Source organism: Dermacoccus sp. PE3 (genome assembly GCF_001021715.1).
Classification (GTDB): Bacteria; Actinomycetota; Actinomycetes; order Actinomycetales; family Dermatophilaceae; genus Dermacoccus; species Dermacoccus abyssi.
In genome coordinates, this window is the sequence record NZ_LDCM01000004.1 from 171162 (window position 1) to 227177 (window position 56016).

Sequence of the window (56016 nt, forward strand, 5' to 3'; positions counted from 1 at the left end):
GAGGATCGGGACGCCGAGCTTGCCGTCACCGGCCGCCCAGTCGACATCGAACCAGTGCGCCGTCGGGGCGTCCTGGCCGCCCTTGAGCAGCGCCCACAGCGGGCGGTTGCCCGACTCGGGCGCGACGAAGGCCATGTGGTTGGGCACGACGTCGACGATGACGCCCAGGCCCATCTCGTGTGCGGCGTCGGCGAAGGCGACGAAGGCCTCCCGCCCACCGATCTCGGGGTTGACGCGCGTGTGGTCGAGGACGTCATAGCCGTGCACCGAGCCGGGCACCGCCGCGAGGATCGGCGAGCAGTAGGCGTGCGAGATGCCCAGCTTTTTGAGGTAGGGCAGCTGGGCCCGAGCGTCGTCGAGGGTGAAGTCGGCGTGCAGTTGGAACCGGTAGGTGGACGTCACAGGCACACTCATGCCCTTAGCCCACCACCAAACGGGGCGAAAATCGAGTTCGCCCACCCTCCGGCGTCAGCTGATCGTGACCTTGGTGCGCCGCACCCCGTGCGTCAGGGCGTAGCCCACGAGCAACACGACGAGCCAGAGGCCTCCGACGAGGGCGGCGTCACGCATGTCGGGCACCTTGAACGCAGTGGCCATGACGGCCAGGATCCCGGCGATGCCGACCCCCGCGACAGCCGCGCCGCCAGGCAGGTGGACGCTGCCGTGCACGTCGCCCGTCCGACGGAACACGATGTAGCTCGCGAGGGCGAGCAGCCACGTGATGAGCACGGAGAACGTGGCGATGGAGACGAGCTTCGTGAACGCGTCGGCCACACCCGTCTCGGCGAGCCACACGGCGAGGAGCAGCCCCAGCGCCGAGACGAGCGTCGCCACGATGGGTGCGCCCTTGATGTTTGTGCGAGCGAGGAAGGCCGGCGCGAGGCGGTCGACCGCGAGCGAGTGGACGAGGCGGCCCGCGCCGTAGAGCTGCGCGTTGCCGGTCGACAGAGCTGCGACGAGGATGACGAAGTTCATCACGCCCGCGGCCGCCGGGATGCCGACGGCGTCGAAAGCGCGCACGAACGGGCTGGCCTCGAGACCCTTGGCCGAGGCGGCCGCCGTCCAGGCGTTGAGCGTGACGATGAGCAGCACGGCGACGACGTAGAACAGGCCGAGGCGCGCGACGAGGGCACGCATCGCGGTGCGGACGCTGCGGCGCGGGTTCTCGGCCTCGGCGGCGGCGATCGGGATGACCTCGACGCCGACGAAGGCGAACATCACGATGGCCATCGACAGCCAGATCGACTCGAGCCCGTTGGGCAGGAAGCCGCCGTGCTCGGTGAGGTTGCCCCAGCCCGTGGCCGCGCGCCCCGGGGCGCCGAAGAGGACGAGCACGAGACCGATGAGGATGAAGGCGATGAGCGCCGTCACCTTGAGCGTGGAGAACGCCGCTTCGGCGCGGCCGAAGGAGCCGACCGACAGGAGGTTGATGACGACGATCGTCAGCCCGACGAGCGCGACGAAGACGACGAGCGGCACGCCGGGCCACCAGTACGTGAGGTAGGCGCCCGCGGCGACCACCTCACCGCCGAGGGCGATGACGCTGGCCGCCCAGTAGCACCAGCGCGAGACGAAGCCGGCCCATTCGCCGAGGTAGCGACCGGCAGCCGCGCCGAAGCTGCCCGGTTCGGGCCGCGCCGTCGCCATTTCGGCCATGGCGAGGCCGATGACGGCGATGAGCAGGGCGCCGAGGGCGTAACTGACGACGGCCGCAGGACCCGCGACACCGATGGCCGCGCCGGATCCGAAGAACAACCCCGTGCCCAGCGCCGACCCGAGGCCGATCATGAGCATCGTGCGGTGGCTCAACGTGCGGGCCAAGCCGCCGGGCTGCGTCATCGAATCTCCTCGTCGCGTCTGGGCGCGAGCGGGCCTATGGCAGCCGCTCGTCGCCAAAGTTCGAGGATACGCCCGGGTTTCGAGGCAGCTGGTCACGTGACCGGGTGTGCCGCGTCACCCCCGGTGAGAGCCGGCGCGGGTCGAAACCTCAGCCGTCGAGGCGGTTGAGGCCCAGCACGACGACGAGGGGCACGCCGGCCTCGTTCGAGGCCTCCAGATCGACCTCCGCGTCGATGCCCCAGTCGTTGTCGCCGTCGGGGTCGACGATGACCTGGCGCACCTCCCACTTGTCGGGGTGCTCGGTGATGCGCAGCATCTTGGGCCCGCGGGCGTCGGCGTCGAGAACGATCTCGTCGTGCTCGTCGTAGTAGGCGCCGAGGTCGGCGTCCCACGCGTCGGCGTCCATGACGATGTCCGTGGCGGGATCGGTGCTCGCCGCGACCGCCTTGTCGAGGGCGGCAAGTCCGTCGACGTCGTCCTTGGCGGCGAGCTCGACGCGCCGGAACATCGCCTTGCGGATGGCCACCTTCATGGCGCGCGGGTTCGCCGTGAGCGGGCGCGGCTTGAGCGTCTTCTCCGCCGTGACGGGCCCGTCGCTCGGGTGCGTGAGCGCCTCCCACTCGTCGAGCAGGCTCGAGTCGGTCTGGCGGATGACTTCGCCGAGCCACTCGATGAGGTCGGCCAGTTCCTCGCTTTTCTTCGACTCCGGCACGGTCTGACGCAGCGTGCGGTAGGCGTCGGTGAGGTAGCGCAGCACGACGCCCTCGCTGCGCGCGAGGTCGTAGTAGCGGATGAGATCGCCGAAGCTCCAAGCGTTCTCGTACATCTCACGCACGACGGACTTGGGCGACAGCTCGTACATCGAGACCATCGGCTGCGTCTGCGCGTACGTCTCGAACGCGGCTTCGAGGAAGTCGGCCAGCGGCTTCGGCCACGTGACGTTCTCGAGGCGCTCCATGCGCTCCTCGTACTCGATGCCTTCGGCCTTCATCTCGGCCACGGCAGCGCCGCGCGCCTTGAACTGCTGCTGCATGAGCACCGGGCGCGGGTCGTCGAGGATCGACTCGATGACACTCACGACGTCGACGGCGTAGTCCTGCGCGAGCGTCGTGCGCGCCGGAGCGTCGGACGGCTCGGCGTCACCGCGAGCAGGCGCTGCCTCGTCGGGGTCGAGCATGTCGAGCACCGCGAGCGCGAACGGCGCGAGGGGCTGGTTGAGCGCGAAGTTGTCCTGCAGGTCCACCGTGAGATCGACCTGGCGTCCGTCGGCCTGCGGCTCGTCGAGGCGACGCACGACGCCCGCAGCAAGCATCTCCCGGTAGAGGCCGATGGCCTGCTTGGCCAGGCGGGTCTGCTTCTTCGCGTCCTCGTGGTTGTCGCGCACGAGGTCGCGCACGGCAACGAACGGGTCACCTTCGCGCGCAATGAGATTGAGCAGGATCGAGTGCGTGACGCGCATGCGCGACACGAGCGGCTCGGGCTCGCTGGCGACGATCTTGTCGAACGTCTCCTCGCTCCAGTTGACGAAGCCCTCGGGCGGCTTCTTGCGCTGCACCTTCTTGAGCTTCTTCGGGTCGTCGCCGGCCTTCGCGAGGTTGCGCGTGTTCTCGATGACGTGCTCGGGTGCCTGGACGACGACCGAGCCGCTCGTGTCGAAGCCCGCGCGCCCGGCGCGTCCTGCGATCTGGTGGAACTCGCGCGACTTGAGCACACGCTGACGGGTGCCGTCGAACTTCGTCAGGCCCGAAAGGACGACGGTGCGGATGGGCACGTTGATGCCGACACCGAGCGTGTCGGTGCCGCAGATCACCTTGAGGAGGCCCGCCTGCGCGAGCGTCTCGACGAGACGGCGGTACTTGGGCAGCATGCCGGCGTGATGCACGCCGATGCCGTGGCGCACGAGACGGCTGAGGGTCTTGCCGAACCCCGAGGAGAAACGGAAGTCGCCGATCATCTCGGCGATCTTGTCGCGATCCTCGCGGCTCGCGACCTTGAGCGACATGAGCGCCTGCGCGTTCTCCAGAGCCTGGGCCTGCGTGAAGAACACAACGTAGACGGGCGCCTGACGCGTTTCGAGCAGTTCCTCGATGGTCTCGTTGAGCGGCGTCGTCGACCAGGAGTAGCTGAGCGGAACGGGACGTTCGGCGCCCGCGACGGTGACCGACTCGCGGCCCGTGCGACGCGTCATGTCCGTCTCGAACCGCGTGACGTCGCCGAGCGTTGCCGACATGAGAAGGAACTGCGCCTGCGGCAACTCGAGCAGCGGCACCTGCCACGCCCAGCCGCGGTCGCCCTCGGAGTAGAAGTGGAACTCGTCCATGACGACGAGCCCGACGTCGGCGGTCTTGCCCTCGCGCAGCGCGATGTTGGCGAGGATCTCGGCGGTGCAGCAGATGATCGGAGCGTCCGGGTTCACGGACGCATCACCGGTGAGCATGCCGACGTGCTCGGCGCCGAAGATCTCACACAGCGCGAAGAACTTCTCACTCACGAGCGCCTTGATGGGCGCGGTGTAGAAGCTGACGCGGTCGTCGGCGAGCGCCGCGAAGTGCGCAGCCGTGGCGACCATCGACTTACCTGAGCCTGTGGGGGTGGCGAGGATGACGTTCTTGCCGTCGAGCACCTCGATGATGGCCTCTTCCTGGTGGGGGTAGAGGCTCAGGCCGCGATCGCCCACCCAAGCGCCGAACGCCTCGTAGACGCGGTCGGCGTCCGGTGTCTTGGGTAGACGCTGGGTGAGGGTCTTGACCTTCGGGTTCGCTTCGCGGGCGGCCGCGTCGGCCTGGGCCGCGAAGTCTCCGGCGAAATCCTCGTGGCCGGGTGTGACCGCTTCGCCGGCGGTGCCGGAGGCGTCGGAAGAATCGTTCACCGGATCACCAGATGTGACGCTGGCCGGGCAACAGGCGCAGCTCGCCGAAGTCGAAGGTGCGCTTGCGGGCCTTGCCCTTCGAGAGCACGGGCGCGAGCACCATGAGCTGGATCTGCTCGGCGTGCTCGAGGTCGACGCGCACCGCGTCACCGAACTGCGGCACGACGACCTGCAGGACGATGGCCGTGGCGCGCTGCGCCACCGTGCGGTTCTCGTTCTCCGCGCGGACCTTGAGCAGGCGGCGCAGTTCGGCGAGCACCGCCTCTGGCTCTGGCTGCTCGCCGAGCGCAGCCGGGTCGGCGAAGACGATGTCGACGTTGGGCGCCTTCACACCGCTGCTCACGGCGGTGGGCTCGCCGTCGGCGTCGACCGTGGGTTCGCCGTCGACCGACATGGCGAAGGGGTAGAACTCGCCGTTCTTCTCGAGGTGTTCCATCGCCGCGCCGAGGGCTGCGGAGAGCAGCTCGTCGAGGTCGGCCTGAGCCTGCGGAGAGGCCTCGTCACGCCATGTCGTCGTCATGTTTCCAGCCAATCACAAGGCACCGACAAGGCCGAATCCGCGCGGATCTCGCGTTCGGCGCGACCTCAGCGGGTCGTGGTGGAATAGCGCCCATGCTCTTCCTCGACGCAGACCGCATCTTCTCCGTCATGTCGCCGGCCGACGCCGTGAACGCACTCAGTTCGGCGCTCGTCGCGGGCTTCGACCCGGCCGACGACCTCTCGCGCGTCGTCAACCCGATCGACAAGGGGCAGCTGCTCCTCATGCCGTCGGAGGTGGGCACCGGCATCGGCATCAAGGTGATGACGCTCGGGCGCGACAACCCCGAACGCGGCCTGCCCGTCATCCAGGGCAGCTACCTCATGTTCGATGGCGACACCCTCGCGCCGACCGCCGTCCTCGACGGCGCCGCCCTCACGACGCTGCGCACCCCGGCCGTCTCCGTTGCCGGCATCCGCCCGGCGCTCGAGCGCTTCGAGGGCCCGCTGCGTCTCGTCGTGTTCGGCACCGGCCCGCAGGGCACGTCGCACGTCGACACCCTCGCCGATGTCGTCTCCGAGCCGTTCGCCGACGTCACCTTCGTCAGCCGCGCCCCCGAGAACGTGGGCGACGACGTCATCTCACGTGGCTCGGTCGTCGCCGCCGGCAGCCCCGAGTTGGACGCCGTTCTCACCCGAGCCGACGTCGTCGTGTGCGCCACTCCTGCCGAGGAACCGCTCTTCTCCGCCGACGCCGTGCGCAGCGACGTCGTCGTGATCGCCATGGGATCGCACTCCCCCGACGCTCGCGAGGTGCCGGGCGCTCTCATGGCCCGCGCGCAGGTCGTCGTCGAGGACGTGGAGACCGCCCTGCGCGAGGCAGGCGACGTCGTGCTCGCCATCGCCGACGGCGATCTCTCGCGCGACGACCTGCTCCTCATGAAGGACGTCGTGCGCGGCGACGCGGAACTCGACCCGAGCCGTCCGCTCGTCTTCAAGACGGTCGGGATGCCGTGGCAGGATCTCGCGGTCGCCCAGGTCGTTCTGGAGCGCGCCACGCGCTGAGCCCGCTTTCTGACGTGCAGTGAAACGTCAGGTCGATCCGCCACCATGGGGAGCGAGCGGGCCCGTCCCGCGCACCGAGCCGAGGAGGAAACGTGCCGGCGACTCGCGCATCACGGACCCGCTGGGTGACGGTCGTCGCCGTCACGCTTCTCGTGCTCTCGCTGCCGTTCATCGCAGCGAAGGCGTACGTCGCGCTCAAGCCGGAGCCGCGTCCTCCGTCGTCCTTCGACAACCCGATCGGCCCGCTCGACGCCCGCATGGTGCCGAACGGCTGGGCGCCCTACATCGAGGCGGCGTCTCGTGAATCCGGCGTTCCCGCACCGGTTCTCGCGGCTCAGTTGGAAGCGGAGTCCAAGTGGGACCCGCAGGCTCGCTCGTCCGTCGGCGCGCAGGGTCTGGCGCAGTTCATGCCCGACACGTGGGAGACCTACGGCCGTGGCGGTAACGTCTACGACCCGAAGGACGCCATCGCCGCGCAGGGGCGGTTCATGAAACATCTGCTAGAGCAGTCGCGAAACTCCGGTTACGACCGCCACCCGTACGAGCTCGCGCTCGCCGGCTACAACGCCGGCTTCGGAGCCGTGCAGAAATTCAAGGACATCCCTCCGTACCCGGAGACGGAGGACTACGTCGTCAGAATCCGGGATCGCACCGCGCACTACGCGCAACGGCTGGCAACGCCGTCGGGTGGGTCGTCCGCCGGAACGTCCTCCGGGAGCGCTCAGGCGTTGCCCGTTCGGCGCGAGGGTTCCTGAGGACCGACGGATGTCGCTGCGCTCACCTCGCCAGGGCGAGCCAGAGCAGGGCGCGCACGTCAGGATCTGCGAGGTCGAGCCCCATCGCCTCCTGAGGCCGCCGCACCCGCGAGGACACCGTGTGCCGGTGGACCTTCAGCTCCCGCGCCGTCGCATCGAACGACCCACCGTGACGCAGGAAGGCCGTCACCGTGACGCGTAGAGACTCCGATCCGTCGTCGCTGAGCCGCTGGAGCACCGGCCCCGCCCACGCGTCGACGGCGCGCTCTATCGCGGGTTGGGCCAGAACGACGTCAAGGGCTGCCTCGCCGTCGACAACAGACACTCCGCGGCGCCGCGCGGCTCGCGCGGCAGAACGCGCGCGCTCGAGCGCCCCCGCGGCGTCACCGCCCAACCCCGCATGCCCGAGGTGACTCTCGGGCACTGTGATCGGCTTCGGAGCGACGGCAACGAGTTCGTCGCCGTCAATGCGGAAGATGGCGTTGGCCTCGGCCGACGCCCGTTCGGCCTGTGCTCGCCACACGTCGGGCCGCGCCGTCGCGGTGGGGTAGGCGACGAGGGTGACAGCCGTGTCCGGAGGCAGGCCGAAGTGGGTCAACTCCCCGGGGGAGTCGCGGCCCTCCTCGAGCTGGTGGAGCAACGCCCTGCCCAGGTCGTCACGGAGCTGCGTCAGCCGTTGCGGCGTTTCCATGAGCAGCGACAGGCACGAGACGACGTGTTGGAGCGCGAACCGCTCCGAGGGCCCGAGCGGCGGCGTCGACGCCGTGGCCAACCATCCGTGCTCGTGGGCCTGACCGATGAGGGGGTGCACCTCCACGTCGTCGGCGCTGAGCACACGACGACCACGCGCGAGGCGCCCGCAGCCTGCAGGTGGAAAAGTTCGTCGACAACTGGCCCCTCGCCGACGGCCGCGCCGTCCGCGGTGAGCACCACGACGGGGCGCTCGAGGAACGTTCGGGCCGCACTGACCACCGCCTCGGCGCCGTCACGCAGTGCGACGCGTGTCAGACGACGCTGGAACTCCACCGTGTGACGCAGCGCGCGCCGTTCCGCTTCGGCCAGGTGATCCGCGCCGACGCGCACGATGCTGACGAAGGGGGTGGGCTCGGGCACCACGAGCAGCGGAAGTCCGAACTCGACACAGGCTAGGGCCACCGCGTCCGGCACGGTGTCGTGCCCGACACCCACGCCGAAGCCGAGCGCACCGACGTCGTGAGCTACAAGTCGCTGGACGTACGCGCGGCACTCGTCGTGCTCCGCAGGAAGCCGTTGCCCCGTGGTGAGGACGAGTTCACCGCCGCTGAGGTACGGCGTGGGGTCCAGGAGCTCGATGCCGTGCACCCACGTCAACGGTGTCGGCATCGCCGTTCATCAGCCGCAGACGCAGCTCGTCCCGCCCGAGCAGGGCGCGCAGCGTGAGTTTCATCGGGCTCCTCCCCTCGGGCGCCATCGCGAGTATCCATTGTGTCGAACAAGAACGTCCGGACACGCCAACTCGTCCAGTTACATGCGCAGCCGGCCCTGCATACCGTGGCACGTAAGGCCGTTGCGGCTCACTCAGGCAACGAAGGACGTCAGCATGACTCAGTTCGACCTTCCCGGATCGCCGGGCGGGGCGCGTCACACCGCCCGTCTCGAAGCAGGAGCATCCGCCGCGAGCGACACGAGCTTCGACCCGCGCACCGGGGCTTCCAACGGCGCGATCGCACACACGTCGGCCGCGCAGGTGGAGCAGGTCGTCGCCGCTGCCGGGGCTGTCGCGGAGCGCTTCGCGCAGACCTCGCCCGCCGAGCGGCGCGAGATGTTGCGAGCCGTGGCCGACGCCGTCGACGCCTCCGCAGCCGAGCTCGTGTGGCTCGCCGACCGCGAGACCGGGCTCGGCGAGACCCGCCTCAAGAGCGAGGTCGCGCGCCTCGCGTCCCAGCTGCGCTTCTACGCCGACGTGTGCGCCGAAGGTTCGTGGCTGCGCGCCACCCTCGACGAGGCCGGCGACGCCTCGTCCAGCCTCGCCCGCGTTCAAGTGCCCCTCGGGCCCGTCGCGGTCTTCGGCGCGAGCAACTTCCCGTTCGCCTTCGGCGTCCTGGGCAACGACACCGCATCGGCCCTCGCAGCAGGTTGCCCTGTCGTCGCGAAGGCGCACCCCGCCCACCCCATGCTCAGTGTGCGACTCGGTGAGATCGCCACGTCCGCCCTTGCGTCAGCCGGCGCGGCCGCAGGCGTGTTCGACGTCGTCGTCGGCTTCGAGGCCGGCAAGCAGCTCGTGCTCGATCCCCACGTTCGTGCCGTCGGGTTCACCGGTTCGCAGAACGGCGGCCTCGCCCTGTGGCGACTGGCCAACGAGCGTCGCGAGGTCATTCCCGTCTTCGCCGAGATGGGCACCGTCAACCCCGTCGTCGTGACGACGGATGCCGCAACCGACCCCCAGCGCGTGGCCACCGGCTTCGTCTCGTCGATGACGCTCGGGGCCGGCCAGTTCTGCACCAAGCCTGGCCTCCTCCTCGCACCGGAGGGCGCCGGCCTGGCGGACGCGCTCGGCGCTGCGGTGTCCGCCACGCAGGTTCACCCCATGCTCACGGCAGCGATGGCCGCTGGGGTCTCGCGTGGTGTCGAGGCCTACGAGGCCGCCGGCGGCCAGGTCATCGGGACGGGCTGCGGCGCGAGCGCCGGGTGGTCCGCCGCGCCCACCGTCGTGCACGTTCCCGCCGAGCTGTTCACCCGCGAGAGCGTCTTCGCCGAGGAGTGCTTCGGCCCCGTTGGCCTCGTCGTCGAGTACACCGACCGCGCCCACCTCGAAAGCCTGCTCGCGCAGCTGCAGGGCAGCCTCGTCGCCACCGTGGCGAGCAGCGGCCCGCACGACCCGGAGACGGCGGACCTCGTAGCGCTCCTCGCCCGATCCGTGGGCCGCGTGACGGTCGACGACTGGCCCACCGGCGTCGCGTGGACGTGGGCACAGCAGCACGGCGGACCTTGGCCCGCGACGAGCGCCCCGGCGTCGACGTCCGTGGGCGCCGCTGCTCTCGACCGCTTCACGCGGCCGGTCACCTTCCAGAACCTGCCCGACAGCGCGCTTCCTCCGGCCCTGCGCCACGACAACCCCTGGGGCCTGCCGCGACGGATCAACGGACGGATGAACTGATGAACGAACACTTCCCCGCCACCCCGAGCTCGAGCGGAACGCCGCTCGACGGCATCAAGGTCGCCGACTTCAGCCGCGTTCTCGCCGGCCCCTTGACGACCATGACGCTGGCCGACCTCGGCGCCCAGGTGCTCAAGATCGAACGCCCCGGTGTCGGCGACGACACCCGCCACTGGGGTCCGCCGTGGACGACGCACGGCTCCTCCTACTTCGAGAGCGTCAATCGCACCAAGCGCTCCATCGGCCTGGATCTCAAGGACCCCGAGGACCTCGCCGTCGCTCGCGAGATCGCCGCGGAGGCGGACGTCGTCGTCGAGAACCTCAAGTCCGGCACGATGGCGCGCCTCGGCCTCGGCTACGAGGATCTTGCCGAAGCCAACCCGGGGCTCGTCTACTGCTCCATCACCGGCTTCGGCTCGGGCGAAGGCGCCTCGATGGCCGGGTACGACTTCCTCGTCCAGGCCGTCGGCGGCCTCATGAGCATCACGGGCGACGCCGAGGGCGAGCCCATGAAGGTCGGCGTCGCCCTCGTCGACGTGCTCACCGGCAAGGACGCCGTCATCGGCATCCTCGCGGCGCTCACCGAGCGCAGCCGCAGCGGTCGCGGCCAGCACCTTGAGGTGACGCTGCTCACGAGCCTGCTCGGCTCGCTCGTCAACCAGTCGTCGTCCTACCTCGCGACGGGCCGCAGCCCGGCGCGCATGGGCAACGCGCACCCCTCCATCGCGCCGTACGAACTCCTGCAAACCGGCGACGGCCCGCTCGCTGTCGCCTGCGGCAACGACGGTCAGTTCGCCCGGCTCACCGAGGTGCTCGGCGTGCCGCAGCTGGCAACCGACGAGCGGTTCGCGACGAATCCCGAGCGCGTTGCCCACCGTGACGACCTCGTCCGCGAGTTGGAGGCCGCGCTGGCCACCGCGTCGGCCGACGAGTGGTCTGCCCGCCTCGGCGAGGTCTGGGTTCCGGCCGGCGTCGTCGGCGACATCGCGTCGGCGATCGACCTGGCCGAGCGCCTCGGCCTCGAGCCGACGCTCGACCTCGGCCCGGAACACCCGCGCCAGGTTCGACACCCGATCACCTACTCGCGCAGCAGGACCCAACCTGCGACGCCACCACCCGACCTGCCCCAGCGCACGAACGACGACCACGACGAAAAGGAAGCCTGATGTCCACTGCCACGAAGATGCCCCCGCTCAACCCGCGCGATCTGGCAGGCATCGACGACCTGCTGAGCGACGAGTAGAAGGCGATCCGCGCGACGGTTCGCACCGTCTGCGAAACGACGGTCGACCCGTATGTCGCGGAATGGTTCGAAGCGGGTGAGCTCACGGACGTGCGCGAACTGGCACGCGAGTTCGGCCGCAACGGCTTCCTCGGCATGAGCGCCACCGCCTACGGCCTGGCCTGCCTCGAGCTTGAGGCGTCGGACTCCGGCATCCGTTCGCTCGTCTCCGTCCAGGGCTCCCTCGCGATGTTCGCGATCTACCGCTGGGGCAGCGAGGAGCAGAAGCAGCAGTGGCTGCCGAACATGGCCGCCGGTGAGGCCATCGGCTGCTTCGGCTGACCGAGCCCGACCACGGCTCCGACCCCGCGTCGATGCGCACGCGCGCCCGTCGTGACGGCGACGACTGGGTGCTCGACGGCCGCAAGATGTGGATCACGAACGGCTCTGTCGCCGACGTCGCCGTCGTGTGGGCGCAGACCGAGGAAGGCATCCGCGGCTTCGTCGTGCCGACCGACACCCCCGGCTTCTCCGCGAACACGATCAAGCACAAGATGTCGCTGCGCGCGTCCGTGACGAGCGAGCTCGTCCTCGAGGGTGTGCGTCTGCCCGCGGACGCGGTCTTCCCCGAGGTCATCGGCCTCACGGGCCCCCTCTCCTGCCTCAACGAGGCCCGCTACGGCATCGTCTGGGGCGCCATGGGCGCGGCTCGTTCGTCGCTCGAAGCGGCGATCGACTACTCGAAGGAACGCGAGCAGTTCGGCAAGCCGATCGGCGGCTTCCAGCTGACGCAGGCCAAGCTGGCCGACATGGAGCTCGAGTACGTCAAGGGTGTGCTGCTCGCCCTGCACCTGGGGCGCCGCAAGGACGCGGGCACCGTGCGTCCGGAGCAGATCAGCCTCGGCAAGCTCAACAACGTGCGCGAGGCCATGGAGATCTGCCGCACCGCGCGCACCATCCTCGGCGCGAACGGCATCTCCCTGGAGTACCCGGTCATCCGGCACGCGAACAACCTCGAGTCGGTCCTCACCTACGAGGGCACCGTCGAGATGCACACGCTCGTCGTCGGCCAGGCACTCACCGGTCTGCCCGCGTTCCGCTGACGCACGCCGCCCCGGCCGATCTGCACCTGCCCCGCCGTCGTTTCATCCACCGGCGGCGGGGCAACCCGGTAGAAATGGGTGAGCGCGAGAGCCGATCGAGGCCGCCTCACCCACCAGACTGAGACTGATCACATCCCCCACCGAGGAGAATCATGAGCGCCTCGCAGTACGCCGTCACCGACCCGCATGACGGCAACGTCGTCGAGACCTACCCCACCGCCGACGCGTCCGACGTCTCGCGCGCCCTGGACGCCGTGTCGTCCGCGTACAAGAGCTGGTCGCGCACCACGAGCGTCGCCGACCGCGCTGCGCTCATGAAGCGCGCCTCCGAGCTGTTCTCCGAGCGCACCGACGAGCTCGCCGCCATCATCGAGCGCGAGATGGGCAAGCCGACGGCCGAGTGCGTCGAGGAGGTCGAGTTCTCGGCCGCCATTCTCGGCTACTACGCGGACAACGGCACCGAGTTCCTCAAGGACGAGCCGATCGACCTTCTCGACGGCGAGGGCAGCGCCCTCATCCGCCGCTTCCCCATCGGCCCGCTGCTGGGCATCATGCCGTGGAACTTCCCCTACTACCAGGTGGCCCGTTTCGCGGGCCCGAACCTCGTGGCGGGCAACACGATCATCCTCAAGCACGCTACGCAGTGCCCCGAGTCGGCAGCCGCGATCGCGGAGATCTTCTCCGAGGCCGGGTTCCCCGAGGGCGCCTACGTCAACCTCAACGCCACGAACGAGCAGTGCGCCGACATCATCGCCGACCCGCGCATCCAGGGCGTCTCGCTCACCGGTTCCGAGCGCGCCGGCTCCGCCGTCGCCGAGATCGCCGGACGCAACCTCAAGAAGGTCGTGCTCGAGCTCGGCGGCTCCGACCCGTTCATCCTCCTCAGCACCGACGACATGGACGCCACGGTCCAGGCCGCCGTCGAGGCACGCGCCTACAACACCGGCCAGGCATGCAACGCCGGTAAGCGCTTCATCGTCGCCGACGGCCTCTACGACGAGTTCGTCACCGCCTTCACCGAGAAGATGAAGGAGACCTCGGGCGCCTCCCCGCTGTCGTCCGTCGCCGCGCGCGACAACCTCGCCGCCCAGGTCGACGAGGCCGTCAGTGGCGGCGCCACCTTCGTCGGTTCCGAGAACGACGACGTCGACGCGAACGGCGCCTACTACCCCGCAGGTGTCCTCACGGGCGTCACGAAGGACAACCCGGCCTACTACCAGGAGCTGTTCGGCCCGGTCGCCATGGTCTTCAAGGTCGGCTCCGAGGAGGAGGCCGTCGAACTCGCGAACGACACCCCGTTCGGCCTCGGCTCGTACGTCTTCACCACGGACTCCGAGCAGGCCGAGCGCATCGCCAATCAGCTCGAGGTCGGCATGGTCTTCGTCAACGGCGTCGGTGCCGACGGCGTAGAACTGCCCTTCGGCGGCGTGAAGCGCTCCGGCTTCGGCCGTGAACTCGGCCGCTACGCCATCGAGGAGTTCCTCAACAAGAAGCTCATCCGCGTCATCGAGTGATGTGCATTGCGTGAGATCCCCCGGCTCCGATTCGGCCGGGGGATCTTTCGTTGGTGCGTCGTGGCTTCACCTTCTCGGAATATACCCCCATGGGGTATAAGTTGACGCGAGTGAGGAATGCAGCTCCGCCCGGCGCAGGGGTGCGGGGCGGTGTAGCTCGTGAGGAGGAGTGAATGGAACCCGAGACATCTGGCCACAACGATCACGCAGGACACGGCGACCACTCAGGGCACGGAGGCCACGCGGGCCACGGCGACCACGTCACGATGTTCCGGCGCCTGTTCGCGATCATGAGCGTCGTCGCGATCCCCGTCATCGCGTTCGACCCGATGTTCGCCCACCTCGTGGGTTACTCGCTGCCCGATTCGGGCTGGACGCGCGCGATCGCGCCGGCACTCGGCACCGTGATGTACGTCTGGGGCGGCAAGCCGTTCCTGTCCGGCGCCGTGAGCGAGGTGCGTTCGCGCAAGCCCGGCATGATGCTGCTCATCGCTCTCGCGATCACTGTCGCGTTCGTCTCGTCCTGGGGTGCCAGCCTCGGCGTTCTCGACGACGAGCTGTCGTTCTGGTGGGAACTCGCGCTCCTCGTCGTCATCATGCTGCTCGGCCACTGGGTGGAGATGCGCTCGCTGGCACAGACGTCCTCGGCACTCGAATCCCTCGCCGCGCTCCTGCCGGACGAGGCCGAGAAGGTCGACGGCGACCGCGTCGTCACGGTCTCCCCCGACGACCTCGTCGTCGGTGACGTCGTCATCGTCCGCCCCGGCGCTTCGGTGCCTGCGGACGGGCGCATCGTCGACGGCAGCGCGTCGATGGACGAGTCGATGGTCACCGGCGAGTCCCGCGCGGTGCGGCGCGCGAAGGGCGACACCGTCGTCGCGGGCACCGTGGCCACCGATTCCGGTCTGCGCGTGGAGATCACGGCAACGGGCGACGACACGGCCCTCGCCGGCATCAGCAAGCTCGTGAGCGAGGCGCAGAACTCCTCGTCGCGCGCTCAGCTGCTCGCGGACAAGGCCGCCGCGTGGCTGTTCTGGTACGCCCTCGGCGCGGCCGTTCTCACGGCGATCGTGTGGTTCGTCGCCGACCGTCCCAACGAGGCCGTCATCCGCACCATCACGGTGCTCGTCATCGCGTGCCCGCACGCTCTGGGCCTCGCCATCCCGCTCGTCATCTCGATCGCGACGGAGCGCGCGGCGCGCGCCGGCGTGCTCGTCACCGATCGCCGGGCGCTCGAGTCGATGCGCACCGTCGACACCGTGCTGTTCGACAAGACCGGCACGCTGACGAAGGGTGAACCGACCGTCACGGGCGTGGAAGCGGTCGAGGGCCGCAGCGAGGACGACGTCCTGCGGCTGGCCGCTGCGGCCGAGGCGGACAGCGAGCACCCCCTCGCGCGGGCCATCGTCGCAGCGGCCGACGACCGCGGGCTCGACGTTCCGCGCGGCGGCGACTTCACCTCGTCACCGGCCGTCGGAGTGCGCGCGGACATCGACGGCGCCGTCGTCGAGGTGGGTGGGCCGCACCTCCTCGAACAGAAGGGCGCCCGCGAGCTGCCCGTCGCCGACGAGTGGCGTACCGAGGGCGCGATCATCCTCCACGTCCTCGCAGACGGCGAGATCATCGGCGCACTGAAGTTGGCCGACGCCGTGCGTCCGGAATCCCGCGACGCGATCGATGCCCTTCACGCTCGAGGCGCGCAGGTCGTCATGATCACCGGTGACGCCGAGGCCGTCGCGCACCACGTGGCGGACGAGCTCGGTATTGACCGTGTCTTTGCCGGCGTACGCCCCGAGGACAAGGCTGCGAAGGTCAGCGAACTCCAGGGCGAGGGGCGGAAGGTGGCCATGGTCGGCGACGGCGTCAACGACGCACCGGCTCTCGCGCAGGCCGACGTGGGCATCGCGATCGGCGCGGGAACGGACGTGGCGATCGGGTCGGCGGGCGTCGTGCTCGCGAGTTCCGACCCGCGTTCGGTGCTCTCGGTCATCGAGTTGTCGCGCGCGACGTACCGCAAGATGAAGCAGAACCTGTGGTGGGCCGCCGGCTACAACCTCGTGTCGGTGCCATTGGCTGCGGGCGTGCTCGCACCCGTCGGGTTCGTGCTGCCGATGAGCGTCGGTGCCGTCCTCATGTCTGCCTCGACGGTCGTCGTGGCGCTCAACGCACAGCTGCTTCGCCGACTCGACCTGCGACCGCAAACGTGGGCAGAGCGCTCCCCCGCGGACGACTGATCGTGCCTGCGAGTTGAACGAGCGCGCCCCCGACCCGAGCTAACCGCTGATTCCGTAGTCCGCCCACACCGACGCGAGGCTGACGGGCGAGTGCTTCTGCGCCAACGCCTTGAACTGCCCACGGGTGATGTTCGCGTGGCGATACGTCGTGGCGAGCTCCTTGAGGAACGCCGTGTGACGCGGTGCGTTCTCGCGCAGGTACGAGCGGTCCATGGCGTAGCGGATGGCGCGTTGCGCGCCGTAGACGTAGTCGTAGCGGCTCGTCGCGAGGTACTCCGGCCCGCTGCTTCCCGCAAGTGTCGACTTCACGGGCGTGTAGGCCCCCGCGATGCCCGCGTGACGTGCGTAGTCGTTCTGCAGCAGGACGGCGAGACCCTCGTGGATGAACAGGACGTCACGCCAGTCCTTGGCCGTCACGGAGTTACCGAACCACATGTGCGCGTTCTCGTGCGCGATGAAGCTCGGAGAACCGTCGACGAGCGAACGCTTGTACTGGACGAGACCGACCTGCTCCTGGCCACCGACGGGGAAATTCGTCAGCGTCGGCCCACCGGACTGCGAGAACGGGTACGGGCCGTACAACCGGGCGAAGTAGTCGAGCGACTTCGCGGTGTGCGTGACGAGGTTGGCCGGAACGTTCGCCATGCCCGCGTACAGGTACGGGACGCTCACGCCTGCCGCGGTGAGCTTGCCGCGCTTCACGGCGAGACCCGGCCCGACGGTGAGCCCGGGGTTGTAGGACGAGACCCGCTCCGGAATGACGATGCGCGTGTTGACCATGCTGCCGTCGCCGAAGGTGTGCGGGGCAGGCGCGCCGTAGGCGATGATCTGGTTGGCCTTCTGCGTCGAGATGCTGATCGCGTACGTGGCCTTGTTGTCGATGCGATCGTTGCTCGGGTACCAGAACACGGCCACCTCGGGCTCACCGGAGAACGTCGTCACGGTGCCGTTCTCGATGACGCCACGGGTGCCTCGGTTGAGGAGAACCCGGTTCCAGGGGATGTCGTCGTACCTGACCTGGAGCGTGAACGACTGCCCCTTCGCCAGAGAAACGCCCGTGATCGACCACTGATACCGCGTTCCGGCCGCCTTGAACGGCTTGCTCACACCGTTCACGGTGACGCTCTTCGGTACGAGCGCGAAGTCGATGAGGAGTGATGTCGTCGCGACCTCGGCACGACACGTCATCGTCGTCGCTCCGTAGACCCGGGCATGTGTGCCGCTGGCGCCGGTGCGAACGGTGTCACCGATGGAGTAGTGACTCACCGAGTACCGGGAGTCGCCCTTGTTCGGCAACTTGGAGTCACCGGTTGCCGCCGAGACAGGTGACCATCCTGCCACCCCCAGCAGCCCCGCCCCCGCGCCTGCCGCGAGCAGGGTACGGCGTGAAATGTGCCCACAGCACTCGAGATGAGTCATCGTGCCCCCAATGTGTTCGGCACCCACGACCCCACCGCTGCCGAGACTCGCGGTCTCGTCGGTGTCGATGAATCTGATCCATCGACTCTGTCCGGTCGGTGGGCCCTGTGGGGCTCGAACCCACAACCTACGGATTAAAAGTCCGCAGCTCTGCCAATTGAGCTAAAGGCCCTGGCGCCGGCGAGTTCGCGCAGCGCGTGGGCCAGCCTAGCCCGACGGGCCACACCCGCGCACAACGCCCCGCCGCGTCGTCGTTGCGCGCGGTTCGCGCAACGACCGACCGGAACGCGCGACTGCGGAGCACCCGGCGTGGGTGCTCCGCAGTCAGGCGTTGACCGACGTCAGCTGTACGTCGGGCGCGAGTCGTTCTCCGGATCGATGTGAGGACGGTCCTCCTCGTCGAGGGCTTCGCGGTCACTCGGCAGCGAGTGCTCGGCGATGACGTTGTCGAACTCGTCGCTGATGACGACGCGGTCGTGCTCCGCCAGCGTCAGGTTCTCGGCGATCTTGTCGCGCATCATCTCCGGCATGTCGAAACCGTGCTCGTCGAACGCCGCGTTGACGATCTCCAGAGCACCCTCACGATCACCCGGTGTCATCCGCGCGGCAATGTCTCCGATGACCTCGGCGTACCGCACCGCGGCACCCTCTCCGTACTGGTCGGTGAACTGCTGCTGGTTCACCACGTAATTCCACGTTCCCATGAACGAACACCTCCTGGTTTCACGCTACATCGTTGGCACGCAGGAAAACCCGGGCGGGGCCGCGAAACGTCAGGCGATGCCCGCCCCGGCGCTGAGCGGCGCGCCCGTCTTCTCGACGACCTCGTCGAAGGTGACGTCGGGGGCCAGCTCGATACACACGAGCCCATCGTCCGTCACGTCGATGACGGCCAGGTCCGTGATGATGCGCTCGACGACGGCGAGGCCCGTGATCGGCAGCGTGCACTCGGGCAGGATCTTCGGCGAACCGTCCTTCGCGCAGTGCTCCATGAGGACGACGACCTTCTTGGCACCGTGCACGAGATCCATCGCGCCGCCCATGCCCTTGACCATCTTCCCGGGGATCATCCAGTTCGCGATGTCGCCCTTCGTCGAGACCTGCATGGCCCCGAGGATGGCCGCGTCGACCTTGCCGCCGCGGATCATGCCGAACGACGTCGCCGAGTCGAAGATCGACGCGCCGCGACGCAGCGTCACCGTCTCCTTGCCCGCGTTGATGAGGTCGGGGTCGACCGCCTCGTCGCTCGGGTACGCACCCACGCCGAGCAGGCCGTTCTCCGACTGCAGCACGAGCTCGACGTCGTCGTCGACGTAGTTCGGCACGAGCGTCGGCAGGCCGATGCCGAGGTTGACGTAGTCGCCGTCGGCCAGCTCCGTCGCGGCTCGCGCCGCCATCTGTTCACGTGTCCACACCATGTCAGTTACCGCCTTCCGCATCGCGGGTCGTGCGCTTCTCGTACTCATGGTCGAACGCTCGCCCCGCGAACTCTCGCCTACTCACTTCGCGCCGCCTTCCGCATCGCGGGTCGTGCGCTTCTCGTACTCATGGTCGAACGCTCGCCCCGCGAACTCTCGCCTACTCACTTCGCGCCGCCTTCCGCATCGCGGGTCGTGCGCTTCTCGTACTCATGGTCGAACGCTCGCCCCGCGAACTCTCGCCTACTCACTTCGCGCCGCCTTCCGCATCGCGGGTCGTGCGCTTCTCGATCCGCTTGTCTCCGGACTGCTCCTTCGTCAGCTCCACCACCCGCTGCACGTAGATGCCCGGCAGGTGCACCTCGTCGGGGGGGATGTCGCCGGGTTCGACGAGCTCCTCCACTTCGGCGATGACCGTCTTGCCGGCCATCGCGCACAGCGGGTTGAAGTTGCGAGCCGAGAGGTTGAACACGAGGTTGCCGTGCCGGTCACCCTTGGCCGCACGCACGAGCGCGAAGTCGGTGACGATGCTCTCCTCGAGCACGTAATCCTTGGCGTCGTCACCCTCGCCGAAGGTGCGCGTCTCCTTGGGCTCCGACTCCTTCTCCACCTGGCCGTCAGCGCCGTACTTCCACGGCATGCCGCCGTCAGCCACCTGCGTGCCCACGCCCGTGGCCGTGAAGAACGCCGGGATACCGGCGCCGCCGGCGCGCAGCTTCTCCGCCAGCGTGCCCTGTGGCGTCAGATGCACCTCGAGTTCGCCCTCGAGGTACTGGCGCGCGAACTCCTTGTTCTCACCGACGTAGGAGGCGGTGACGAGACGCAGGCGCTTATCGCGCAGTAGAACCCCGAGGCCCCAGTCGTCGACGCCACAGTTGTTCGAGACGACCGCGAGGTTCGTCGATCCGAGCTTGTGCAGCTCGCCGATCAGCACGCTCGGGATGCCGCACAGGCCGAATCCTCCGACGGCGAGCGACGCACCGTCCCCGATGTCCGCGACCGCGTCCGCGGCAGACGCCACGACTTTGTCCACTTCTCCTCCTGCACTCGAAGACTTCGGGCGGCACGCGACCATGTGGCCATGAGATCCACCTCACATCCGAATCCAGTTAATCACCATTAACCGAACCTGTGGGGCGTGATGCCCTGCCAGTGCGTGGTGCCAAACTGCATCCATGACCTCCAAGCCCCTCTACGCGCTCCTGCTCGACGTCGACGGCCCCGTCGCGAGCCCGGTGACGCGCACCCTCGCGATCGATTCCATCGCCGCCGATCTCGTCGCGATGGCCCGGGCGGGCGTCCCGCTCGTGTTCAACACGGGCCGTTCCGACGTCTTCGTCGCGCGCACCGTCATGCCGTCGCTCGTCGCAGCCGGACTGCCTGACGACGCCGTCGTCCTCGCCGTGTGCGAGAAGGGCTCGACGTGGTTCGTGCCGAAGCCCGAGCACCTCGACGGCGCGGGCGACGATCTCGAGGTCGACGAGCGTCTGCGCGTGCCAACGGGGCTCGTCGAGTTCTGCCGCAGCATTGCCCCCGACTTCGAGGACGCGATGTTCTTCGACGCGACGAAGAAGGCGATGGTCAGCTTCGAGGCGCTGCACGGGATCGACCTCGAGACCTACGGGCGCCGGCAGCACGAGATCGAGCAGCGCATCTGGGATTTCCTCGCCGAGCAGGAGATCGGCGTCGCATGGGAGGACCGCACGGCGCTCAACGACAGTGACGACGTCGCGTTGCGCATCGACCCGACGATCATCTCCACCGACGTCGAACACATCGGCACGGGCAAGCAGGTCGGCGCTGACAAGGCCGTCGCCTACCTCGCCGGACTCGGCATCGCACCACGGGAGTGGCGCACGCTCGGGGATTCACGCAGCGACTACGCCATGGCCGACCGGCTCCACGAGCGCGGTTTCGTCGTGCGCCACGGTGACGTGCGCCCGGCCGACGGCCGCCTCGAGCGCGACTACCCCGTCGAGGTCGCGCCCGACGACCTGACGAACGACGCCGCCGGCGCAGCGTTCCTCGCCCGCTGGCGCCGGGACGTGGAATGCGAGCGCCCCTCGGCGACGTTGGCCGGATGACACCCCACACGAAAGGCGAGACCGTGCCGCACATCTTCGAGCCCCTGACCCTGCGCGACGTCACCTTCCCCAACCGCATCTGGCTCGCACCCATGTGCCAGTACAGCTGCGACGCCGGCGACGGCATCCCCACCGCCTGGCATTTCGTCCACCACGCGACGCGCGCGGTCGGCGGGTTCGGACTGCTCATCGCGGAAGCGAGCGCTGTCGCGCCTGAAGGCCGCATCAGCCCCCGAGACGCGGGCATCTGGAACCACGATCAGGTCGCCGGCTGGCGACGCGTCGTCGACGTCGTCCACAGTCACGGCGCGAAGATGGGAATCCAACTCGCACACGCCGGACGCAAGGCCTCCACCTACCCCCCGTTCGCCGGGATGGCGAACGGAAGCGTTCCCGAGTCGGACGCCGGCTGGCCGACGCTCGCTCCGTCGGCCATCGCCTTCGACACCCTTGCCGAACCGCGCGCCATGACACTCGAGGAGATCGACGATGTCGTCGAGGCCTTCGTCGACGCTGCGGCGCGGGCGGACGAGGCGGGCTTCGACGTCGTCGAGATCCACGCGGCGCACGGGTACCTGCTGCACGAGTTCCTCTCCCCCGCGTCCAACCGCCGCGACGACGAGTACGGCGGGTCGTTCGAGAACCGCGCCCGGTTGCTGCTGCGCGTCACCCGTGAGGTGCGCGAGATCTGGCCGGCGAGCAAGCCGCTCTTCGTGCGCATCTCGGCCACGGACTGGGCCGACACGGGCTGGAACGTCGACGAATCCGTGCGGCTCGCAACGCTTCTCAAGGAGATCGGCGTCGACCTCGTCGACGTCAGCTCCGGTGGCAACGTCATCGCCGACATCCCGGCGGAGAAGAACTACCAGGTGCCTTTCGCGCAGGCCATCCGCGAACGCTCCGGGGTGGCGACGGGCGCAGTCGGCCTCATCACCGAGCCGGCGCAAGCTGAGGCAATTCTCACCGAGGGCCACGCCGACGCGGTCCTGCTCGGCCGCGCCGCCCTGCGCGAGCCGTACTGGCCGCTGCGCGCAGCGTCGGAGCTCGGCGTCACCTGGCGCGACGCGCCCTACCCCGAGCAGTACACGCGCGGGGCGTGGGATTTCGCGCCGAACTGACGAGAGCTCAAGCCTCCTCGATGGGCGCTGCGAACTGCGCCTCGTACAGGCGCCAGAAGGCACCTTTGGCCGCGATGAGCTCGTCATGGTCGCCCATCTCGACGATGTCGCCGTCCTCCATGACGAGGATGACGTCGGCGTCCCGGATCGTCGAGAGGCGGTGGGCGATGACGAAGCTCGTGCGGGCGCTACGCAGCGCCGCCATGGCCTGCTGCAGCATCACCTCGGTGCGGGTGTCGACCGACGACGTGGCCTCGTCGAGGATGAGCACGTCCGGCTCGGCGAGGAACGCCCGCGCGATCGTGATGAGCTGACGCTCGCCGCTGGAGAGGCTGGCGCCGTCGTCGCTGATGATCGTGTCGTAGCCGTCGGGCAGCGACCGCACGAAACGGTCGACGAAGGTGGCCTCGGCCGCCGCCTGGAGCTGGTCGTCAGTGGCGTCGAGGTTGCCGTAGCGCAGGTTGTCGCGGATCGTGCCGTGGAAGACCCAGCTGTCCTGCAGCACCATGCCGAGGCGCTCACGCAGTTCGCGGCGCGGCACGTGGCGGATGTCGACGCCGTCGAGCGTGATGCGGCCGGCGTCGATCTCGTAGAAGCGCATGAGCAGGTTGACGAGGGTCGTCTTGCCCGCGCCGGTGGGCCCGACGATCGCGACGGTCTGGCCCGGCTCCACGGTGAGGTCGAGACCGTCGATGAGGCGCCGCTCGGGCGTGTAGCCGAACGCGACGCCGTCGAGGGCGACGCGCCCCTGCGTCGGGCGCGACAGGTTGCCCGGCTCATCGCGTGATTCCTCGGGCGCGTCGAGCACCTCGAAGACACGCTCGGCGCTGGCCACGCCGGACTGCAGGAGGTTGACCATCGACGCGATCTGCGTCACCGGCTGCGTGAACTGGCGCGAGTACTGGACGAACGCGGTGACGTCACCGAGCGTCATCTGCCCCGACGCCACGCGCAGACCACCGACGACACAGATGACGACGTACTGCAGGTTCCCGACGAACATCATGATCGGCATCATGAGGCCGGAGAGGAACTGCGCCCGTCGGCTGACGTCGGTGAGCTTCTCGTTGCGATCGTCGAAGGCCGCCTCGACCTGCGGGCCGCGGCCGAATACCTTGACAAGGGCGTGCGCGCTGAAGGCCTCTTCGATCTGACCGTTGAGTTCACCCGTGTGCTGCCACTGCGCGATGAAGTGACCTTGCGACTTCTTCATGATGCGGCTCGCCACGAGCATGACGAGCGGGATCGTGAGCAGCGCGATGAGCGTCAGCATCCACGAGACGGTGAACATCATGACGACGACGCCGACGACGGTGCAGATCGAGACGAGCAGCTGGCTCATCGTCTGCTGCATCGACTGACCGACGTTGTCGATGTCGTTCGTCACGCGCGAAAGGAGTTCACCGCGCGGGCGGCCGTCGACGTAGGCGAGCGGTACGCGCGTCAGCTTGGCGTCGACGTCGGCGCGCAGCTTCTTCATCGTCTGCTGCACGAGCGAGTTGAGCAGCCGCGCCTGGACGACCTGGAACAGCGATGCCGCGATGTACAGGCCGAGGACGGCGAGCAGGATCCGACCCACGTGACCGAAGTCGCTGCCCTGACCCGGCACGAGATCCATGGCGCTGACCATCTCGGCGAACTTCGTGCTGCCCGAGGCGCGCAGCCCGGCGACGACCTGTTCCTTGGTCTGCCCGGTGGGCAGGCGCATCGAAACCGAGCCGGAGAAGATCGCGTCGACGGCCTTACCGAGGATGCGGGGGCCGAGCACGTTCATCGCGACGGAGGCGACGCTGAGCACGAGCACCGCGATCACCTTGAGGCGGTGGGGACGCAGCAGTCCGAGCAGGCGCAGGGACGAGCCCTTGAAGTCCATCGTCTTGGCGGCGGGCGCCATTCCGGCGCCGGGGCCGTGGCCCGGGCCGCGCTGCGCGTTCGCGGGGGCGCCGCGTCCTGCCGGGGCGCTCATGCCGCGTCCCGCGAACCGAGCTGGGATTCGACGATCTCCCGGTACTCCGGGCAGTTCTCGAGCAACTCGTGATGAGTACCCAACCCGACGGCGGCGCCGTCCTCGAGGACGAGGATCTGGTCGGCGTCACGGATGCTCGAGATGCGCTGCGCGACGACGAAGACCGTCGCGTGCCGCACGTGGGGTGCGAGGGCCTCGCGCAGGCGCCGGTCCGTGGCGACGTCGAGTGCGGAGAAGGAGTCGTCAAAGAGGTAGATGTTCGCCGACGCGACGAGCGCGCGGGCGATGCACAGGCGCTGACGCTGGCCGCCCGAGACGTTCGTGCCGCCCTGGTCGATCGCGGCGTCGAGGCCGCCGTCCATGCGTTCGACGAAGTCACGCGCCTGGGCTATCTCGAGGGCCTGCCACAGCTCGTCGTCGGTCGCGTCCGGGTTGCCGTAGCGCAGGTTCGTCGCGACGGTGCCGCTGAAGAGGTAGGACTGCTGCGGCACGATGCCGATGCGGCCCCACAGGGCCTCGGGGTCGAGGTCGCGCACGTCGACGCCGTCGATGCGCACCGCCCCGTCCGTCACGTCGATGAGGCGGGCCACGAGGGAGAGCAGGGTCGACTTGCCGGAACCGGTCGAGCCGACGATCGCGACCGTCGTTCCGGGCTCGGCGCGCAGCGTGATGTCGCGCAGCACCGGCGCGTCGGCGCCCGGGTAGCACATCGTCGCGCCGTCGAGTTCGACAACGCCATGGCTCTCGGTCGGGCGCTGCGGGTCGGCGGGTGGCACCACCGACGGCGACGTCCCGAGCACCTCGCCGATGCGCTCCGCGGCCACGGAGGCGCGGGGGATCATGACGAACATGAACGTCGCCATCATGACGGCCATGAGGATCTGGATGAGATAGGTCATGTACGCGGTGAGCGCGCCGATCTGCATGTCTCCGGCGGCGACGCGGTGCCCGCCGAACCACCAGATGGCGACGGTCGAGACGTTCATGACGAGGAAGACCGACGGGAACATGAGCGCCATGAGGTTGCCGACGCGCAGGCTCGCGCGGGCCAGGTTGTCGTTCGCTTCCCCGAAGCGCTCGAGCTCGTGCGGCTCCCGCACGAAGGCACGGATGACGCGGATGCCCGAGAGGTGCTCTCGCATGACGCGGTTGACGACGTCGAGGCGCTCCTGCACGAGTCGGAAGCCCGGCACCATGCGCACGACGATGAGCCCGATGAGCACGGCGAGGGTGGGCACGGACACGACGACGAGCCACGACAGCCCGACGTCCTGACGTAGCGCCATCGTGATGCCGCCGATCATCATGATCGGCGCCATGACCATGAGGTTGTAGGCCATGAGTACGAGCATCTGCACCTGCTGCACGTCGTTCGTCGAGCGCGTGATGAGCGACGGAGCGCCGAACTGGCCGACCTCGCGCGAGGAGAACCCGAGCACGGTGTGGAACACGCGGCTGCGCAGGTCGCGCCCGACGCTCATGGCCGTGCGCGAGGCGAACCAGGCCGCGCTGATCGAGGCGATGACGGAGACGAAGCTGACGAACAGCATCCATCCGCCGGTGCGCCAGATGTAGTCGGTGTCGCCGGTGACGACGCCGCGGTCGATGATGTCGGCGTTGAGGTTCGGCAGGTACAGCGACGTCAGGACGCTGACGAGCTGAACGACGATGATGCCCGCGAGCAGGCCGCGGTAGGGCGCGAGGCGCTCGCGCAGAAGGCGAAGAAGCACGGCGTCGAGCGTAGCCCCGCCACCGCTCACGCCGCGCGAGCATTTCAGCCGGCCCGGGGCCGACGCGGTCGGGGACGCCCACCACATCGTGGAGCCGACGAGCGTTCGGCTGCGTCGGACCTAGGCTGAACCAGATCGCGAGGGCCACACCAGGTTGCTCGTGCTCGATGGCAGGGAGGGACGACGTGGCTCAGAGGCACAAGGCACGCCGGCTGTGGCTGCCGTGGCGCAGCCGAACGCGCGCTCTCAACGCGAGGCTGTGGGACCGTGTGCCGACGGACAATCACGGTGGCGGCGACGACCCGATCTCGGCCGCCATTGGCTGCTTCATGTTCATACTCGTGCTGCCCTGGCTCGTGCCAGCGCTGCTCATCCTGCCGTTCTTCCTCGCGGAGTGCCTGCTGCAGTGGATCTTCGCGCTGCCGGTATTGCTCGTGCGCAGCCTCGGCGGGGCACGGGTGCCGGTCCGGGTGACGGTGGACGACCGTCATCACGACGAGTCCATCGCCGGATGGGGCGCGGCGAAGCGCTACGTCGAGCAGATCAACGCGAGCCCCGTGCCGCCGAACGTCGGTTACCCAGCTATGTCGCAGGGCACTCCGGAGGAGCGCGGCTGGGAGACGCCCGAGCAGCGTCAGGCGTGGGATGCCGCGCACGGCGGGCCGACCTACCCACCCCAGCGAAACGACGTTCCGCCGCACCAGGGCGCCTACGCCCCGCCTCCGAACCAGCAGCGTGGGTATCGGCGCTCAGTGGGGTTCGCCGCGCTGACCGAGAACGTCCGCACGCGAAGGGACGATTTCTTCCCTTTGTGTGCCCAAGGCCGTCGTTTCGATGCAAGAAGGGAAGAAACCACCCCTTCTGGCGCGACGTAACGGGGAGCGCGGTTCGGATTCGCCATCGTGCGAGTTGCGAAGCTCAGCAGCTAATCCCCAACTCGAGCGCTCCTTCGACGGCGGCACGCGTCGAGGGGTGGGCCATCGTCAGCCCGACGAGTTCCTCTGCGGTGAACCACCCCAGGTCATCGTGCTCGTCAGGCTCGAGATTCGCGGGAGAACCCGACCAACAGCTGGTGACGAATGCCCGTGCGTCCACCCCAGGAATGGCGAGTCCGACAGGAACCTGCAGCAGGTTCTTCACCCCTACCCCGAGTTCTTCGACGCACTCGCGCGCAGCAGCGTCCGACCAGTCCTCGCCGTCCTCGACGTGACCACCCGGCAGATCCCAAAGGTCGGGGAAGTTTTGACGACTCGGATGGCGATGCACGAGAAGCACGCGGTCGTGGGCCACCAGCGCCACGACAGCGATTCTCACTCCGGCACTCAGCCTGCGACCGTACCTCGCACCCCGGCTCGCCCTGTGAGCGTTGGCCCACTACGTGAGCTGCGCCGGTCACAGAACGGGCCGGCGCTCACACGTCACGCGACCCGACGGTGACGGCCCCCGTCGTCCGCGCCCGTACACTTGCGCGGTGAGTACGGCAGTGGGTTATTCAGGGCTATTCGGGCTGACCGGGTACCGCTACATCGTCGTCGCCTTCATCGCACGCCTGCCCCTGGCCATGTCCCAGCTCGGCACGCTGCTGCTCGTCGCGACGACGACGGAGTCCTACACCCAGGCCGGAATCTGCGCGGGCGCGCTCGCCGTCTGCAACGCGATCGGCGCCCCTTGGTTCGGGTCGCTCACCGACCGTCACGGCCAGTCGCGCGTCCTCATGTTCCAGTGCGTGGCGGGCACGATCGGTCTGTTCGCCACCGTGGCCACGCGCTACTTCGACCTTCACTGGGTCGCCACTGCCGTCGTCGCTGCCCTCACCGGGTTCGTCCTGCCGCAGGTCGGCCAGTTGGCCCGTGTACGGTGGCGCCCCATCATCGTGGGTCGCAAGGCCGACGACCGGCTCGTCGGCACCGCTTTCTCCTACGAGGGTGCAGCCGACGAAGCGTCCTTCGTCGTCGGCCCGGTGCTCGTCGGCGCCGCCGCGGCAGCTCTCGGCACGTGGGCGCCTCTCCTCGCCGCCGCCGTGCTACTCGGCCTCTTTGGCATCCAGTTCGCCCGCCACCCGAGCAGCCGCTTCGCGCCGACGCCCGTCGGCACGTCGAAGGCCCCGCTGTGGACCGCGGCCTTCACGGTCCTCGTCGCCGCGCAGTTCTTCATCGGCAACCTGTTCGGCTCGATCCAGACGGGCACGACGCTGCTCACTCAACTCGCCGGGCACCCCGAGAGCTCGGGTCTGTTCCACGCGTTGCTCGGCATCGGTTCGGTGAGCGCCGGAATCGCCCTCGGCCGCCTGACGAAGGCGCCGAACCACCCCAAGCGTCTGCTCATGTTCGCCACGGCGATGTGGATTCTCTCCCTGCCGCTGCTCGCCGTCGACAACCTCACGCTGCTCGCCGCAGAGCTCGTCATCCTCGGTTTCGCCATCGCGCCGTACATGATCACGACGTTCACGCTCGGCGAACTCATCACGCACCGTTCGCGCACAGCTACGGCGATGACGCTGCTCGCCGGCGCCACCGGTCTCGGTTACGCGACAGGCGCCGCCCTCGCCGGTCGCCTCGTCGACGAAGGCGGCGTCGCCCCCGCGTTCAAGGTGACGCTCGCCGCCACCACGCTCGCGTTCGTCCTCGCCGTCGGGGCGAAGCGCCTCCTCTCACGCACCACGCACGCCAACTGACGCTTGCGCGGGCACTCGCGCGAACTAGGCTGACACCATGCCTCGATTCTCCGTGCCCGCACTCGAATCCCAGTTCGGCCAAGCCGCCGTCACGGCTCTCACCGCTGCGGCGACGACCTACATCCGGCCCGCCCGCTTCCCCCGCTGGGTGCGTCGCGGCCTCGCGATGTCGAACACCCTGACGGCCGTAGGTGCCGCCGCCGCGGGTGACCGTCGCCCGGCGCGATCCCAGATCGCCGGCAAGACCGACAACACGATCAACCTCGTCGACGGCCGCCCCGCCTCGCGCGCAGGCGCCAACCTCGTCTCGGCCTCGTCGGCCGGCATGGCGCTCGTGACGTCGGGCCTCGCGCTGCGCGTCGACAAGACCGTCGAGAAGATGCTCGTCAAGCGCGGCGTGCGTAACCCGCGCCTGTGGATGGCGGCCGGCGCGGCCGTCGTCAGCCTCGCCGGGCCGTGGGTGACGAAGGCGATCCAGAACTCGACGGCGAAGCTTCAGGAGAAGGCCATGCCGAAGCCCGCCCTCGAGTCGACGCTCGCGAACCCGCTCGGTTCGAACGAGCAGCGCTCCACGTCGCAGTCCACCCAGATCGAGGCGGGCGACCCGTCACGGCGTGTGGTGAGCGACCAGGAGAACGGCGCCGACGCCGCACAGAACACCGACCACTGAGAAGACTCGCGCCACGCGCGCGAACGCCTCTGCGGCATCTCGGGCGGCGCCTGCCTCGTGCAGGCGTCGCCCGAAGTTCTTCTGCCACTTGGTGAGCTTCGGCGCGCCGAGCGTCGCCACCGGAACGAAGAGCACGAAGACGAGGAACGCGGCAACGAACCGCAGGTACGCCACGGAGCCTCCGGCGCGCGCCGCCAGGTATCCGCCCACGAGGAGAGCGAGCGCGGCCGCGGTGGCCGATCCGTACCACAGCAGTGCCTTCGCGCGAGCGCGTGCTGCTAACCCGCCGAGGCGCTCGGCAGCCCAGCGGGTCACGCCCTCGCGCATCTTGCTGCGCAGGTACACGACGAGCGCGCAGAGCACGACGATGACGATGACGAGCGACCACGATCTCACGCACCCATTGTGCCTGCCCGAGCGTGAGTGGCCCGTCCGCGCCGAGGCAGACGACCCGGTGGGGGCTTCCACGTAGGCTCACTCGCATGGACACCGTGCCCACCCCCCGTGAGGCGCTCGATCGCATCGCCTTCCTCCTCGAGCGCCGACGCGCCGGAACGTACCGCGTCAAGGCCTTCCGAGGGGCTTCACGCGCCCTCGCGAAGCTGTCGGACGACGAGGTGCGCGCCCGACACGCCGCGGGCACGCTCGGCGACGTTTCCGGTATCGGCAAGACGACGCTCGCCGTCATCACGCAGGCACTCGACGGCGAGACGCCCGAGTACCTCGCCACCTTGGAGGAGTCGAGCCCGGAGTTCCTCGTCGAGGGCGGGCAGGACGTTATGAAGGCCGTGCGGGGCGATTGCCACAGCCACTCCGACTGGAGTGACGGTGGCTCCCCCATCGACGAGATGGTCATGGCCGCCATCGGCCTCGGACGCGAGTACCTCGTGCTCACCGACCACTCGCCCTCGCTGCGCGTGGCGAACGGCCTGTCGGCCGAACGCCTCACGAAGCAGCTCGGCGTCATCGAAGCCCTCAACGACGCTGTGGCCTCCACCGGAACCGACTTCGAACTGCTCAAGGGCATCGAGGTGGACATCAAGGACGACGGCAGCCTCGACCAGAGCGACGAGATACTCGCCAAGCTCGACGTCCGTGTCGCGTCCGTGCACTCCAAGCTGCGCTCCGGCCCGGCAGCCATGACGAAGCGGATGCTCGGGGCGATCGAGAACCCCGCGACGACGATCCTCGGGCACTGCACGGGCCGCCTCGTGGAGGGCGAGCGCGGCACGAGGCCGCCGTCGACGTTCGATTCGAAGGCGGTCTTTGCGGCGTGCGCCGAGCACCGTGTCGCCGTCGAGATCAACGCGCGCCCCGAACGCTGCGACCCGCCGGACGACCTCATCCGTGAGGCTCTCGACGCCGGGTGCTACTTCTCGCTCGACTCCGACGCCCACGCCCCCGGCCAGCTCGACTTCCTCGCCTACGGCGCCGAACGCGTCGAGCGGCTCGACGTGCCCCTGGAACGGGTCATCACGACGTGGCCGGCCGACCGCGTCCGGGCGTTCGCTCGCAAGGAGATTCCCTGAGGTTCCGGGCAGATCGGGCCGTTTTGCAATGCCCCCGAGACGTGTACTAAAGTTACGCAAGTTCGAGCGGCGCCGAGAGGTGAAGATCGCAAAGCAAAGCTCGATGATTTGCGCATGTCCCCATCGTCTAGCGGCCTAGGACACTGCCCTTTCACGGCAGCGGCACGGGTTCGAATCCCGTTGGGGATACCAGCACAAATCGGCCTTATTTCAAGGCCCCGTAGCGCAGTTGGTTAGCGCGCCGCCCTGTCACGGCGGAGGTCGCGGGTTCGAGTCCCGTCGGGGTCGCCATCCCTTTCCCAAGGGCCAGATAGCTCAGTTGGTAGAGCGAGCGACTGAAAATCGCTAGGTCGGCGGTTCGACCCCGTCTCTGGCCACGCTCCACCGAGGAAGCCCCCGAGTTCACACTCGGGGGCTTCTCCGTGTCTCCAAGGTCTTGCCCGACGGCCTCTCCACGCTCGACGCTCCCCCGGGACGACGAACTGCACCGCCTCGCACCCCGAAGGGCACGAGACGGCGCAGAACCATCGAGCGAGCGTCAGCTCAGCGAGCCGAGCGCCTCGTCGAGAATCGAAAGCGCCGTCGAGATCTCCTCGTCGCTCACGGTGCACGGCGGCACGATGTGCAGGCGGTTGCCCGCAGCGATGACGAGCAGGCCGTTCTTCTTCGCGGCGGCAGCCACCGTGGCGGCAGCCTCCGTGGCGGGTTTCTTTGTCTCGGCGTCCTCGACGAGCTCCAGGGCCCAGAAGACCCCCACGCCACGAGCGTCACCCACGATGTCGTGAGTCTCGGCGAGCTTTGCCAGCCCCGGGCCGAGCACGTCCTCGCCGATGCGGCGGGCGTTGTCGACGATGCCCTCGTCCTTCATCGTGGTGATCGTCTCGACGCCGGCAGCGCAGGCGAGCGGGTGACCGGAGTACGTCAGGCCGCCCGGGTAGGCGCGCTCGTCGAAGTGCCCGGCAATGGCGTCGCTGATGACGACGCCGCCGAGCGGCACGTAACCGGAGTTGACGCCCTTGGCGAACGTGATGAGGTCGGGCACGACGTCGGCGTGCTGGTGGCCGAACCACTTGCCGGTGCGGCCGAAGCCGGCCATGACCTCGTCGGCGATGAAGACGATGCCGTAGCGGTCACAGATCTCGCGCACGCCCTCGAGGTAGCCGGCGGGCGGCGGAATGATGCCCGCCGAACCGATGACGGGCTCGAGCACGAGGGCCGCGAACGCGTCGGGCGATTCCATCTGGATGGTGCGCTCGAGGTGGGCGAGGGCACGCTCGCACTCCTGCTCGGGGCTCTCGGCGAAGAACTCGCTGCGGTAGAGGAACGGCCCGAAGAAGTGCACGACCTCGCTCGCGCCCTTGTCGTTGGCGAAGCGGCGTTGCTCACCGGTGAGGTGGATCGACTGCGCCGTCGCCCCGTGGTAGCTGCGGTAGGCCGACAGCAGCTTGCGCCGACCGGTGAACTCGCGGGCTATGCGCACGGCGTGCTCGTTGGCCTCGGTGCCACCGTTGGTGAAGAAGACCTTGTTGAGGTTGTCGGGCAGCAGGTCGGAGATCATCGACGCGAGCTGCGAACGACGGTCGTTGGCGTTGCTCGGGCCAATGGTGCACAGCGTGGCCGCCTGCTCCTGGATCGCCTCGACCACGCGCGGATGCTGGTGGCCGATGTTCGTGAAGACGAGTTGGCCGGTGAAGTCGAGGTACTCGTTGTCGTCGCCGTCCCACAGGCGCGTCCCCTGCGCGCGCGTGACGACCATCGGGTCGAGGGATCCCTGCGCGGACCACGAGTGGAACACGTGCGCGCGGTCGAGATCGTACGTTTCTTGGGTGCTCAGCTTGGGCGTGCTCATGCCTTCACCTTCTCCCACGCCGACGCCAGGCGCCACCCTCGTCTCACCTGCATTTCCCTCGGGTGTGCGCGCGGGCGGGCGGACCGCTGGTCAGCCCTTCGCCGCCCAGGTCTGCCCGACCCGCTCGAACGCCGCCTCGCCGGACGTGAGTTCCGCCAGAGCCGCGTCGGCGCGCCCCAGCGCATCCGACGGTGCAGCGACCTCCAGGCCGGCGCGCCCGGCCGCCGCGTGCGTGGCGTAGTCGACGTCGGCGACGACGAAACCCGCTGCGCGCAGCGCGTTCTCCACGCGCCCGACGTCCGCGAGAGTCACCTGGCAGGTCAGTCGCACCTGCCGCTCGTAGTGGACGAGACGCGCCTCGTCGAGCGCCGCCCGCACGGCGTCGGAGTAGGCCTTCACGAGGCCGCCCGTGCCGAGCAACGTGCCGCCGAACCACCGGGTGACGACGACGACGACGTCCGTCAGGTCGGCGCCGGTGAGCACGTCGAGCATCGGGGTACCTGCCGTGCCGGAGGGCTCACCGTCATCGTTGGAGCGCCGAATGTCGGCGGCCGGCCCGAGCACGAACGCGCTGCAGTGGTGGCGGGCGTCCCAGTGCTTGCGAGCCCTCTCGACGACGGCACGAGCCTCGTCCTCGCTCGCCACCGGCACGAGGTCGCACAGGAAACGTGACCTCTTGGCCTCGATCTCGGCCTGCACGGCGCGGGCGATCGTCGTGTAGCGCTCCACCATGACACGCAACACTAGGCCCGGAAGCCCACACTCAGCGCGGCCGCGCCAGAATGGGGGCATGACCGCACGTACCTCTCGCGTCCTCATCCCCGGCGCCGTAGCGCTCATCGCTCTCGCGTGCGCCCCCGCCGCATCCGCGCACGACTCCCTCACGGGTGCTCAGCCGGCCGCCGGCACCACCGTCACGTCGGCTCCGCAGCGGCTGACACTGACGTTCAGTGCGCCAGTGCTCGACGTGGGCAGCCAGGTCGCCGTCAAGGGGCCGGACGGCAAGACCAAGCAGGGGACGCCGAAGGCGGACGGCCAGCGCGTGACGGTGCCGTTCGAGCCGACCGGCAACGGCACGTACGCCGTGACGTGGCGGGTCACCTCCTCCGACGGTCACCCCATCAGCGGTTCGTACTCGTTCACGCTCAAGGGCGCGGCGAACTCCTCGACGTCGACGGGCACCTCCAACGGCTCCGAGGCGCCGGGCACCCTAAAGCCCGTCGACCCCAGCTCCCCCGCGTCCTCGTCGACGGTGAAGGGCCCGTCGACCCCGACCACGGACGAGCCCGGCGACAACATGCCCCTGTTCGTCATCGGAGGCACCGTGGCGGCTGCTGCGGCGGTCGCGGGAACGTTCCTCGTCATGCGCAAGCGCACCAAGGACGACCCCCGCTGACCCACCGGCGCGTTCGCGCAGGGCGAACCACCGCGTCAGCGCCGGGCTGACGCGGTGAGAGCGCGTCCTAGACGGGCGACCCGATGGGCGTTCCGGCCCTGTTCTGAGGTAGCGTTACCCCCACGACAGAAACTTAGGATCCCCAGGGCCCTCCTCCTGAGGTCGATGCCGCGTGCATGGACCGATGGGGGCCGCCCTGGCAAACACAGAGGGGGTCTCGCCATGGGGCGCGGCCGGGCCAAAGCCAAGCAGACCAAGGTTGCTCGCGAGCTCAAGTACTCGACTCCGGACACCGACCTGAGGGCGCTGGAGCGTGAACTGCGCGCTTCGCGCAGCACGTCGGACGCTCGAGACTCGTCGGCTGACCGAGTGAACGACGGCGACGAGTACGACGAGTACGACACGTGGGCGTCGGGCGACCGTTGAGCGTCCACCTCTCGTAGCTCAACCCGCATCTGAGTTGATGTGAACGAATGCCTCCCACCCTTCGGGGTCGGAGGCATTCGTCATGCCCTCGTCACGTCCGACGCCGTCCGCTTTCGCCCCTCGGTGGAAGCGGCAGGTCGGCGTCGGCCGCGACAAGCTCAGGCGTAGTCGCCGACGATCTGACAGGCGCCCGCGTCGACGCCCTTGGCGCCGGAGACCACCTCGGCTTCGGCGGCGTCGAGGCGATCGGTGGCGACGATCTTGCCCATGCGCCACGCCGGCAGGTTCATCTCTTCACAGACCTCGACGGCCGTGGCGGCCTGCTCCGCGGGCAGCACGGCCACGAAGCCGACACCCATGTTGAGTGTGCGCTCGAGGTCGCTCTGCGGCACGTTGCCGACGCGCTGGACGACGTCGAAGACCGCGGGCGGCGTCCACGTCGCACGCTCGATGCGTGCACCCATGCCCTTGGGCAGGACGCGCGCCACGTTGGCCGCGAGCCCACCGCCCGTGACGTGGGAGAGGGCGTGGATGTCGACGCCGTCCGTGCGGATGAGGCGCAGGAGGTCGGCGGCGTACACGCGCGTCGGTTCGAGCAGCTCCTCCCCCAGCGTGCGGCCGAACTCCTCGACGTTCTTGTTGTAGCCCCAACCGGCGCTGGAGAAGACCTTGCGCACGAGCGAGTACCCGTTGGAGTGGATGCCGCTCGAGGCGAGGCCCAGAACGACGTCACCCTCACGCACGGACTCGGGCAGGATGAGGTCCTTCTTGTCGACGACGCCGGTGGCGGCGCCCGCGACGTCGTACTCGTCCTCGGCGAGCAGGCCCGGGTGTTCGGCCGTCTCGCCGCCGATGAGAGCGACATTGGCCTGGCGGCACGCGGCAGCGATGCCGGAGACGATCGCGGCGATGCGTTCGGGAACGACCTTGCCGGTGGCGATGTAGTCGGTCATGTAGAGCGGTTCCGCGCCGCACACGACGATGTCGTCGACGACCATGCCGACGAGGTCGAACCCGATCGTGTCGTGCTTGTCGAGTGCCTGCGCGATGGCCACCTTCGTGCCCACACCGTCGGTCGAGGTCGCGAGGATCGGGTGCGTCATTCCGCCGAGCACCGAGGCGTCGAACAGCCCGGCGAACCCGCCCAGGCCGCCGAGGACCTCGGGGCGCTGCGCACCCTTGACCGACTCCTTCATGAGCTCGACGGCCTTGTCACCGGCTTCGACGTCCACACCGGCTCCGGCGTAGGTGATGGCCTCGTTCTGCGTCATGTGTCGTTCGTCCTTCATGGGGGCGTGTCGGCGGTCAGTGCGAGATGCGGGACGGGTCGACCGCGCCGCCACCGGCCAGCGGCGAGACACCGTCGGGGTTGGTGCGGGCGAGGTCGGCCGTGCCGACGTCGGTGGGGTCGGCCCCGGCGAACTCGACGGGAAGCTGCAGTTCGAGCAGGTCCTTGCCGAGGCGGCCGGACGACGGCAGCTCGACCGGGTATTCGCCGGTGAAGCACGCGGAGCACAGGTTCTCCGGCTCCTGCTGGGTGGCCGCCATCATGCCCTCGGGGCTGATGTAGCCGAGGGAGTCGGCACCGATCGACGTGCAGATCTCCTCGACGTTGGCACCGTTCGCGATGAGCTCGGCGCGCGTGGCGAAGTCGATGCCGTAGAAGCAGGGCCAGCGCACGGGCGGGCTGGAGATGCGCACGTGCACCTCGAGGGCACCGGCTTCGCGCAGCATCCGCACGAGCGCGCGCTGGGTGTTGCCGCGCACGATCGAGTCGTCGACCACGACGAGGCGCTTGCCCTTGATGATCGGCTTGAGCGGGTTGAGCTTGAGGCGGATGCCGAGCTGACGGATCGTCTGGCTCGGCGCGATGAAGGTGCGCCCGACGTAGGCGTTCTTCACGAGGCCCATGCCGTAGGGGATGCCGGATTCCTCGGCGTAGCCGATGGCCGCCGGCGTGCCGGATTCGGGCGTCGGCATGACCATGTCGGCGTCTACGGGGAACTCGCGGGCCAGCTGACGACCCATCTCGACGCGGCTCTCGTAGACCTCACGGCCGCTGATCGTCGTGTCGGGGCGGGCGAGGTAGACGTACTCGAAGACGCAGCCCTTCGGCTCGGGCTTGGCGAACATCGTCGAACGCAGGCCGTCGGAGTCGATGGCGATCATCTCGCCGGGGTTGACCTCGCGCACGAAGCTGGCGCCCACGATGTCGAGCGCGGCCGTCTCGCTCGCGACGACCCAGCCGCGGTCGAGGCGACCGATGACGAGCGGGCGGATGCCCTGGGGGTCGCGCGCGGCGTACAGCGTGTTCTCGTCGATGAAGGTGAAGCAGAATGCCCCGCGCAGCTGCGGGAGCACCTTGAGCGCGGTCTCCTCAAGGGAGAGTTCGGGGTGCGAGCCGAGCAGCGTCGTCACGAGGGCCGTGTCGGTGGTGTTGCCGCGACGCAGTTCGCCCTGGGTGTTGCCCAGCTCGCCGTGGATGTCCTCGAGCGTCTCGCGCAGTTCCGCGGAGTTGATGAGGTTGCCGTTGTGCGCGAGCGCGACGGTGCCCTTGGCGGTGTCACCGAGCGTCGGCTGGGCGTTCTCCCACGTCGAACCGCCGGTCGTCGAGTAGCGGCAGTGACCGATGGCGAGGTGGCCCTTGAGGGAGGCGAGGTTCGTCTCGTCGAAGACCTGGGAGACGAGGCCCATGTCCTTGTAGACGAGGATGCTTCGCCCGTCACTCGTGGCGATGCCCGCGGACTCCTGCCCGCGGTGCTGCAGGGCGTACAGCCCGTAGTAGGTCAGCTTCGCGACGTCCTCGCCGGGGGCCCAGACGCCGAAGACGCCACAGGCGTCCTGCGGCCCCTTCTCGCCGGGGAGGAGATCGTGCGTGAGTTTTCCGTCACCGCGTGTCACCGCGTCATTGTTTCACGCGCCGGCTACCCGGTGCGGACGAGCGTCTGAGACGGCGGTCTCAGGCCTTCGGAGGTTCGGGGCGCCGTTGCCGTCAGCGCTGGGCGCGCTTGTCGGCGAGGGCGAAGCCGACCCCACCGAGGAGAGCGCCGATGCCGCCGAAGAGGAGGGCGAAGTAACCGAGGGTGGAACCCTCCGTGTAGTTGCCGCCCTCACCGCCGGTGATGGCGATGACGAGACCGACGACGACACCCAGCACGAGGCCCGTGAGGACGAACGGCAGGATGCGCGGCGAACGGCTCACCCGTGCGAGGGGGATTCCGTCCTCGCCCTGCACCGGACGCTGGTCGGCGACGGCGGCGGGCTTCTTCGCGTTGCGTGATCTCACGATGCCAACGGTAGCAACGCGGCGCACGGGCGCTGCAGCCGCGTCACGCCCAGGAAACGGCTGCGCCGAGGAGCCAGCCACGCGAAGTGACCCGGCGGTAAGGTGCCGGTAGGTATGTCATTGCTCAATCATCGATGGGACGAACCATGAAGTGGCTGATCCTCCTCGTCGTGCTCCTCGCCTTGGCGGGTATCGCATGGCTGCTGATGCGCGACCCGAAGAAGGGTGGCTCTGTCGGCATCCACGGCGTGAGCGGCAAGAACAAGATCGGCTCCGAGGAGGAGCCGGAGACCCTTGAGGCAACGGACGGGGAGTCCGACGAGATCGAGACGGCCGGTTCGAAGGCCGAGCAGGACGCCGACAGGGCCGAGCCTGCGAAGGCCGAGGTCGACGAGACCTCCGGCAAGGACGCGAAGAAGCAGGACGGCAAGGGGAAGACCGCCGCCGCGGCCGGCGCTGCCGGTGCCACGGGTGCGGCTGCTGCCGCCTCCTCGAAGGACGACAACGCTTCCGGCTCCGACGACTGGGACGCCGCTCCGGCCCCGGTGGCCAACACCGAGAAGAACGACGACGCGCAGGCTGCTGCCGGCGACGACTGGGACGCAGCCCCGCCCGCCGTCGACGACTCGGCCAAGGCTGCCGAGAAGGAAACCGCAAAGACGGACGAGGCTTCTGCCGCCTCGTCGGGCGACGACTGGGACGCCGAGCCCCCGGCCGTGGACGACGCGTCCGCGAAGACCGCGAGCAAGCCCGCCGAGACCGAAGCAGCTCCGGCTGCGTCCTCCGGCGACGACTGGGACGCTGCTCCCCCGGCTCTCGACGACTCGTCGGCTGCCGAGCCGAAGTCCGAGAGCAAGGCCGAGGCTGCTCCTGCCGCCGCTTCGTCGGGCGACGACTGGGATGCCGAGCCCCCGGCCCTCGACGACTCGGCCGCTGCTGACACGAAGGCCGCCCCCGCGCCCGCCGCGTCCGGCGACGACTGGGATGCGGAGCCCCCGGCTCTCGACGACTCGGCCCCTGTCGAAGCCAAGAGCGAGGACAAGCCCGCGGAGACGCAGGCTTCCTCGGAGGCGGCTACCGACACGGATCCCACTGTCGCGCCTGCCGCCGCCGCGAGCTCGGGTGGCGACGACTGGGCCACCGAGCCGCCGGCTCTCGAGGACCTCGACAGCGCTCCGGCCGCGTCGGCGAACGACGAGAAGGCTGCGACGAAGCCCGCCGAGCCGAGTGACGCAGAGGCTCCGAAGGCCGAGACCAGTGAGGCCCCGGAGTCGTCAGAGGCGAACGAGAAGCCGGCTGCCGCTGCGCCGGCCAGCTCGAGCGGCGACGACTGGGCCACCGAGCCCCCTGCTCTGGAGGACCTCGACAGCGCTCCCGCTGCGTCGTCTGCCGAGACCTCGACGCAGTCGACGAGCGAAGCACCGTCCGAGTCGGCTGAGTCCGACTCGAAGGCTCCGGGTGAGGAGGCCACGGCGGAGGAGACGAAGCCCGCTTCGAGCGACGAGTCCGACGCTGAGGAAACGACCGAGAAGTCCGAGGGCGAGAAGAGCAGCGTCGCGCCGGCTGCGGCTGCTGCGACGGCCACGGCGGCCACTGCCGCCGCTGCGAGCTCCGGTGGTTCGGGTGGGGACGACTGGAACACCGAGCCCCCGGCCCTGGCCGACCTCGACAACGCTCCCGCGGCGCAGTCCGAGCCGGCCGAGTCGCCCGCTGAGGCGTCGGAGCAGCCGTCGAGCGACGCGACGTCGGATGACACGGAAGCTGCCTCCCCGGAGACGTCCTCGCAGGGCGCGGCAGCCGACGACACCGCCGCGGGCGACGCAGCTGCCAACGCCTCCACGGATGCCGTCGAGGACGAGGCTCCCGCATCGGACGCTGCAGGTGCACCGGATGCTGCGGCGTCCGAGAGTGAGTCCGAGGACTCGACCGAGTCTGCGTCTTCGAGCTCCGATTCCGCATCGGCTCCGGCCGCTGCGGCAGCACCCGCGAGCTCGGGTGGCGACGACTGGGGCACCGAGCCCCTGCCGCTCGACCAGCTCGACAGCGCCCCGGTTCCGAAGGCGGAGACGACCGACGCGCCCGTTTCCGAGAGCACCGAGGCCGCGGCTGACGCCGGTGCCACCGGGGAGCCGTCGGCCGACAACGTCGAGCTCGAGCGTGAGGACGACGAGTTCGCCGCCTCCGACAGTGCCGTCGTCGAGGACAGCGGTGTTGCCCCGACGACGCCGGAGGACGCGGCCCCCGCCAAGAGCGGCGAGGTCCAGGAGACGAGCAGCGACGAGTTCTCCGTCTCCGCCGACGTCTCGGACGACTCGCAGAGCCGCTCCGCGAGCGCCACCGACGAGGCTTCGTCGTCGCAGTCGGAGTCCGACGAGCAGACGTTCGTCGCCGGCACGGACGAGGGTGAATCGAACGACGGCGAGCCCGACCACGCGAGCTCGGCGGGCCAGCAGGACGGCCCGTTCGGCCCGGGTTCGGCCGAGCCGAACGAAGACGGCTCCGCGCCGTCGCCCGAGTTCACGATCAAGGGCAACGCCGACTCGATGCTGTTCCACACGCCCGACAGCCCGGGTTACGAGCAGACAGAGGCCGAGGTGTGGTTCACGAGCGAGGACGCCGCGAAGGCTGCGATGTTCCGCCACTGGGACGCCTCGAAGCGCTGACCCCACGCACGAACGACGCCGCCCGTCCCCTGCTGGGGGCGGGCGGCGTCGTCATGTGACGCCGTAGCCGCGCGGAAGCGGTGAACGGGGCGTCGGACGGTCAGATGACCGGCACGATCGGCAGATATGCAGAAACATCCGCGCGCTGACCGGAGACGCGCAGCTTCCCGCCTGCGGCAGCCTCGGCCCACGTGAGGCGACCGGTCGCGAGGCGTAGCCACGTCGCCGCGTCGGTCTCGGTGACGTTCGGCGGGGTGCCTCGCGTGTGCACCGGGCCCGCGACGCACTGCACTGCCCCGAACGGCGGAACACGCACTTCGACCGTGCGCCCGGGTGCCTGGATGCCCAGCTCCTCGAGCGTGTAGCGCACGGCGGTTGCGGTGACGGGTCGCGTCGCGGCCTCTGGGTCGAGCGCCCAGGTGAGGACGGCCTCGCGGCCCGCGGCGGGGTCGATACGTCGACGAGGTGGCATGGCGTCGATCCTAGAACGGTGTCGCCCCCTTCCCTCCGACAGGCCCGCCCCGTGTAGCGCGCGGGCAGGCTTGCGCTGCACCACAGCCGACGCAGGACGAGGCAAGCGAGCCCACCGACCTAGAGTTGGGGCATGGCCCGCCGTCGCTTCTCCCCCGACCCCGCGCCGTCCGCACCGACGAACGATCGCTTCGAGTTCGTGCGTGACGGCCGCGGCGGCGTGACGGTGATGCGCGACGGCCATCCCCAGTCGCACGTCGACCCGGACGACCCGACCTCCATCGAGTTCGAGTACGTCCAACACTTCGCGATGCTCGTCGACGCTCTCGCGCCGCCGGCTCCCGCACCGCTCGGGGTCACCCACGTCGGCGGCGCCGGGCTCACCCTGGCGCGCTACGTCGAAGCCACGCGCCCCGGCTCACCGCAGATCGTGCTCGAACCCGACACCCAACTCACCGAGGCCGTGCGCCGTGAGCTGCCTCTTCCACGCAGCCACCGCATCCGTGTGCGCGGCGTCGACGGGGCGGCCGGCGTGCGCGATCTCAAGGACGAGTCGGCGGACGTCGTCGTCCTCGACGCGTTTGCGGACGGGCGTGTGCCCGCGGAGCTCGTCTCCCCAGCGTTCGCCGACGACGTGGCGCGAGTGCTCAAGCCGTCCGGTGTGCTGCTCGCGAACCTGTCCGACGAGCCGGGCTTCGCCTGGACCGGTCGAGCCGCGGCAACCTTCGTCGAGCGGCTCCCCCACGCCGTCGTCGTCGGGGCCCAGGAAGTGCTCAAGGGCCGCCGGTTCGGCAATGTCGTTCTCGCTGCGACACGGACGGAATCGTCCCTCGACGTCGCGACGATTCGACAAAGCGCGGCTCGCGCCATGTTCCCCACGGGAGTCCGGGCGGGCGCCGAACTCACCTCGCTCTTCCGCGGCGCGCCCGCTTTCACGACAGATGCCGAACGATCCCCCGTCCCACCCGAACTCGGCGCGTGGCGAGTGCGATGACGCGCCCCGCTCGCCCACGGAAGGTCACCTGATGCCCGAAGGTCACGTCACCCACCGAATCGCCGGCATTCTCAACGACCAGTTCTCCGGACGTGTCGTCGAATCCTCGTCGCCGCAGGGCCGATTCAGCGACAGTGCCGCTCGCGTCGACGGGCGAGTCTTCGACGCGGCCGAGGCGTGGGGCAAGCACATGTTCGTCGGGTTCGAGGGCATGGACGAGCGCGTCAACATCCACCTCGGGCTGCTCGGCAAGTTCTTCTTCACCGAGGGAATCGAACCGGCCGACGTGCCGGCGACGGGCGCCATCCGGTGGCGGCTCGGGGTCTCCGCAACGGACGGCGACCCGCGCGGGAGCGTCGTCATGGATCTGCGGGGGCCCAACGTCTGCGAGCTGCGCACGCCCGACGAGGTCGACACGATCACGTCGAAGCTCGGCGCGGATCCCCTGCGCGGTGACGCCGACCCCGAACGTGCCTGGGCTCGAGTGCGACGCACGAGCACGCCCGTCGCGGCGCTCCTCATGGATCAGAAGGTGTTTCCCGGCGTCGGCAACATCTACCGAGCCGAGGTGCTGTTCCGTCACGGCATCGACCCGAAGATGCCCGGCAAGTTCCTACGGCGCGAGGAGTTCGACGCGATCTGGGCGGACTTCGTCGCCCTCATGCCACTCGGTGTGCGTGACGGTCGAATCGACACCGTGCGACCCGAGCACACGCCGGAGGCGATGGGGCGCGAGCCGCGCGTCGACAAGCACGGAGGCGAGGTCTACGTCTACCGCCGGGCCGGTCAACCGTGTTTGGTGTGCGGCACACCCGTTGCGCTCGAGGAGTTCGCGGGCCGCAACCTGTTCTGGTGCCCGTCGTGCCAGCCGCGCCATCGTCGGCGCCGCGCCAATGCGTGAACTTGCATCACGAATCCCGCTGCCTCGTCACCGCGCCGCGGATCTCGAGCGCTACCGCGGCCGGCTCGCGTCGTTCGCCACGACGAGTGGTGAGCGCTTCGTCGCCTCGTGCTGGGACGAATCACCGTTCGGCTCGTGGTGCGGCCTGCTCGTCGCGGAGGCCGACGGCTGTCGAACCCTCTACGTGGAGAGCGAGATCCTCGCCGACGACGTGCGGCTGCTCCACGGCATCGACAACGTCGTCCTTGCTGACGTCCGCATCGCGCGGGCGGGGCAGGAATGGGCCGTCGAGGTCGATCCCGTCGAGGGGCCACCGCTGTCACGTCTCACCCTCAAGCTGGGTAGCCCGACGCGCCGCGGGGCCGTCATCTCACGCCTCCCGTCATCCGTGACCGAGACGCGCGGGTTCGCCTGGTTCACCGAGATCATGCTGCGCGTCCTGTCGCTCGGTGTGCCGAGCTTTCGCGCGGTGTACGCCGTCGGACGCCTACGCGACGGCCGCCGCGAGCACCACTGTGCGCGCGGCGAGCGCGTCATCACGGCCGTCTCCGGCACCTACACAGGACGGCCACTCGGCAACCTGACGGACCTCACCGCGTGCGGCTTCGGCTTCAGTGACCCGCCGCGACGTCCTGCCGTCGGAGAGATGACCGCGCTGCGCCAGCGGTGACCCCCGGCACGCGGCTTGCCGTCAGGCCGAGAAGACCTTGCCCGGGTTGAAGATGCCCTTCGGGTCGAGTGCGCGCTTGATCGCGCGCTGCATGTCGATGACGACACCCGTCTGCTCCTGCTCGAGCCCCGGCATCTTGAGCAGGCCGACGCCGTGCTCGCCGGTGACGGTGCCACCGACGGCAAGGGCGGCGTCGATGATCTCGGCGAACGCCGCTTGGGCGCGTTCGCGGGCGGCGTCATCGCCGGGCTCGGTGATGAGCAGCGGGTGGAGGTTGCCATCGCCGGCGTGCGCGATGTTGGCGATGACGGTGTCGTGCTTCGCGGCGATCTCCTCGATGCGCGAGAGCATGCCGGGCACCTCGGCCTTGGGCACGCAGACGTCTTCGGTGAGGGTGTCGCCGAGGCGTTCGAGCGCCGGGTAGGCCAGGCGGCGCGCCGCGAAGAACGTCTCCGCTTCCTCCTCGCTCGTCGAGCGGGCGGCGAAACTCGCTCCGGCGGAGGTGAACACGTCGACCATGCGGGTGGCCTCCTGCTCGCCGACGGCGCCCGGGTCGTCGATGCGGCCGAGCAGAACGGCAGCGCCGCCCCTATCCTCGCTCTCGCCGTCGAGGTGCTCGGAGCACATGTCGAGCAGGCCCATGTTCTTCCAGTCGTCGACGGCCTTGAGGCACACCTGGTCGACGAGTTCGAGTGCGGAGGGCGCGATTCCGGCGTCCGCGACGCCCTGGACGGCGTTTCCGGCGGAGACGACGTCCGGGAAGAACCCCACGACCGTCGTCTCGGGTGCGCGGGCCGCGCGCAGTTTGACGGTGATCTCGGTGATGATGCCGAGTGTTCCCTCGCTGCCGACCATGAGGCCGACGAGGTCGTAGCCGACGACGCCCTTCGCCGTTCGGCGTCCCACGCGCACGAGTTCGCCGGTGCCGGTGACGACTTCGAGGGCGAGGACGTAGTCGCGCGTGACGCCGTACTTGACGCAGCACAGGCCGCCGGCGTTGGTGGCGCAGTTGCCGCCGATCGTCGACCAGGGCGCGGAGGCCGGGTCCGGCGGGTACCACAGGCCCTGCTCTCCCGCAGCGGCGCGCAGGTGGTCGTTGACGACGCCGGGCTGCACGACCGCGAGGCGCTCCGTCGCGTTGATCTCGACGATGCGGTTCATCTTCTCGAGGCTGATGACGACGCAGCCGTCGAGTGCGTTCGCGCCACCCGAAAGGCCCGTTCCGGCGCCCCGTGGCACGACGGCGACATCGTGTTCGAGGCAGGCCAGAACAACCTGCTGAACCTGCTCCGACGTCGTCGGTCGTACGACGGCGGCGGGGGTTCCGAACGGCGCCCACTCGGCCTCGTCGTGGGCGTAGGACGCGATGACGTCAGTGTCGGTCACGAGGACGTCGGCGGGCAGAACTTCACGCAGGGCTTCGACGATCGCAGGCATGGTCCGACCATACTCATCGCCAGCAGCCCATCGACAGAGTGCCCGCCGCGGCTCACGACGAGACCCAACATTCGCAAAGTCCAGTGGAGCCATCCAACTGTTCGGTGCGTCTCACCCTCAGCGTGGCCACAGAACCTGCCCCGCAACGCTTTTCAGATCGCCGATGAAGCAATGAGACCGATGACGACGTCACCGAACGCACCCTCCCGGACCACGCCGAACCTCAATGCCGTCCCCAACGCGTTCTGGATCGGTCTGGCCATCGGTCTGCTCGGTTTCGGCGTCAAACTCAGTCAGACCTCAACGCAAACTCACAACGGCGAGGTCACCTCGTGCTCGTCCGTCGATCTGACCGGTTTCTTCGTTGCGATCGCTCTCGGTGTCTGCGCCTGGTGACGTGGTCTCCGACCGTCCAGCGCCTTGCGGACATGCTGCCGGTGGCGCTGCGCGCGGGCTTGGTTGCCATCCTGCTCGCCCTGGCCGCCGTCCACCTGCTGCGCGGCTTCGGGCTGATCCTCTCCCCCTGCTGATCGTGTGACGCTCCCACCGCGCACAACGAAGCGGCGGGCCGGTTCCGAAGAACCGGCCCGCCGCTTTCGTTCGGTCGATCAGCCGAAGACCTTGCGCAGCGGCGCCTGGTGCGTCTCGGCGAGCTCGGCCACCGGCACGGAGAACAGGTCGCCGACGGCGAGCGCTCCCCCGCCCGTTTCGCCGATCTTCGTCGCGGGCACGCCGTGCCCACCGGCCATGGCCTCGAAGGCCTCGACGTGCTCGGGCGCAACAGCGACGAGTGCACGTCCGGCCGACTCGGAGAACAGCGAGACGAACGCGTTGCCCTGCTCGAACTCGACGGACACACCCACACCGTGACGCACCGCACCCTCAGCCAGTGCGACCGCGAGGCCACCGGACGAGAGGTCGTGCGCCGAGGCGAACAGGCCGTCACGCGCACCGTCGATGAGGACGGTGGCGAGTGCCTTCTCGTTGTCGAGGTGAATCTGCGGCGGCGTGCCACCGAGGTGGCCGTGCACGACGCCCGCCCATTCGGAGCCGTTCAGCTCGTCGCGCGTCTCGCCTAGGACGTAGAGCGCGAGGCCAGCGTCCTTCCATGCCGACGGCGTGCGCTTGCTGACGTCGTCCATGACGCCGAGCACAGCGACGACTGGGGTCGGGTGGATGGCCACGTCACCGGTCTGGTTGTAGAACGACACGTTGCCGCCGGTCACCGGCGTACCGAACGAGCGGCACGCCTCGATGATGCCGTCGACCGCTTGGCTGAACTGCCACATGACACCCGCGTCCTCCGGCGAACCGAAGTTGAGGCAGTCGGAGACGGCGAGCGGCGTCGCACCCGTGGCCGCGACGTTGCGGTACGCCTCGGCGACGGCGTGCTGGGAGCCGATGAACGGGTCGAGCTTCGTGAAGCGTCCGTTGCAGTCGGTGGAAACGGCGACGCCCAGGCCGGTGCCTTCGTCGACGCGCACGACGCCCGCGTCGTCCGGCATCGCGAGCGCGGTGTTGCCCATGACGTAGCGGTCGTACTGGTCGGTGATCCACGACTTGTCGGCGATGTTCGGCGAACCGAGCACAGCGAGCAGCTGCTCGCGCAGCTCGTGACCCGACGACGGGCGCGTCAGCAGCGACGCGGAGTCGGACTGCAGTGCGTCGAGGTAGTCGGGGCGCGCGAGCGGACGCTCGTAGACGGGGCCGTCGTGAGCAACAGAACGCGGCGGAACGTCGACGACGACCTCGCCGTGCCACGTGATGACGAGGTGCTCGCCGTCCGTGACCTCGCCGAGAACGGTGGCCTCGACGTCCCACTTGTTCGCGATCGCCATGAACTCGTCGAGCTTTTCCGGCTCGACGACGGCCATCATGCGCTCCTGCGACTCGGACATGAGGATCTCCTCGGCCCGAAGGGAGCAGTCGCGCAGCGGAACACGGTCGAGCTCGATGCGCATGCCGCCGTCACCGGCCGAGGCCAGCTCGGAGGTTGCACACGAGAGGCCCGCGCCACCGAGATCCTGGATGCCCTCGACGACGCCCGCGGCGTACAGGTCGAGGCAGCACTCGATGAGCACCTTCTCGGCGAACGGGTCGCCGACCTGAACGGCCGGACGCTTGGCCGGGCCCTCGGCGTCGAACGTCTCCGAGGCGAGAACAGAGACGCCTCCGATACCGTCGCCGCCCGTCTTGGCGCCGAACAGGATGACCTTGTTGCCCTTGCCCGCAGCCTTCGCGAGGTGCAGGTCCTCGTGACGCAGCTTGCCGACGCACAGGGCGTTGACGAGCGGGTTGCCCTGGTAGCAGTCGTCGAAGACGACCTCGCCGCCGATGTTCGGCAGGCCGAGGCAGTTGCCGTACCCGCCGATGCCGGCGACGACGCCGGGCAGCACGCGGGCGGTGTCGGGGTGGTCGAGGGCGCCGAAGCGCAGCGGGTCCATGACGGCGATCGGGCGCGCGCCCATGGCCATGATGTCGCGCACGATGCCGCCGACGCCGGTGGCCGCGCCCTGGTAGGGCTCGACGTAGCTCGGGTGGTTGTGCGACTCCACCTTGAAGGTGACGGCCCAGCCCTGGCCGATGTCGATGACGCCGGCGTTCTCACCGATGCCGGCGAGCTGCTTGCCGCGCGGGGTCTCGCTCGGCAGGTCGCCGAAGCGGCGCAGGTGCACCTTCGAGCTCTTGTAGGAACAGTGCTCGCTCCACATCACGGAGTACATGGCCAGTTCGGCGCTTGTCGGGCGGCGGCCGAGGATCTCGCGGATGCGGGCGTACTCGTCCTCCTTGAGGCCGAGTTCCGCCCACGGCTGCTCGAGGTCGGGCGAGGCCTCGGCCTTCGTCACCGTGTCCAGGCCGTCGGTCTTGGGAGCAGCGATGATCTGGTTGCTGTCGGTGTGGTGTTCGCGGGCGCCGGCTTCGTGGCCGGGCTCGGGCGTCATGCTCAGGTCACTCATGTGTTCTCGTATCCCCTCAGACGTTCGCGAGCGCCTTGATCGCGCTCGTGAAGAACGCCAGGCCGTCGGTCGAGGGGCCGAAGCCCTCCTCGACGCAGTGTTCCGGGTGCGGCATGAGGCCGACGACGTTGCCGCGCTCGTTCGTCACGCCGGCGATGTCGCGGTAGGAGCCGTTCGGGTTGCCGTGCAGGTAGCGGAAGACGACGCGCCCCTCGCCCTCGAGTTCGTCGAGGGTCTTGGCGTCGGCGACGAAGCAGCCCTCACCGTTCTTGAGCGCGATGGTGATCTCCGCGCCCTGCTCGAAGTCGTTCGTCCACGCGGTGGAGGCGTTCTCGACGCGAAGCACCTGGTCGGTGCAGAAGAACTTCTGTTGCTCGTTGCGGATGAGCGCGCCGGGCAGGAGGTGGGACTCGCACAGGATCTGGAAGCCGTTGCAGATGCCGAGCACCGGCATGCCGCCCTGCGCGGCGGGCACGAGCTTGTCCATGACCGGCGCGAAGCGCGCGATGGCGCCGCAGCGCAGGTAGTCGCCGTAGCTGAACCCGCCGGGGACGACGACTGCGTCGACGCCCTTGAGGTCAGCGTCGCCGTGCCACAGGTCGACCGGGTCTCCGCCTGCGAGACGGACGGCGCGCTTGGCGTCGTGGTCGTCGAGCGAACCGGGGAAGGTGATGACGCCGATCTTCATCGGGCGTCCTCGTCGGCCAGGTCATGGACGCTGATGACGTCCTCGATGACCGGGTTCGACAGGAGCTTGTCGGCGGCGTCGCGCGCCGCGGCGAGGTGGGCTTCGGTGACGTCACCCTCGACCTCGAGGACGAAGCGCTTGCCCTGGCGCACGTCGGTGAACTGCTCGAAACCGAGGCGCGGGAGCGCACCGGCGACGGCCTGACCCTGGGGGTCGAGGATCTCGGACTTCAGCATGACGTCGACGACGACGTGGCCCATGGGTTAACTCCTGCAGGTTTTCTTTGACACCGGCGTGGGTGTCGTTGGCTGGCTGAGGCGAACCTTTTGCCCTTCCGAGTGTACGGGGGCGGCAGCCTCCGCCCGACGGCGAGATCGGGCTCGCTGTCCCACCGACGAGCCAGTTCTGCGACGTCGAGCGAGCCTGCCAGAGGCCGGTTGCCCGTACTCCGCCGGGCCGGCGTTGCCTCCACGCTCACGAGCGGTGTTTCTCTTCCGCCCGAAGGCCCACCGCGCCCGAGATCGTCCTGCGCAAAGCGACGGAACCGGATGGGCGTCGCCACCGTCGGAGTGTCAATCGACCGCACACACAAAGGAATTGATCATGAGGAACGCGTCACGTGCAACGCTGGTGGCCCTCGGGCTGGCCTCCACTCTCGCGCTCGGGGCATGTGGCCCCGAGCAAACCTCCGCCGGTGGGGGCGCATCCGAGTCGAAGACCTCGAGCTCTACGGCGAGCGAGTCCTCCACGTCGAGCGACAACAGTTCGTCCGACAGCCCATCCTCGTCGGCAAGCCCGTCGTCGGAAGGCACCTCCTCAAGCGGTTCCACGGCAAGTGAGAACTCCGGGCCCACGGGCGCCCGTCCGGACGCCCCCGAGACGATCAAGGTGCCGAGCAGCGAGGTCCTCAAGAGCGCGAAGGTCGTCATGGCCGGCGGGTACAAGGCATCGAAGGACTCCGGCTACGCCAAGCTCTACAGCGTCTGGAAGGTGGACGGCACGGGGCCGGGCGAGGCGACGATCCAGTACGAGCTCCTCGACTCCGCGGGCAAGGTTCTCGAAACCACCGAGGACAAGATCAACGTCGGCTCGGGCACCGGAATGACGAAGGTCTCGAACAAGATCAGCAAAGCCCCCGCCGGCGCGAAGAAGGTCCGCATGAAGATCACCAAGGTGACCGAGGACGAGAACTCCCACGACATCTCGGTGAGCAACGTCAAGGTGACGAAGGACGGCCACGAGGGCCGCTGGCCGCTCATCACGGGCACGTTCAAGGCGCCCGAGGACATCGGCCCGGTCGGTTTCAGCGCCGTGTGCCACGACTCCACCGGTCGCGTCGTGGTCGGCAACGGCCTACCCACCGTCACCGGCGCCAAGAGCGGCGACTTCCGAGTCAAGCTCGGCGCGGCACCGGAGCACTGGGAACCCAGCAGCTGCTTCGTCGGACAGACGGGCTGACCGCAGCAGACACTCGAAGCGCGGGCGACCCGGTGGAGGGCGCCCGCGCTTCGTGCGTCCCGGGGCTCAGGCGAAGATGCGACCCGTGAGGTTCTCGTACGCCTCGACGTACTTGGCGCGGGTGGCCTCGACGACGTCGGCCGGCAGCGCAGGCGGCTCCTCGCCACTCGCCTTGTCCCAGCCCGATGCGTCGGAGGTGAGCCAGTCGCGTACGAACTGCTTGTCGAAGCTGTTCTGTGCGCGGCCAGGCTGCCAGTCGTCGGCCGGCCAGAAGCGGGACGAGTCGGGCGTGAGCAGTTCGTCCGCGAGCACGAGCGTGCCGTCGGCGCGAACCCCGAACTCCACCTTCGTGTCGGCGATGAGGATGCCGCGCTCGGACGCGATCTCGTTGCCGCGCTGCAGGATCCGGACGGTGAGGTCCCGAATCTCCCCGGCTCGCTCGGCACCGATGAGATCGACGGCCTCGTCGTACGTCATGGGCTCGTCGTGCTCCCCCAGCTCGGCCTTCGACGTCGGCGTGAAGATCGGCTCGTCCAGCTTCGACGCGTCCTCGAGCCCCGCGGGCAGCGCGACGCCGCACACCGAACCCGTCTCGCGGTACTCGGACAGCCCGCCACCGGTGAGGTAGGCGCGGGCGATCGCCTCGAGCGGCACCATGTCGAGACGCTCGACGAGCACCGCGCGCCCGGCGACTGCCTCCGGCACGTCCGTGGAGATGACGTGGTTGGGCACGAGGTCCGCCATCTGCTCGAACCACCACAGCGACAGCTGCGTCAGCACCGCGCCCTTGTCCGGAATCGGCGTCGACAGGACGTAGTCGAACGCCGAGATGCGGTCGCTCGCGACGAGCAGCACCTGGTCGTCGCGCGGGTTGCCCGCGTCGTCGAGCGGCGCGTAGAGGTCACGCACCTTGCCCGAGTAGACGTGCGCGTAACCCGGCAGGTTCGGGGCGTCGGTCATGGACTCTCCTTGGAGCGGTGCGGGTTCGTCGAGGGTGTGGGCGTGAGGCTCAGACGGTGATCTCGCCGCGCAGGGCCTTGAGTGCGATGTCGCCCCGGTGGTGCGAGCCGGGCAGGTCGATCTTCTCCACGCCCGCGTAGGCCACCTCACGGGCCTCGCCGAGGTCGGCGCCGAGGGCGACGACGGAGAGCACGCGGCCTCCCGAGGAGATGAGCGTGCCGTCTTCACCGGTCTTCGTGCCGGCGTGCAGGACGTAGGCGCCGCCACCGGCGCGCGAGCCGTCACCATCGACGTCCTCGAGCCCGCTGATGGGGTCGCCGGTCTTGGGCTGAGCCGGGTAGCCGTCGCTCGCGACGACGACGGTCACCGCGGATTCGTCGCGCCACTCCAGCGCCGGGAAATCGGCGAGTTCGCCGCGTGCAGCCGCGCGCAGCAACTGGCCGAGCGGGGTGACGAGGCGCGCGAGGACGACCTGCGTCTCCGGGTCACCGAAACGCGCGTTGAACTCGACGACCTTCGGGCCCTTCGACGTCAGCGCGAGGCCGACGTAGAGCACACCCGCGAACGGGGTGCCGCGCTGCGCCATCTCGTCGATCGTCGGCTGCGCGACGGAGCGCACGATCTCGTCGACGAGATCGTGCGGCGCCCACTCAAGGGGCGAGTAGGCGCCCATGCCACCGGTGTTCGGGCCGGCGTCGTCGTCACCGGCGCGCTTGAAATCCTGCGCTGGCTGCAGGGGAACAACACTCGTGCCGTCGGTGATGCAGAAGAGGGAGACCTCCGGGCCGTCGAGGTACTCCTCGATGACGACGGTCGAGCCCGCGTCGAGGCAGGCCTTCGCGTGGGCGAGCGCCTCGTCACGCTCGTCAGTGACGACGACGCCCTTGCCGGCAGCGAGCCCGTCGTCCTTGACGACGTGCGGGGTGCCGAACGCGTCGAGCGCTGCAGCGACGGCATCCAGATCGGTGCAGGTGTGAGCCCCCGCAGTGGGGACGTTCGCGGCGTTCATGACGTCCTTGGCGAACGACTTCGAACCTTCGAGGCGAGCGGCCTCGGCAGAGGGGCCGAACGTGTCGATTCCTGCAGCCCGCACCGCGTCAGCGACGCCCGCGACGAGCGGCGCCTCGGGCCCGATGACGACGAGGTCGGCCCCGACCTCCTGCGCGAGCGCCGCGACGGCGTCGCCGTCATTCGCATCGACCGGTCGGCAGTCAGCGATCTGCGCGATTCCGGGGTTTCCCGGCGCTGCGAGGACGGCTTCGACCTGCGGGTCTGCGGCCAGACCCCTGACGATCGCGTGCTCGCGCGCGCCCGTACCGACGACGAGTGTCTTCATGCGCCCAACCCTACCGGGGCTGCCCGCGACCGAACGGGGCGTAGGTGGGCCCGCAGAGCGCGCGGGCGTCCGTGCGACGAACATCGCAGGGCTCGTTGTCGAGATCGCAACACCTGAGCCTGCGGGAAAGGTACACGGTGTCTTGTTCCGACGCACGGTTCGCCGTCTGAGCGCGCATTGGATCAGAGCAAGTGCGGCCAGCTCCCGACGTTGCACTGACCATGCTCGTCGCTGCCCGTCGCGAGCACGACCCCGTCCGCTCGGAGCCCGAGGGTGTGACGGGCGCCCGCGGCCACGGCGATGACATCCCGCCAATCCTGGACATCGCACTGGCCGTGGCTATTCGAACCGGCGGCCAAGACTCGCCCCGAGCCGGTGAGCCCCACGCTGTGGTGACTGCCTGCGGACACCTGGACGACGTTTCGCCACGTCAGGACGATGTCGACTCCGCTGTTTCTCGCACCAACAGCCAACGAGCTTCCGTCGACCGTGCACCCAAGCGTGTGGAGGTAGCCCGCCGAGACCCCGACCACATCCCGCCAACCGACCACGTCCAACTGCCCCGCTCGATTGTTCCCTGCAGCAAGAATGGTTCCGGCGGTCGTCACTCCGACGGAGTGCCAATCACCGCAGGTCACAGCCGTGACCCCACACCATTCATTGACGGCCGCCTGGCCCTCCGTGCTTCGGCCGGTCGCAACGACAGTCCCGTCCTGACAGACGCCCAACGTGAAGCGCCACCCGGCAGCAACAGTTCGAATACTGTTCCACGACCTGACATCACACTGACCGTTCCCGTTCCAACCGACGGCGAGAACAGTGCCGTCAGACTTCAGACCCACGGTGTGAGACTTGCCGGTGTTGGTGAACGCGTGCACGTTCCCCGCCGCTACGGCCACGATGTCGCTCCACCCGCCCACGGCCCCTTCGCCGGCGGAATCACCCCCGGACGCGACCACCGTGCCGTCACTGCACAAACCCACAGAGTGGCGACACCCGGCAGCGAGGTGGTTCGCGAGGGAAACAGAATGGCTCGGCATGGTCCCAGTCTGCTGCGCCTAGCTGTGAAGACCAGGAACGTTGGTCCGGTCTGTGCGAAGCGGCGACGCACGATGATCTGATCGGGTGACAAACGAAGGCCTCGCTAGGTGCAATTGGAGTGTCTGGTTCCCACACCACGCCGGAAGGCCTTCAGTGCCCCACGCTGCCCGCTCCAACACCGCTCACACAGTCCGTACCCGCTTGTGTCTGGCCCGATGATCATCGACGACGGGTGGCACTCGCGCCGCGGAACGCTTGTGATGTGTCGTGGAGAACCGCCGCGAAATGGGCGATCCGTTACACGAGTGAAGGCGGTGACGGCCTACAGGATCGCTCCAGCCGTCCACCTCGCCAGCCTCGTTGGACTCGCAGACTCGAGCCGGGACGTGAGGCATCGAGTGAGGCCAGCGCCGCCATGAAGACACCTGAAGGGCCCTGCTACGCGGCGAAGCACGCGTGGGTCAGGCGACAGCCTCGAACGACAGGCGAAGCCCGAGCGCCTCGCTCACCTTCAGCACGGTCGTCCAGGTGGGGTTGCCCTGGTCGGACAGGGCCTTGTACAAGCCGTCGCGGCTCATGCCGACCCGGCGGGCGAGTTCGCTCATGTTGCCCGACCGGGCGATGACCCCCAGAGCGCGGGGCACCGCGGTCGGGTCCTCGTGAGACTCCTCGAGGGCGATTTGCAGGTAGCCGGCGACGTCCTCGATGTTCTCGAGGTAGCTCGCGGCGTCGAATCGGGTGTAGGTCTCAGTCATCGTGCCCCCCCTGCGTGTTCCAAGCGCTGGCCAGTTGCCGCGCCTTGGCGATGTCGTCGGTCTGGGTGGACTTGTCCCCGCCGCACAGCAGCAGGACCACCTGCTGACCTCGGCGCGTCAGGTAGATCCGGTATCCGGGGCCGACGGTGAGACGCAGCTCCAGGACGCCGCCACCGACCGGTTTCGCATCGCCGAGGTTGCCGGCGCTCAGACGATCGAGACGGGCCAAGATCCGCAGACGGCCTTACCTGTCCTTCAGCCGACGCAGCCAACGATCGAAGTCCTGGGTGGTGAGAACCTCGAACATGTGTCGATTATAGTCGACAGAGGGTATTCGGGCCAGAGCTCTCCAAGAGGTCCGCTCCTCTGCAGGAGTGGGCGCGAAGGTCGGTCGTGCGCCGCGCGAGTACTTGCTTGCACAGGGCTGACGTCGCTCGACCCGAGCGGGCCGCACAGGCGTGCGTGAGACGGGCGCCGGGCGGGGCGTGATCGCACACCGAGCGACGACTAAGCTGGAGTGCCACCCTGCGAGGGTGAACGGACCGCACGGCGATGGGAAACACTGCGTGAGCACAGCTCAGGGCACACGTTCGCACGAAGAACTGCCCGACGAGGTGAAGCACGAGATCGCGCACGAGCAGGCGCACGTCGATCGCGTGTACTCCGAACTGGCGAAGGCCGGCGAGCGCGTCCAGCTCGTCGAGAGCGAAGGCCTCGCGCGCGGGCGCGCGAGCCGCTCCGGCGACATGCGTGACGAGGAGAAGGCCGGCCTGTTCGAACGCGACGCCCTCATGTTCTCCGCGGGCAAGCGCCGCGCCACTCTCGAGCAGCAGTTCGAGGGACTCGTCTTCGGACGCCTCGACATGGACCACGCGATGAGCTCCGACGGTTCCGGCTCGGTCTCCACCGGCTCCGGCGACGACCTCGAGGTGCGCTACATCGGCCGCCTCGGCGTGCGTGACGACGAGTACGAGCCCCTCGTCATCGACTGGCGCGCCCCCGCGGCGTCGCCCTTCTACCGCGCGACGCCGGTGGCCCCCGAAAACGTCGTGCGCCGGCGTGTGCTGCGCTGCCGCGACGCGAACGTGCTCGGCGTCGAGGACGACCTCATGGTCGTCGAGGCGCCCGAGGGCATGACGGTCGTCGGCGACGGCGCGCTCATGGCGGCGCTCACCCGTTCGCGCGGCGCGCAGATGCGCGACATCGTCGCCACGATCCAGCGTCACCAGGACGAGGCCATCCGGGCCGACGCGCGCGGCGTCACCCTCATCACGGGAGGCCCGGGTACGGGCAAGACCGTCGTCGCGCTGCACCGCGCGGCGTACCTGCTCTACTCCGATCGCCGCCGCTTCGAGTCGGGCGGCATCCTCGTCGTCGGCCCGTCGTCCGCGTACACCGCCTACATCGAGCGCGTGCTGCCCTCACTCGGTGAGGACTCCGTCGCTCTCCGAGCCCTCGGCGACGTCGTGGGCGGCATGACGGCAACGCGCCTCGACACCCCGGAGGCCGCCCGCATCAAGGGCACGCTCAGCATCCGCACGGTGCTCTCGCGCGCGGCGAAGGACGTGGCACCCGACGCGCCGGGGAGCCTGCGCGCGATGGTCGCGGGCCTCGCCGTCAACCTCGACGAGCCGACGTTGCGTCGCATCCGCGGCCGCCTGCTCTCTCACCACCAGCACAACAAGCTCGCGGGCGACCCTAGCGATGTTGTCAGCGAACTCGCTTCTGCCGCATGGAATCAGGTGCGCACGCACACGAACATGGAGCGAACCGAGTTCATCGATCGGTTCGAGGACAGCCGTGACGTCGAGGCGTTCGTCGCCGACTGGTGGCGCCCGATCGACCCGCGTCAGGTGCTCCTGTGGCTCACCGACGCGGGCCGCCTGGCGCGCTTCGCCCGTGGCGT

General features: G+C 69.1%; 52 protein-coding genes, 4 tRNA genes and 3 pseudogenes (2 of these 59 running past the window's edge). 28 read left to right on the plus strand and 31 right to left on the minus strand.

The window, feature by feature from the left end; translation table 11 throughout:
- From treY to AA983_RS11190, 4 genes are all read right to left on the minus strand, one after another.
- Nucleotides 1–414, minus strand: partial view of a malto-oligosyltrehalose synthase gene (treY, locus tag AA983_RS11175; RefSeq protein ID WP_231579593.1) — the start only. The gene continues 2250 nt to the left of window position 1, outside the view; only the first 414 of its 2664 coding nucleotides appear in the window; the start codon lies at nt 412–414; the stop codon falls past the left edge of the window.
- A 54-nt stretch (nt 415–468) separates the two neighbouring features.
- On the minus strand, nt 469–1839 hold the full coding sequence (locus AA983_RS11180; RefSeq protein ID WP_047312354.1) for an amino acid permease: 1371 nt from the start codon (nt 1837–1839) through the stop codon (nt 469–471).
- Nucleotides 1840–1987: 148 nt separating this feature from the next.
- On the minus strand, nt 1988–4708 hold the full coding sequence (locus AA983_RS11185; protein WP_047312355.1) for an RNA helicase: 2721 nt from the start codon (nt 4706–4708) through the stop codon (nt 1988–1990).
- A gap of 4 nt (nt 4709–4712) precedes the next feature.
- Nucleotides 4713–5228, minus strand: a complete 516-nt coding sequence (locus AA983_RS11190; RefSeq protein WP_047312356.1) for a hypothetical protein — start codon at nt 5226–5228, stop codon at nt 4713–4715.
- A 92-nt stretch (nt 5229–5320) separates the two neighbouring features.
- Here AA983_RS11190 and AA983_RS11195 point away from each other — a divergent pair, with 92 nt between their 5' ends.
- Nucleotides 5321–6250: an ornithine cyclodeaminase family protein gene (locus AA983_RS11195; protein WP_047312357.1), complete on the plus strand. Its 930-nt coding sequence runs from the start codon at nt 5321–5323 to the stop codon at nt 6248–6250.
- Between the two features lie 92 nt (nt 6251–6342).
- Nucleotides 6343–7005, plus strand: a complete 663-nt coding sequence (locus AA983_RS11200; RefSeq protein ID WP_156170368.1) for a lytic transglycosylase domain-containing protein — start codon at nt 6343–6345, stop codon at nt 7003–7005.
- A 22-nt stretch (nt 7006–7027) separates the two neighbouring features.
- On the opposite strand, the gene AA983_RS11205 is transcribed toward AA983_RS11200, so the two are convergent.
- Nucleotides 7028–7822 (minus strand): helix-turn-helix domain-containing protein, encoded by a 795-nt coding sequence (locus AA983_RS11205; protein ID WP_231579594.1) that lies wholly within the window; start codon nt 7820–7822, stop codon nt 7028–7030.
- A 53-nt stretch (nt 7823–7875) separates the two neighbouring features.
- Here AA983_RS11205 and AA983_RS15835 point away from each other — a divergent pair, with 53 nt between their 5' ends.
- Nucleotides 7876–8154 (plus strand): hypothetical protein, encoded by a 279-nt coding sequence (locus AA983_RS15835; RefSeq protein ID WP_047312359.1) that lies wholly within the window; start codon nt 7876–7878, stop codon nt 8152–8154.
- Here the strand turns inward: AA983_RS15835 and AA983_RS16020 are convergent.
- A pseudogene (locus tag AA983_RS16020) lies at nt 8143–8367 on the minus strand (PucR family transcriptional regulator ligand-binding domain-containing protein); the annotation flags it as partial. The gene AA983_RS15835 and the pseudogene AA983_RS16020 sit on opposite strands and share 12 nt — an antisense overlap.
- Nucleotides 8368–8584: 217 nt before the next feature.
- Here AA983_RS16020 and AA983_RS11215 point away from each other — a divergent pair.
- The 5 genes and pseudogenes from AA983_RS11215 (at nt 8585) to AA983_RS11235 (ending at nt 16214) form a co-directional block, all read left to right on the plus strand.
- The gene (locus AA983_RS11215) at nt 8585–10141 is read left to right on the plus strand and encodes an aldehyde dehydrogenase family protein (protein ID WP_082128873.1); all 1557 of its coding nucleotides are present in this window, start codon (nt 8585–8587) and stop codon (nt 10139–10141) included.
- A complete protein-coding gene (locus tag AA983_RS11220; RefSeq protein ID WP_047312360.1) occupies nt 10141–11307 on the plus strand; it encodes a CaiB/BaiF CoA-transferase family protein in 1167 nt (388 codons plus the stop codon). The genes AA983_RS11215 and AA983_RS11220 overlap by 1 nt, the downstream gene beginning before the upstream one ends.
- A pseudogene (locus AA983_RS11225) lies at nt 11307–12466 on the plus strand (acyl-CoA dehydrogenase family protein). The gene AA983_RS11220 and the pseudogene AA983_RS11225 overlap by 1 nt, the downstream one beginning before the upstream one ends.
- Before the next feature lie 152 nt (nt 12467–12618).
- Nucleotides 12619–13980: an NAD-dependent succinate-semialdehyde dehydrogenase gene (locus AA983_RS11230; protein WP_047312361.1), complete on the plus strand. Its 1362-nt coding sequence runs from the start codon at nt 12619–12621 to the stop codon at nt 13978–13980.
- A 173-nt stretch (nt 13981–14153) separates the two neighbouring features.
- Entirely contained in the window at nt 14154–16214 is a 2061-nt protein-coding gene (locus AA983_RS11235) for a heavy metal translocating P-type ATPase (RefSeq protein WP_082128874.1), read from the plus strand.
- 39 nt (nt 16215–16253) lie between these two features.
- On the opposite strand, the gene AA983_RS11240 is transcribed toward AA983_RS11235, so the two are convergent.
- The 5 genes from AA983_RS11240 to AA983_RS11260 all read right to left on the minus strand — a co-directional run bounded on the left by AA983_RS11240 (nt 16254) and on the right by AA983_RS11260 (nt 20084).
- The gene (locus AA983_RS11240; protein WP_156170370.1) at nt 16254–17633 is read right to left on the minus strand and encodes a M1 family metallopeptidase; all 1380 of its coding nucleotides are present in this window, start codon (nt 17631–17633) and stop codon (nt 16254–16256) included.
- A gap of 99 nt (nt 17634–17732) precedes the next feature.
- A tRNA-Lys gene (locus AA983_RS11245) sits at nt 17733–17805 on the minus strand.
- 169 nt (nt 17806–17974) lie between these two features.
- Entirely contained in the window at nt 17975–18337 is a 363-nt protein-coding gene (locus AA983_RS11250) for a hypothetical protein (RefSeq protein WP_047312363.1), read from the minus strand.
- Between the two features lie 69 nt (nt 18338–18406).
- The gene (locus AA983_RS11255; protein ID WP_047312364.1) at nt 18407–19051 is read right to left on the minus strand and encodes a CoA transferase subunit B; all 645 of its coding nucleotides are present in this window, start codon (nt 19049–19051) and stop codon (nt 18407–18409) included.
- A gap of 247 nt (nt 19052–19298) precedes the next feature.
- Complete coding sequence (locus AA983_RS11260; protein ID WP_047312365.1) at nt 19299–20084, minus strand: CoA transferase subunit A; 786 nt, start codon at nt 20082–20084, stop codon at nt 19299–19301.
- Nucleotides 20085–20226: 142 nt separating this feature from the next.
- Here AA983_RS11260 and AA983_RS11265 point away from each other — a divergent pair, with 142 nt between their 5' ends.
- Both AA983_RS11265 and AA983_RS11270 read left to right on the plus strand, forming a co-directional pair.
- On the plus strand, nt 20227–21135 hold the full coding sequence (locus AA983_RS11265) for a hypothetical protein (protein WP_047312366.1): 909 nt from the start codon (nt 20227–20229) through the stop codon (nt 21133–21135).
- Nucleotides 21136–21158: 23 nt separating this feature from the next.
- Nucleotides 21159–22253, plus strand: a complete 1095-nt coding sequence (locus tag AA983_RS11270; RefSeq protein WP_197079007.1) for an NADH:flavin oxidoreductase/NADH oxidase — start codon at nt 21159–21161, stop codon at nt 22251–22253.
- A gap of 7 nt (nt 22254–22260) precedes the next feature.
- On the opposite strand, the gene AA983_RS11275 is transcribed toward AA983_RS11270, so the two are convergent.
- The gene (locus tag AA983_RS11275) at nt 22261–24219 is read right to left on the minus strand and encodes an ABC transporter ATP-binding protein (RefSeq protein ID WP_047312368.1); all 1959 of its coding nucleotides are present in this window, start codon (nt 24217–24219) and stop codon (nt 22261–22263) included.
- Nucleotides 24216–25949, minus strand: coding sequence for an ABC transporter ATP-binding protein (locus AA983_RS11280; protein ID WP_047312600.1), 1734 nt, complete (start codon nt 25947–25949; stop codon nt 24216–24218). The genes AA983_RS11275 and AA983_RS11280 overlap by 4 nt, the downstream gene beginning before the upstream one ends.
- Nucleotides 25950–26134: 185 nt before the next feature.
- Between AA983_RS11280 and AA983_RS11285 the strand changes: the two genes are divergently transcribed.
- Nucleotides 26135–26824 (plus strand): hypothetical protein, encoded by a 690-nt coding sequence (locus tag AA983_RS11285; RefSeq protein WP_156170372.1) that lies wholly within the window; start codon nt 26135–26137, stop codon nt 26822–26824.
- A gap of 43 nt (nt 26825–26867) precedes the next feature.
- Here AA983_RS11285 and AA983_RS11290 read toward each other — a convergent pair whose 3' ends face one another.
- On the minus strand, nt 26868–27248 hold the full coding sequence (locus AA983_RS11290; protein ID WP_231579595.1) for an NUDIX hydrolase: 381 nt from the start codon (nt 27246–27248) through the stop codon (nt 26868–26870).
- A gap of 172 nt (nt 27249–27420) precedes the next feature.
- Between AA983_RS11290 and AA983_RS11295 the strand changes: the two genes are divergently transcribed.
- Both AA983_RS11295 and AA983_RS11300 read left to right on the plus strand, forming a co-directional pair.
- Nucleotides 27421–28623 carry an MFS transporter gene (locus AA983_RS11295; RefSeq protein ID WP_047312371.1) on the plus strand — a complete coding sequence of 401 codons (1203 nt, stop codon included), beginning with the start codon at nt 27421–27423 and terminating at the stop codon, nt 28621–28623.
- Nucleotides 28624–28660: 37 nt separating this feature from the next.
- A complete protein-coding gene (locus tag AA983_RS11300) occupies nt 28661–29293 on the plus strand; it encodes a hypothetical protein (protein ID WP_156170373.1) in 633 nt (210 codons plus the stop codon).
- Here AA983_RS11300 and AA983_RS11305 read toward each other — a convergent pair.
- Nucleotides 29231–29689: a hypothetical protein gene (locus AA983_RS11305; protein ID WP_047312373.1), complete on the minus strand. Its 459-nt coding sequence runs from the start codon at nt 29687–29689 to the stop codon at nt 29231–29233. The two genes, AA983_RS11300 and AA983_RS11305, sit on opposite strands and share 63 nt — an antisense overlap.
- A gap of 86 nt (nt 29690–29775) precedes the next feature.
- On the opposite strand from AA983_RS11305, the gene AA983_RS11310 reads away from it, so the two are divergent.
- The 4 genes from AA983_RS11310 to AA983_RS11325 all read left to right on the plus strand — a co-directional run bounded on the left by AA983_RS11310 (nt 29776) and on the right by AA983_RS11325 (nt 31199).
- Entirely contained in the window at nt 29776–30822 is a 1047-nt protein-coding gene (locus AA983_RS11310; RefSeq protein WP_047312374.1) for a PHP domain-containing protein, read from the plus strand.
- 116 nt (nt 30823–30938) lie between these two features.
- Nucleotides 30939–31014 (plus strand) — tRNA-Glu (locus AA983_RS11315).
- A gap of 22 nt (nt 31015–31036) precedes the next feature.
- Nucleotides 31037–31113: transfer RNA gene (locus tag AA983_RS11320), tRNA-Asp, on the plus strand.
- Between the two features lie 13 nt (nt 31114–31126).
- A tRNA-Phe gene (locus AA983_RS11325) sits at nt 31127–31199 on the plus strand.
- 161 nt (nt 31200–31360) lie between these two features.
- Here AA983_RS11325 and AA983_RS11330 read toward each other — a convergent pair.
- Together AA983_RS11330 and AA983_RS11335 are read right to left on the minus strand one after the other, a co-directional pair.
- On the minus strand, nt 31361–32671 hold the full coding sequence (locus tag AA983_RS11330) for an aspartate aminotransferase family protein (RefSeq protein ID WP_047312375.1): 1311 nt from the start codon (nt 32669–32671) through the stop codon (nt 31361–31363).
- A 90-nt stretch (nt 32672–32761) separates the two neighbouring features.
- On the minus strand, nt 32762–33403 hold the full coding sequence (locus AA983_RS11335; RefSeq protein WP_047312376.1) for a YigZ family protein: 642 nt from the start codon (nt 33401–33403) through the stop codon (nt 32762–32764).
- 58 nt (nt 33404–33461) lie between these two features.
- Here AA983_RS11335 and AA983_RS11340 point away from each other — a divergent pair, with 58 nt between their 5' ends.
- Together AA983_RS11340 and AA983_RS11345 are read left to right on the plus strand one after the other, a co-directional pair.
- Nucleotides 33462–34067 (plus strand): copper resistance CopC family protein, encoded by a 606-nt coding sequence (locus tag AA983_RS11340; protein ID WP_052947087.1) that lies wholly within the window; start codon nt 33462–33464, stop codon nt 34065–34067.
- A gap of 222 nt (nt 34068–34289) precedes the next feature.
- Complete coding sequence (locus tag AA983_RS11345; protein WP_047312377.1) at nt 34290–34493, plus strand: DUF3073 domain-containing protein; 204 nt, start codon at nt 34290–34292, stop codon at nt 34491–34493.
- A gap of 158 nt (nt 34494–34651) precedes the next feature.
- Here AA983_RS11345 and purM read toward each other — a convergent pair whose 3' ends face one another.
- The 3 genes from purM to AA983_RS11360 form a co-directional block, all read right to left on the minus strand.
- Entirely contained in the window at nt 34652–35764 is a 1113-nt protein-coding gene (gene purM / locus AA983_RS11350) for a phosphoribosylformylglycinamidine cyclo-ligase (RefSeq protein ID WP_047312378.1), read from the minus strand.
- A 34-nt stretch (nt 35765–35798) separates the two neighbouring features.
- Nucleotides 35799–37394, minus strand: a complete 1596-nt coding sequence (gene purF / locus AA983_RS11355) for an amidophosphoribosyltransferase (RefSeq protein ID WP_047312379.1) — start codon at nt 37392–37394, stop codon at nt 35799–35801.
- Nucleotides 37395–37485: 91 nt separating this feature from the next.
- Nucleotides 37486–37779: a hypothetical protein gene (locus AA983_RS11360; protein WP_129665114.1), complete on the minus strand. Its 294-nt coding sequence runs from the start codon at nt 37777–37779 to the stop codon at nt 37486–37488.
- Nucleotides 37780–37925: 146 nt separating this feature from the next.
- Between AA983_RS11360 and AA983_RS11365 the strand changes: the two genes are divergently transcribed.
- Nucleotides 37926–40442, plus strand: a complete 2517-nt coding sequence (locus AA983_RS11365; RefSeq protein ID WP_047312381.1) for a hypothetical protein — start codon at nt 37926–37928, stop codon at nt 40440–40442.
- Nucleotides 40443–40542: 100 nt separating this feature from the next.
- Here the strand turns inward: AA983_RS11365 and AA983_RS11370 are convergent, their stop codons facing one another.
- A complete protein-coding gene (locus AA983_RS11370) occupies nt 40543–40914 on the minus strand; it encodes a sterol carrier family protein (protein WP_047312382.1) in 372 nt (123 codons plus the stop codon).
- A 132-nt stretch (nt 40915–41046) separates the two neighbouring features.
- On the opposite strand from AA983_RS11370, the gene AA983_RS11375 reads away from it, so the two are divergent.
- Genes AA983_RS11375 through AA983_RS11385 form a run of 3 tightly spaced genes read left to right on the plus strand, consistent with a single transcriptional unit; the run spans nt 41047 to nt 43478 of the window.
- Complete coding sequence (locus AA983_RS11375) at nt 41047–41907, plus strand: spermidine synthase (RefSeq protein ID WP_047312383.1); 861 nt, start codon at nt 41047–41049, stop codon at nt 41905–41907.
- 31 nt (nt 41908–41938) lie between these two features.
- Nucleotides 41939–42808 carry an Fpg/Nei family DNA glycosylase gene (locus AA983_RS11380; RefSeq protein ID WP_047312602.1) on the plus strand — a complete coding sequence of 290 codons (870 nt, stop codon included), beginning with the start codon at nt 41939–41941 and terminating at the stop codon, nt 42806–42808.
- A complete protein-coding gene (locus tag AA983_RS11385) occupies nt 42801–43478 on the plus strand; it encodes a hypothetical protein (protein WP_047312384.1) in 678 nt (225 codons plus the stop codon). The genes AA983_RS11380 and AA983_RS11385 overlap by 8 nt, the downstream gene beginning before the upstream one ends.
- Nucleotides 43479–43499: 21 nt before the next feature.
- Here AA983_RS11385 and AA983_RS11390 read toward each other — a convergent pair whose 3' ends face one another.
- Nucleotides 43500–44915 carry an FAD-binding oxidoreductase gene (locus tag AA983_RS11390; protein ID WP_047312385.1) on the minus strand — a complete coding sequence of 472 codons (1416 nt, stop codon included), beginning with the start codon at nt 44913–44915 and terminating at the stop codon, nt 43500–43502.
- A gap of 180 nt (nt 44916–45095) precedes the next feature.
- Between AA983_RS11390 and AA983_RS11395 the strand changes: the two genes are divergently transcribed.
- On the plus strand, nt 45096–45311 hold the full coding sequence (locus AA983_RS11395; protein ID WP_047312386.1) for a hypothetical protein: 216 nt from the start codon (nt 45096–45098) through the stop codon (nt 45309–45311).
- Nucleotides 45308–45445 carry a hypothetical protein gene (locus AA983_RS15515; RefSeq protein ID WP_156170375.1) on the plus strand — a complete coding sequence of 46 codons (138 nt, stop codon included), beginning with the start codon at nt 45308–45310 and terminating at the stop codon, nt 45443–45445. Before AA983_RS11395 ends, AA983_RS15515 begins: the two co-directional genes overlap by 4 nt.
- 78 nt (nt 45446–45523) lie before the next feature.
- Here the strand turns inward: AA983_RS15515 and purL are convergent, their stop codons facing one another.
- The 4 genes from purL to AA983_RS11415 form a co-directional block, all read right to left on the minus strand.
- Entirely contained in the window at nt 45524–47872 is a 2349-nt protein-coding gene (gene purL / locus AA983_RS11400; protein WP_231579596.1) for a phosphoribosylformylglycinamidine synthase subunit PurL, read from the minus strand.
- A 16-nt stretch (nt 47873–47888) separates the two neighbouring features.
- Nucleotides 47889–48560: a phosphoribosylformylglycinamidine synthase subunit PurQ gene (purQ, locus tag AA983_RS11405; RefSeq protein ID WP_047312387.1), complete on the minus strand. Its 672-nt coding sequence runs from the start codon at nt 48558–48560 to the stop codon at nt 47889–47891.
- Nucleotides 48557–48820, minus strand: a complete 264-nt coding sequence (gene purS, locus AA983_RS11410; protein WP_047312388.1) for a phosphoribosylformylglycinamidine synthase subunit PurS — start codon at nt 48818–48820, stop codon at nt 48557–48559. The genes purQ and purS overlap by 4 nt, the downstream gene beginning before the upstream one ends.
- Nucleotides 48821–49132: 312 nt before the next feature.
- Entirely contained in the window at nt 49133–49489 is a 357-nt protein-coding gene (locus AA983_RS11415; RefSeq protein ID WP_156170377.1) for a hypothetical protein, read from the minus strand.
- Here AA983_RS11415 and AA983_RS11420 point away from each other — a divergent pair.
- Nucleotides 49449–50018, plus strand: a complete 570-nt coding sequence (locus AA983_RS11420; protein ID WP_047312390.1) for a hypothetical protein — start codon at nt 49449–49451, stop codon at nt 50016–50018. The two genes, AA983_RS11415 and AA983_RS11420, sit on opposite strands and share 41 nt — an antisense overlap.
- Before the next feature lie 66 nt (nt 50019–50084).
- On the opposite strand, the gene AA983_RS11425 is transcribed toward AA983_RS11420, so the two are convergent.
- The 3 genes from AA983_RS11425 to AA983_RS11435 form a co-directional block, all read right to left on the minus strand.
- Entirely contained in the window at nt 50085–50978 is an 894-nt protein-coding gene (locus tag AA983_RS11425; RefSeq protein ID WP_047312391.1) for a phosphoribosylaminoimidazolesuccinocarboxamide synthase, read from the minus strand.
- Nucleotides 50979–51027: 49 nt separating this feature from the next.
- Nucleotides 51028–52314: a phosphoribosylamine--glycine ligase gene (gene purD / locus AA983_RS11430; protein WP_047312392.1), complete on the minus strand. Its 1287-nt coding sequence runs from the start codon at nt 52312–52314 to the stop codon at nt 51028–51030.
- 182 nt (nt 52315–52496) lie between these two features.
- On the minus strand, nt 52497–53354 hold the full coding sequence (locus tag AA983_RS11435; RefSeq protein ID WP_047312393.1) for an RCC1 repeat protein: 858 nt from the start codon (nt 53352–53354) through the stop codon (nt 52497–52499).
- Between the two features lie 233 nt (nt 53355–53587).
- Between AA983_RS11435 and AA983_RS15840 the strand changes: the two are divergent.
- A pseudogene (locus tag AA983_RS15840) lies at nt 53588–53710 on the plus strand (leucine zipper domain-containing protein); the annotation flags it as partial.
- Between the two features lie 106 nt (nt 53711–53816).
- On the opposite strand, the gene AA983_RS11440 reads toward AA983_RS15840, so the two are convergent.
- A complete protein-coding gene (locus AA983_RS11440) occupies nt 53817–54110 on the minus strand; it encodes an addiction module antidote protein (protein ID WP_047312394.1) in 294 nt (97 codons plus the stop codon).
- Nucleotides 54103–54339, minus strand: coding sequence for a type II toxin-antitoxin system RelE/ParE family toxin (locus tag AA983_RS11445; RefSeq protein ID WP_231579597.1), 237 nt, complete (start codon nt 54337–54339; stop codon nt 54103–54105). The genes AA983_RS11440 and AA983_RS11445 overlap by 8 nt, the downstream gene beginning before the upstream one ends.
- A 337-nt stretch (nt 54340–54676) precedes the next feature.
- Between AA983_RS11445 and AA983_RS11450 the strand changes: the two genes are divergently transcribed.
- Nucleotides 54677–56016, plus strand: the 5' portion of a protein-coding gene (locus AA983_RS11450; RefSeq protein ID WP_047312395.1) for an AAA family ATPase. It continues 925 nt past the right edge of the window; the window shows 1340 of its 2265 coding nt (coding positions 1–1340); its start codon is at nt 54677–54679; the stop codon falls past the right edge of the window.

What these genes read in the sequence shown, in the direction of transcription:
- AA983_RS11435 (WP_047312393.1), bottom strand. Translation starts at nt 53,354, where the DNA reads ATGCCGAGCCATTCTGTTTCCCTCGCGAACCACCTCGCTGCCGGGTGT.
- AA983_RS11345 (WP_047312377.1), top strand. Translation starts at nt 34,290, where the DNA reads ATGGGGCGCGGCCGGGCCAAAGCCAAGCAGACCAAGGTTGCTCGCGAG.
- AA983_RS11440 (WP_047312394.1), bottom strand. Translation starts at nt 54,110, where the DNA reads ATGACTGAGACCTACACCCGATTCGACGCCGCGAGCTACCTCGAGAAC.
- AA983_RS11215 (WP_082128873.1), top strand. Translation starts at nt 8,585, where the DNA reads ATGACTCAGTTCGACCTTCCCGGATCGCCGGGCGGGGCGCGTCACACC.
- AA983_RS11255 (WP_047312364.1), bottom strand. Translation starts at nt 19,051, where the DNA reads ATGGTGTGGACACGTGAACAGATGGCGGCGCGAGCCGCGACGGAGCTG.
- AA983_RS11310 (WP_047312374.1), top strand. Translation starts at nt 29,776, where the DNA reads ATGGACACCGTGCCCACCCCCCGTGAGGCGCTCGATCGCATCGCCTTC.
- AA983_RS11415 (WP_156170377.1), bottom strand. Translation starts at nt 49,489, where the DNA reads ATGACGACCTTCGCGCTCTTGAGGACCTCGCTGCTCGGCACCTTGATC.
- AA983_RS11235 (WP_082128874.1), top strand. Translation starts at nt 14,154, where the DNA reads ATGGAACCCGAGACATCTGGCCACAACGATCACGCAGGACACGGCGAC.
- AA983_RS11380 (WP_047312602.1), top strand. Translation starts at nt 41,939, where the DNA reads ATGCCCGAAGGTCACGTCACCCACCGAATCGCCGGCATTCTCAACGAC.
- AA983_RS11195 (WP_047312357.1), top strand. Translation starts at nt 5,321, where the DNA reads ATGCTCTTCCTCGACGCAGACCGCATCTTCTCCGTCATGTCGCCGGCC.
- purS (WP_047312388.1), bottom strand. Translation starts at nt 48,820, where the DNA reads ATGGGCCACGTCGTCGTCGACGTCATGCTGAAGTCCGAGATCCTCGAC.
- AA983_RS11330 (WP_047312375.1), bottom strand. Translation starts at nt 32,671, where the DNA reads ATGAGCACGCCCAAGCTGAGCACCCAAGAAACGTACGATCTCGACCGC.
- purM (WP_047312378.1), bottom strand. Translation starts at nt 35,764, where the DNA reads ATGACGCAGAACGAGGCCATCACCTACGCCGGAGCCGGTGTGGACGTC.
- AA983_RS11300 (WP_156170373.1), top strand. Translation starts at nt 28,661, where the DNA reads ATGCCTCGATTCTCCGTGCCCGCACTCGAATCCCAGTTCGGCCAAGCC.
- AA983_RS11335 (WP_047312376.1), bottom strand. Translation starts at nt 33,403, where the DNA reads ATGGTGGAGCGCTACACGACGATCGCCCGCGCCGTGCAGGCCGAGATC.
- AA983_RS11370 (WP_047312382.1), bottom strand. Translation starts at nt 40,914, where the DNA reads ATGCCACCTCGTCGACGTATCGACCCCGCCGCGGGCCGCGAGGCCGTC.
- AA983_RS11395 (WP_047312386.1), top strand. Translation starts at nt 45,096, where the DNA reads ATGACGACGTCACCGAACGCACCCTCCCGGACCACGCCGAACCTCAAT.
- AA983_RS11265 (WP_047312366.1), top strand. Translation starts at nt 20,227, where the DNA reads ATGACCTCCAAGCCCCTCTACGCGCTCCTGCTCGACGTCGACGGCCCC.
- AA983_RS11425 (WP_047312391.1), bottom strand. Translation starts at nt 50,978, where the DNA reads ATGACCGACGCCCCGAACCTGCCGGGTTACGCGCACGTCTACTCGGGC.
- purL (WP_231579596.1), bottom strand. Translation starts at nt 47,872, where the DNA reads ATGAGTGACCTGAGCATGACGCCCGAGCCCGGCCACGAAGCCGGCGCC.
- AA983_RS11220 (WP_047312360.1), top strand. Translation starts at nt 10,141, where the DNA reads ATGAACGAACACTTCCCCGCCACCCCGAGCTCGAGCGGAACGCCGCTC.
- AA983_RS11340 (WP_052947087.1), top strand. Translation starts at nt 33,462, where the DNA reads ATGACCGCACGTACCTCTCGCGTCCTCATCCCCGGCGCCGTAGCGCTC.
- purD (WP_047312392.1), bottom strand. Translation starts at nt 52,314, where the DNA reads ATGAAGACACTCGTCGTCGGTACGGGCGCGCGCGAGCACGCGATCGTC.
- AA983_RS11250 (WP_047312363.1), bottom strand. Translation starts at nt 18,337, where the DNA reads ATGGGAACGTGGAATTACGTGGTGAACCAGCAGCAGTTCACCGACCAG.
- AA983_RS11375 (WP_047312383.1), top strand. Translation starts at nt 41,047, where the DNA reads ATGGCCCGCCGTCGCTTCTCCCCCGACCCCGCGCCGTCCGCACCGACG.
- AA983_RS11385 (WP_047312384.1), top strand. Translation starts at nt 42,801, where the DNA reads ATGCGTGAACTTGCATCACGAATCCCGCTGCCTCGTCACCGCGCCGCG.
- purQ (WP_047312387.1), bottom strand. Translation starts at nt 48,560, where the DNA reads ATGAAGATCGGCGTCATCACCTTCCCCGGTTCGCTCGACGACCACGAC.
- AA983_RS11180 (WP_047312354.1), bottom strand. Translation starts at nt 1,839, where the DNA reads ATGACGCAGCCCGGCGGCTTGGCCCGCACGTTGAGCCACCGCACGATG.
- AA983_RS11275 (WP_047312368.1), bottom strand. Translation starts at nt 24,219, where the DNA reads ATGAGCGCCCCGGCAGGACGCGGCGCCCCCGCGAACGCGCAGCGCGGC.
- AA983_RS11190 (WP_047312356.1), bottom strand. Translation starts at nt 5,228, where the DNA reads ATGACGACGACATGGCGTGACGAGGCCTCTCCGCAGGCTCAGGCCGAC.
- AA983_RS11365 (WP_047312381.1), top strand. Translation starts at nt 37,926, where the DNA reads ATGAAGTGGCTGATCCTCCTCGTCGTGCTCCTCGCCTTGGCGGGTATC.
- AA983_RS11230 (WP_047312361.1), top strand. Translation starts at nt 12,619, where the DNA reads ATGAGCGCCTCGCAGTACGCCGTCACCGACCCGCATGACGGCAACGTC.
- AA983_RS11390 (WP_047312385.1), bottom strand. Translation starts at nt 44,915, where the DNA reads ATGCCTGCGATCGTCGAAGCCCTGCGTGAAGTTCTGCCCGCCGACGTC.
- AA983_RS11240 (WP_156170370.1), bottom strand. Translation starts at nt 17,633, where the DNA reads ATGACTCATCTCGAGTGCTGTGGGCACATTTCACGCCGTACCCTGCTC.